49 protein-coding genes, 1 tRNA gene and 1 pseudogene (2 of these 51 only partly in view) are annotated in these 57,671 nt (G+C 31.7%); 27 read left to right on the forward strand and 24 right to left on the reverse strand.

All coding sequences use genetic code 11. From position 1 onward, the window contains the following. From Q4517_RS01050 to Q4517_RS01060, 3 genes are all read right to left on the reverse strand, one after another. A protein-coding gene (locus Q4517_RS01050; protein ID WP_303505238.1) for a GNAT family N-acetyltransferase crosses the window boundary here: on the reverse strand, window positions 1-23 show its 5' end (the start). The gene continues 526 nt to the left of window position 1, outside the view; the window shows 23 of its 549 coding nt (coding positions 1-23); the start codon lies at window positions 21-23; the stop codon falls past the left edge of the window. Window positions 24-37: 14 nt separating this feature from the next. Beyond that, a tRNA-Ala gene (locus tag Q4517_RS01055) sits at window positions 38-111 on the reverse strand. 33 nt (window positions 112-144) lie between these two features. Next, window positions 145-567 (reverse strand): molybdenum cofactor biosynthesis protein MoaE, encoded by a 423-nt coding sequence (locus Q4517_RS01060; protein ID WP_303505243.1) that lies wholly within the window; start codon window positions 565-567, stop codon window positions 145-147. A 109-nt stretch (window positions 568-676) separates the two neighbouring features. Between Q4517_RS01060 and Q4517_RS01065 the strand changes: the two genes are divergently transcribed. Further along, window positions 677-1,864, forward strand: coding sequence for a phosphoglycerate kinase (locus Q4517_RS01065; protein ID WP_303505246.1), 1,188 nt, complete (start codon window positions 677-679; stop codon window positions 1,862-1,864). A gap of 156 nt (window positions 1,865-2,020) precedes the next feature. Beyond that, entirely contained in the window at window positions 2,021-3,061 is a 1,041-nt protein-coding gene (locus Q4517_RS01070; RefSeq protein ID WP_303505516.1) for an NADP(H)-dependent aldo-keto reductase, read from the forward strand. A gap of 84 nt (window positions 3,062-3,145) precedes the next feature. Here Q4517_RS01070 and Q4517_RS01075 read toward each other — a convergent pair whose 3' ends face one another. The 3 genes from Q4517_RS01075 to trpS all read right to left on the reverse strand — a co-directional run bounded on the left by Q4517_RS01075 (window position 3,146) and on the right by trpS (window position 4,898). Then, a complete protein-coding gene (locus Q4517_RS01075; RefSeq protein WP_303505248.1) occupies window positions 3,146-3,451 on the reverse strand; it encodes a DUF6370 family protein in 306 nt (101 codons plus the stop codon). An 81-nt stretch (window positions 3,452-3,532) separates the two neighbouring features. Next, window positions 3,533-3,655, reverse strand: a complete 123-nt coding sequence (locus tag Q4517_RS01080; protein ID WP_303505250.1) for a hypothetical protein — start codon at window positions 3,653-3,655, stop codon at window positions 3,533-3,535. A 274-nt stretch (window positions 3,656-3,929) separates the two neighbouring features. Continuing rightward, window positions 3,930-4,898, reverse strand: a complete 969-nt coding sequence (gene trpS / locus Q4517_RS01085) for a tryptophan--tRNA ligase (RefSeq protein ID WP_303505252.1) — start codon at window positions 4,896-4,898, stop codon at window positions 3,930-3,932. Window positions 4,899-5,071: 173 nt separating this feature from the next. On the opposite strand from trpS, the gene Q4517_RS01090 reads away from it, so the two are divergent. The 3 genes from Q4517_RS01090 (at window position 5,072) to Q4517_RS01100 (ending at window position 9,245) form a co-directional block, all read left to right on the forward strand. Next, window positions 5,072-5,863, forward strand: a complete 792-nt coding sequence (locus Q4517_RS01090) for a lysophospholipid acyltransferase family protein (RefSeq protein WP_368506453.1) — start codon at window positions 5,072-5,074, stop codon at window positions 5,861-5,863. Then, on the forward strand, window positions 5,835-6,476 hold the full coding sequence (locus Q4517_RS01095; RefSeq protein WP_303505254.1) for a hemolysin III family protein: 642 nt from the start codon (window positions 5,835-5,837) through the stop codon (window positions 6,474-6,476). The genes Q4517_RS01090 and Q4517_RS01095 overlap by 29 nt, the downstream gene beginning before the upstream one ends. 153 nt (window positions 6,477-6,629) lie before the next feature. Next, window positions 6,630-9,245 (forward strand): zinc-dependent metalloprotease, encoded by a 2,616-nt coding sequence (locus tag Q4517_RS01100; protein ID WP_303505256.1) that lies wholly within the window; start codon window positions 6,630-6,632, stop codon window positions 9,243-9,245. Window positions 9,246-9,301: 56 nt separating this feature from the next. Here the strand turns inward: Q4517_RS01100 and Q4517_RS01105 are convergent, their stop codons facing one another. Further along, window positions 9,302-9,772, reverse strand: coding sequence for a CYTH domain-containing protein (locus Q4517_RS01105; protein WP_303505259.1), 471 nt, complete (start codon window positions 9,770-9,772; stop codon window positions 9,302-9,304). A gap of 92 nt (window positions 9,773-9,864) precedes the next feature. On the opposite strand from Q4517_RS01105, the gene recO reads away from it, so the two are divergent. The 3 genes from recO to Q4517_RS01120 are packed head-to-tail and all read left to right on the forward strand — an operon-like array spanning window position 9,865 to window position 13,347. Continuing rightward, the gene (gene recO, locus Q4517_RS01110) at window positions 9,865-10,587 is read left to right on the forward strand and encodes a DNA repair protein RecO (protein ID WP_303505261.1); all 723 of its coding nucleotides are present in this window, start codon (window positions 9,865-9,867) and stop codon (window positions 10,585-10,587) included. Window position 10,588: 1 nt separating this feature from the next. Next, a complete protein-coding gene (locus tag Q4517_RS01115; protein WP_303505263.1) occupies window positions 10,589-13,054 on the forward strand; it encodes a TonB-dependent receptor domain-containing protein in 2,466 nt (821 codons plus the stop codon). 11 nt (window positions 13,055-13,065) lie between these two features. Next, complete coding sequence (locus Q4517_RS01120; RefSeq protein ID WP_303505265.1) at window positions 13,066-13,347, forward strand: DUF3817 domain-containing protein; 282 nt, start codon at window positions 13,066-13,068, stop codon at window positions 13,345-13,347. 22 nt (window positions 13,348-13,369) lie between these two features. Here the strand turns inward: Q4517_RS01120 and moaD are convergent, their stop codons facing one another. Further along, the gene (gene moaD / locus Q4517_RS01125; RefSeq protein ID WP_303505267.1) at window positions 13,370-13,612 is read right to left on the reverse strand and encodes a molybdopterin converting factor subunit 1; all 243 of its coding nucleotides are present in this window, start codon (window positions 13,610-13,612) and stop codon (window positions 13,370-13,372) included. Window positions 13,613-14,126: 514 nt separating this feature from the next. Here moaD and Q4517_RS01130 point away from each other — a divergent pair. Together Q4517_RS01130 and Q4517_RS01135 are read left to right on the forward strand one after the other, a co-directional pair. Continuing rightward, window positions 14,127-14,279, forward strand: a complete 153-nt coding sequence (locus Q4517_RS01130; protein WP_303505269.1) for a hypothetical protein — start codon at window positions 14,127-14,129, stop codon at window positions 14,277-14,279. A 212-nt stretch (window positions 14,280-14,491) separates the two neighbouring features. Then, window positions 14,492-14,785: a hypothetical protein gene (locus Q4517_RS01135; protein ID WP_303505271.1), complete on the forward strand. Its 294-nt coding sequence runs from the start codon at window positions 14,492-14,494 to the stop codon at window positions 14,783-14,785. 76 nt (window positions 14,786-14,861) lie between these two features. Here Q4517_RS01135 and Q4517_RS01140 read toward each other — a convergent pair whose 3' ends face one another. Further along, window positions 14,862-17,327 carry a DUF5686 and carboxypeptidase regulatory-like domain-containing protein gene (locus Q4517_RS01140; protein ID WP_303505274.1) on the reverse strand — a complete coding sequence of 822 codons (2,466 nt, stop codon included), beginning with the start codon at window positions 17,325-17,327 and terminating at the stop codon, window positions 14,862-14,864. A gap of 129 nt (window positions 17,328-17,456) precedes the next feature. Next, window positions 17,457-20,057, reverse strand: a complete 2,601-nt coding sequence (locus tag Q4517_RS01145; protein ID WP_303505276.1) for an AsmA family protein — start codon at window positions 20,055-20,057, stop codon at window positions 17,457-17,459. 119 nt (window positions 20,058-20,176) lie between these two features. Here Q4517_RS01145 and queG point away from each other — a divergent pair, with 119 nt between their 5' ends. Next, window positions 20,177-21,100, forward strand: a complete 924-nt coding sequence (gene queG, locus Q4517_RS01150) for a tRNA epoxyqueuosine(34) reductase QueG (RefSeq protein ID WP_303505278.1) — start codon at window positions 20,177-20,179, stop codon at window positions 21,098-21,100. 40 nt (window positions 21,101-21,140) lie between these two features. Here queG and Q4517_RS01155 read toward each other — a convergent pair whose 3' ends face one another. Together Q4517_RS01155 and Q4517_RS01160 are read right to left on the reverse strand one after the other, a co-directional pair. After that, on the reverse strand, window positions 21,141-21,779 hold the full coding sequence (locus Q4517_RS01155) for a PAS domain-containing protein (protein ID WP_303505280.1): 639 nt from the start codon (window positions 21,777-21,779) through the stop codon (window positions 21,141-21,143). A gap of 322 nt (window positions 21,780-22,101) precedes the next feature. Beyond that, the gene (locus Q4517_RS01160; RefSeq protein ID WP_303505282.1) at window positions 22,102-22,719 is read right to left on the reverse strand and encodes a PAS domain-containing protein; all 618 of its coding nucleotides are present in this window, start codon (window positions 22,717-22,719) and stop codon (window positions 22,102-22,104) included. A gap of 137 nt (window positions 22,720-22,856) precedes the next feature. On the opposite strand from Q4517_RS01160, the gene Q4517_RS01165 reads away from it, so the two are divergent. From Q4517_RS01165 to Q4517_RS01200, 8 genes and pseudogenes are all read left to right on the forward strand, one after another. Then, window positions 22,857-25,151 carry an NADP-dependent malic enzyme gene (locus Q4517_RS01165; RefSeq protein WP_303505284.1) on the forward strand — a complete coding sequence of 765 codons (2,295 nt, stop codon included), beginning with the start codon at window positions 22,857-22,859 and terminating at the stop codon, window positions 25,149-25,151. A 64-nt stretch (window positions 25,152-25,215) separates the two neighbouring features. Further along, a complete protein-coding gene (gene ruvA / locus Q4517_RS01170) occupies window positions 25,216-25,797 on the forward strand; it encodes a Holliday junction branch migration protein RuvA (protein ID WP_115899789.1) in 582 nt (193 codons plus the stop codon). A gap of 21 nt (window positions 25,798-25,818) precedes the next feature. Beyond that, entirely contained in the window at window positions 25,819-32,889 is a 7,071-nt protein-coding gene (gene sprA, locus Q4517_RS01175) for a cell surface protein SprA (protein WP_303505290.1), read from the forward strand. Between the two features lie 25 nt (window positions 32,890-32,914). Further along, window positions 32,915-33,295 (forward strand): glycine cleavage system protein GcvH, encoded by a 381-nt coding sequence (gene gcvH / locus Q4517_RS01180; protein ID WP_303505293.1) that lies wholly within the window; start codon window positions 32,915-32,917, stop codon window positions 33,293-33,295. After that, a complete protein-coding gene (locus Q4517_RS01185; RefSeq protein ID WP_303505296.1) occupies window positions 33,261-33,641 on the forward strand; it encodes a VanZ family protein in 381 nt (126 codons plus the stop codon). Before gcvH ends, Q4517_RS01185 begins: the two co-directional genes overlap by 35 nt. A gap of 63 nt (window positions 33,642-33,704) precedes the next feature. Then, on the forward strand, window positions 33,705-34,427 hold the full coding sequence (locus Q4517_RS01190) for an energy transducer TonB (protein WP_303505298.1): 723 nt from the start codon (window positions 33,705-33,707) through the stop codon (window positions 34,425-34,427). Between the two features lie 107 nt (window positions 34,428-34,534). Further along, window positions 34,535-35,278, forward strand: a complete 744-nt coding sequence (locus Q4517_RS01195) for an energy transducer TonB (RefSeq protein ID WP_303505300.1) — start codon at window positions 34,535-34,537, stop codon at window positions 35,276-35,278. A 48-nt stretch (window positions 35,279-35,326) separates the two neighbouring features. Continuing rightward, window positions 35,327-35,897: pseudogene (locus tag Q4517_RS01200) on the forward strand (DapH/DapD/GlmU-related protein). Between the two features lie 124 nt (window positions 35,898-36,021). On the opposite strand, the gene Q4517_RS01205 reads toward Q4517_RS01200, so the two are convergent. Genes Q4517_RS01205 through Q4517_RS01230 form a run of 6 tightly spaced genes read right to left on the reverse strand, consistent with a single transcriptional unit; the run spans window position 36,022 to window position 43,009 of the window. Next, window positions 36,022-37,374: a mannosyltransferase gene (locus Q4517_RS01205; RefSeq protein WP_303505302.1), complete on the reverse strand. Its 1,353-nt coding sequence runs from the start codon at window positions 37,372-37,374 to the stop codon at window positions 36,022-36,024. Then, the gene (locus Q4517_RS01210) at window positions 37,375-38,865 is read right to left on the reverse strand and encodes a cellulose synthase family protein (RefSeq protein ID WP_303505304.1); all 1,491 of its coding nucleotides are present in this window, start codon (window positions 38,863-38,865) and stop codon (window positions 37,375-37,377) included. Then, window positions 38,865-39,572, reverse strand: coding sequence for a glycosyltransferase family 2 protein (locus Q4517_RS01215; protein WP_303505306.1), 708 nt, complete (start codon window positions 39,570-39,572; stop codon window positions 38,865-38,867). Before Q4517_RS01215 ends, Q4517_RS01210 begins: the two co-directional genes overlap by 1 nt. 3 nt (window positions 39,573-39,575) lie before the next feature. After that, window positions 39,576-40,052 (reverse strand): toxin-antitoxin system YwqK family antitoxin, encoded by a 477-nt coding sequence (locus Q4517_RS01220; RefSeq protein ID WP_303505308.1) that lies wholly within the window; start codon window positions 40,050-40,052, stop codon window positions 39,576-39,578. Beyond that, window positions 40,042-41,664 (reverse strand): 4Fe-4S binding protein, encoded by a 1,623-nt coding sequence (locus Q4517_RS01225; RefSeq protein ID WP_303505311.1) that lies wholly within the window; start codon window positions 41,662-41,664, stop codon window positions 40,042-40,044. The genes Q4517_RS01220 and Q4517_RS01225 overlap by 11 nt, the downstream gene beginning before the upstream one ends. 1 nt (window position 41,665) lies before the next feature. After that, window positions 41,666-43,009, reverse strand: coding sequence for an NAD(P)/FAD-dependent oxidoreductase (locus Q4517_RS01230; protein WP_303505313.1), 1,344 nt, complete (start codon window positions 43,007-43,009; stop codon window positions 41,666-41,668). 140 nt (window positions 43,010-43,149) lie between these two features. Here Q4517_RS01230 and Q4517_RS01235 point away from each other — a divergent pair, with 140 nt between their 5' ends. Genes Q4517_RS01235 through Q4517_RS01245 form a run of 3 tightly spaced genes read left to right on the forward strand, consistent with a single transcriptional unit; the run spans window position 43,150 to window position 46,330 of the window. After that, complete coding sequence (locus Q4517_RS01235) at window positions 43,150-44,019, forward strand: hypothetical protein (protein WP_303505315.1); 870 nt, start codon at window positions 43,150-43,152, stop codon at window positions 44,017-44,019. Between the two features lie 21 nt (window positions 44,020-44,040). Further along, window positions 44,041-45,048: a glycoside hydrolase family 113 gene (locus Q4517_RS01240; RefSeq protein WP_303505317.1), complete on the forward strand. Its 1,008-nt coding sequence runs from the start codon at window positions 44,041-44,043 to the stop codon at window positions 45,046-45,048. Further along, complete coding sequence (locus Q4517_RS01245; RefSeq protein WP_303505319.1) at window positions 45,032-46,330, forward strand: POTRA domain-containing protein; 1,299 nt, start codon at window positions 45,032-45,034, stop codon at window positions 46,328-46,330. Before Q4517_RS01240 ends, Q4517_RS01245 begins: the two co-directional genes overlap by 17 nt. A 110-nt stretch (window positions 46,331-46,440) precedes the next feature. Here Q4517_RS01245 and Q4517_RS01250 read toward each other — a convergent pair whose 3' ends face one another. The 5 genes from Q4517_RS01250 to Q4517_RS01270 form a co-directional block, all read right to left on the reverse strand. Beyond that, the gene (locus tag Q4517_RS01250; protein WP_303505321.1) at window positions 46,441-48,534 is read right to left on the reverse strand and encodes a S46 family peptidase; all 2,094 of its coding nucleotides are present in this window, start codon (window positions 48,532-48,534) and stop codon (window positions 46,441-46,443) included. 90 nt (window positions 48,535-48,624) lie between these two features. After that, window positions 48,625-49,509: a sterol desaturase family protein gene (locus Q4517_RS01255; protein ID WP_303505323.1), complete on the reverse strand. Its 885-nt coding sequence runs from the start codon at window positions 49,507-49,509 to the stop codon at window positions 48,625-48,627. Window positions 49,510-49,547: 38 nt separating this feature from the next. Further along, window positions 49,548-50,540, reverse strand: a complete 993-nt coding sequence (locus tag Q4517_RS01260) for an inorganic phosphate transporter (RefSeq protein ID WP_303505325.1) — start codon at window positions 50,538-50,540, stop codon at window positions 49,548-49,550. 117 nt (window positions 50,541-50,657) lie between these two features. Continuing rightward, window positions 50,658-51,404, reverse strand: coding sequence for a uroporphyrinogen-III synthase (locus Q4517_RS01265; RefSeq protein WP_303505327.1), 747 nt, complete (start codon window positions 51,402-51,404; stop codon window positions 50,658-50,660). A gap of 14 nt (window positions 51,405-51,418) precedes the next feature. Continuing rightward, window positions 51,419-52,057: a DUF4271 domain-containing protein gene (locus Q4517_RS01270; protein WP_303505329.1), complete on the reverse strand. Its 639-nt coding sequence runs from the start codon at window positions 52,055-52,057 to the stop codon at window positions 51,419-51,421. Window positions 52,058-52,134: 77 nt separating this feature from the next. Between Q4517_RS01270 and Q4517_RS01275 the strand changes: the two genes are divergently transcribed. The 3 genes from Q4517_RS01275 to Q4517_RS01285 are packed head-to-tail and all read left to right on the forward strand — an operon-like array spanning window position 52,135 to window position 54,688. Continuing rightward, window positions 52,135-52,857 (forward strand): polyprenol monophosphomannose synthase, encoded by a 723-nt coding sequence (locus tag Q4517_RS01275; RefSeq protein ID WP_303505331.1) that lies wholly within the window; start codon window positions 52,135-52,137, stop codon window positions 52,855-52,857. A gap of 4 nt (window positions 52,858-52,861) precedes the next feature. After that, entirely contained in the window at window positions 52,862-54,199 is a 1,338-nt protein-coding gene (locus Q4517_RS01280; RefSeq protein WP_303505333.1) for a dihydroorotase, read from the forward strand. Next, window positions 54,200-54,688, forward strand: coding sequence for a DUF4296 domain-containing protein (locus Q4517_RS01285; protein ID WP_303505336.1), 489 nt, complete (start codon window positions 54,200-54,202; stop codon window positions 54,686-54,688). A gap of 5 nt (window positions 54,689-54,693) precedes the next feature. On the opposite strand, the gene Q4517_RS01290 is transcribed toward Q4517_RS01285, so the two are convergent. Beyond that, window positions 54,694-55,695 (reverse strand): SDR family oxidoreductase, encoded by a 1,002-nt coding sequence (locus Q4517_RS01290; RefSeq protein WP_303505338.1) that lies wholly within the window; start codon window positions 55,693-55,695, stop codon window positions 54,694-54,696. Window positions 55,696-55,757: 62 nt separating this feature from the next. Between Q4517_RS01290 and tyrS the strand changes: the two genes are divergently transcribed. Further along, window positions 55,758-57,062 (forward strand): tyrosine--tRNA ligase, encoded by a 1,305-nt coding sequence (gene tyrS / locus Q4517_RS01295; protein ID WP_303505340.1) that lies wholly within the window; start codon window positions 55,758-55,760, stop codon window positions 57,060-57,062. Window positions 57,063-57,498: 436 nt separating this feature from the next. Then, window positions 57,499-57,671 carry the 5' portion of a hypothetical protein gene (locus tag Q4517_RS01300; protein ID WP_303505343.1) on the forward strand. It continues 196 nt past the right edge of the window, so 173 of the gene's 369 nt are visible here — the first part of the coding sequence; it begins with the start codon at window positions 57,499-57,501; its stop codon lies beyond the right edge, outside the window.

Consider the following 57,671-nt stretch of genomic DNA (forward strand, 5'->3'; position numbering starts at 1 on the left):
GAAGCTGTGGTAAACTCAATCATAATTTTAAAAATAGTGGAGCATATCGGAGTCGAACCGATGACCTTTTGACTGCCAGTCAAACGCTCTAGCCAACTGAGCTAATGCCCCAATTAAAATTATCATTTTCAAATATACTATTTTTTAAGGGTGCGCATTTACCCAAACTTCACCATCTTCAAAAAATTCTTTTTTCCAAATAGGAACCGTTTCTTTTAAAGTATCAATAGCATACTGGCAAGCTTCGAAAGCCGCTTTTCTATGTGGAGAAGAAACCGTAATAATTACAGGGATATCACCAATTATTAATAGCCCTTCAGCATGATGAATGGCAATTTTTGTTACACCAAACTTATCCAAAGCAGCATCTGCAATTTTTTGCATTTCTTTAATAGCCATGGGTTTATATGTAGAAAAATCAAGCTGTGTAACTTCTTTGTTTTGTGTTGCGTTCCTAACAGTACCCACAAAAACAGCAATCCCTCCGCAAGAAGGGTCAGTTACAAAATCATAACACTCTTGTAAATTGAGTTTTTCTGAAGTTATTTTTATAGATGTTGTATTCATAATAGCATGTAAGTTTAACAAAGATATAAGATTGAAAGCTCAAAAAGAATAGAAACCAATCAGATTTAAATAATTATTTTTGTTAGCTGAAACAAAGAACACAACTTAAATGAAAACATTGAACGATTTCAATTTCGAAAATAAAAAAGCGTTAATCCGTGTAGATTTTAATGTACCCTTAAACGATGCTTTTGAAGTAACTGACAATACAAGAATTCAAGCAGCAAAACCAACCATTATTAAAATACTAGAAGATGGAGGAAGCTGTATTTTAATGTCACATTTAGGGCGCCCAAAAGCTAAAGAAGATAATTTTTCGTTACGTCATATTGTTAGTAGTGTAACAGAAGTATTAGGTGTACAAGTGAAATTTGTGGACGATTGTATCGGTTCAACAGTTGAAGAAGCTGTGGCAAACTTAAAAAGTGGAGAAGTTTTATTGTTAGAAAACTTACGTTTTTACCCAGAAGAAAAAGCAGGAGATGTTGCTTTTGCTGAACAGTTATCTAAATTAGGAGATGTGTATGTAAATGATGCTTTTGGTACTGCTCACAGAGCCCACGCATCCACTGCAATTATTGCACAATTTTTTCCAGAGAATAAATGTTTCGGAAATTTGTTAGCAACAGAAATTGAAAGCATTGATAAAGTATTGAACAACTCAGAAAAACCAGTAACTGCTATTTTAGGAGGAGCAAAAGTGTCGTCTAAAATAGGAGTGATTGAAAATATTATTGAAAAAGTAGATCATATTATTGTAGGTGGTGGAATGACGTTTACGTTTATCAAGGCTTTAGGAGGAACGATAGGGAATTCGTTAGTAGAAGATGATAAGTTAGTGTTAGCGTTAGAAATTTTAGCTAAAGCTAAAGAAAATAATACAGAAATTCATTTACCAGTAGATGCGATTATTGCAGATGCTTTTTCAAGCGATGCGAATACACAAGTGGTGGATACGAATGAAATTCCTGATGGATGGATGGGATTAGATTGCGGACCTAAAACCGTGGAGAAGTTTGCAGAAGTTATTGCAAAATCTAAAACTATTTTATGGAACGGGCCTCTAGGGGTTTTTGAAATGGAAAAGTTTGCACAAGGAACGATTGGTTTAGGAAATGCGATAGCAGAAGCTACTAAAAACGGAGTGTTCTCGTTAGTAGGCGGAGGAGACTCGGTTGCTGCAGTAAAACAATTTGGATTTGCTGATAAAGTAAGTTATGTTTCTACAGGAGGAGGAGCGATGTTAGAAATGTTAGAAGGAAAAACCTTACCAGGAATTGAAGCAATTTTAAAATAATTCGTCATTACGAACGAGGTACGAGGAGGAACCTCATTCAAGATAGTAACTTACGTTTTTTAAGATTTCTCACTTCCGTTGCACTCAAGTTCGAAATGACCGTTGTTGTTTTATTAAATAAATCAATAATAACACCTTTAACAATTACAGAATATGATGAAATATACAACACTACCAACTACAGATATTAAAGTTTCTAAAATATGTTTAGGAACTATGACTTGGGGACGACAAAATACCGAAGCAGAAGGTCACGAGCAAATGGATTATGCCTTAGAACAAGGGGTGAATTTTTTTGATACTGCAGAATTATATTCTGTTCCTGCGACTCCAGAAACTTATGGAGCTACAGAAAAAATCATTGGTTCTTGGTTTAAAAAAACAGGCAACAGAGAGAAAGTAGTGTTGGCTTCTAAAATTGCTGGAGGTGGTGATTATACGGCGCATATTAGAACAGGTGGTTTTAATAGAAAGAATATAGGCGAAGCAATTGAAGATAGTTTAAAACGTCTACAAACAGATTATATCGATTTATACCAACTACATTGGCCAGATCGTGGGGTGAATTGTTTCGGAGTACGTGATTATCCGTATAAAACTTCAACAGAAGAAGCTGAAAAGCACTTAGAGATTTTAGAAACCTTGAATGATTTTGTAAAACAAGGAAAGATAAAACACGTTGGTTTATCTAATGAAACACCTTGGGGAACGATGAAATATTTACAAACAGCCGAACAACATGATTTGCCTAGAATGGTAACGATTCAAAATTCATATTCGCTAATTCATAGAGGCTATGAAGTAGGAATGTCTGAAGTTTCTATGCGAGAAAATATTGGTTTGTTAGCGTATTCTCCGTTAGCACAAGGAGTATTAACAGGAAAATATATTGATGGAAAAATTCCTGAAGGAGCGAGAGGAACCTTATTTCCACGTTTTATTGCACGATATAAAAATGAAGGTTCTGAAAAAGCGGTTTTAGAATATCAAAAAATAGCAAATAAACACGGATTAACGTTAACAGAGTTATCGCTAGCATATATTAATCAGTTACCATTTGTAACGAGTAATATTATTGGAGCTACTAAAATGAGTCAGTTAAAAGAGAATATCAATTCAATTAATATAGAATTGTCTGACGCTATTTTAGCTGAGATAGAAGCTGTGCACAAAGCAATTCCAAATCCAGCTCCTTAATTTATAAGAGATATAAGATAAAAAAATCCGAAGTAAGCTTACTTCGGATTTTTTTATCTGTTTTCTAAACTTTGTATCTAAAACCTATTCCTCTATTATTTTAAAAGAGGTAGCTTTAAATCTTCCGTTTTCAACTTTTCCAGTAACTTCTGCTTTTCTAACTACATTACAGAAACCAATATTTTTATCGTGAGCATCTCCAAAATCATCTATGTGAGCACCGTCAATAAAATAGGCGTTTTGGTCAATTTTTATGGCTAAATCACATCCTTGTTGGTTATTTAAACCAAATTTACATTGCCCGCAAGAGGCTTCTACGATTTGTGTATTTTCTTTAGGGGAGCTGCAAGCAACAATTCCAAAGAGTGCAAAAATTAGTATATTTTTCATAGGTTAAATATACATAAATAAGCACAAAAAACCCAGAATAAATCTATTCTGGGTTGGGTTAATTATGGTATTTATAACCTCCTAACTTTCTTCTTCACCAACAAGTTCACTTTGTGTGGTTACAGAGCCAGTAGTTGCGTTTCCGTAAACAGGAGTTTCATTTCTTAGAATGTCAATCACTCTTGCGAAATTACCTGCTGTCATATATGGAGTTTCCTGTCTTTTCCCCTGAAATGTCGTAAAGTAAAATTTACCTAAATCAATTTTAGGATCTTATAAAGCTTGATAGCCTTTTAATTTTGTCCATCCTGTTGTTCCTTGTGCATAATGTGGCATAATATGTTAGTTTGGGTTAATAGTTGTGTAAAATTATCAAAAAACACAATCTAACAGGGTTGCCTATTTCCCATTTTTAACAGGGATATACTCCTAATTTTTTAAAGATAGAAGGACTTATTTATTAAGGGGTTATATCTAATTAATATCCTATTTTACCTCGAACTCTTTGTAGTACATCTTTTGCAATTACACGAGCTTTTTCTGCTCCTATAGCTAAAGCGTCGTCAATTTCATGACGGTTTTCCATATAGTGACTATACTTAGCACGTACATCAGCAAATTTATCTATAATTAATTCATAAAGTGCTTGTTTGGCGTGTCCGTATCCATAGCCTCCATTTTCATAATTAGCACGCATTTCAGCTGTTTGCTCTTCTGAAGCTAATAATTTATATAATGCAAATACATTGTCAGTATCTGGATCTTTTGGGTCTTCTAAAGCTTTACTGTCTGTTTGAATAGCCATAATTTGCTTACGTAATTTCTTGTCTGCTAAGAAAATATTGATGAAATTATTTCGTGATTTACTCATTTTTTCACCATCAGTTCCAGGAACTAACTTGGTGTTTTCATTTACTTTTCCTTGAGGTAAAACTAGAGTTTCTCCAACAATATTGTTAAACCTATTAGCAACATCACGTGTCATTTCTAAATGTTGTAACTGATCTTTTCCAACAGGAACAACTTCAGCATCGTATAATAAAATATCTGCAGCCATTAACATTGGGTAGGTAAACAAACCAGCATTTACGTCAGCTAAACGGTCAGCTTTATCTTTAAAACCATGTGCTAAGGTTAAACGTTGAAAAGGAAAAAAACAACTTAAGTACCAGGTTAACTCAGTAGTTTCAGGAATATCACTTTGGCGATAAAACACGGTTTTGTTAATGTCAAGACCACAAGCAAGCCAAGTAGCCGCAACACTATAGGTGTTTTCTCGCAATTCGTTTCCGTCTTTAATTTGGGTTAAAGAATGCATGTCGGCAATGAAAATAAATGATTCGTTTTTTGAATCATTTGCCATTTCAACTGCAGGTAAAATTGCTCCTAATAAGTTTCCTAAATGTGGGGTTCCTGTACTTTGTACTCCTGTTAAAATTCTTGACATAAGTCTGTTTTGAAATGTTTTTAAATAAGTGCTTGCTTAAGTGAGCAAAAATAAGCTTAAAATTTATCAAACAAAAGAAATTACTACATTCGCATATTAGAGGAACCTTGTTCCTAAAGTTTTCTTGAGAAAAAGAAGTATAAGTTTAGGTAGTTGATTGTAATTTAAAAGATTTGAAGTATATATTTTTTCCTGTTCGGTTTATTTGGCGTGTTTGGTTCTATGTGTTAATTGTAATTTCAATATTGTTAATGGCACCTTTTATGCTGGTTTTAACGTCAGATGAAAAATATTATCCAGTTTTTTGGAAAGTAGTGAGAGCTTGGGCTTTCTTTTTAATTTATGGAATGGGTTTCCGATTAAAAGTTGAAAAAGAGCAAGAACTAGATCAGAATAAAAGTTACATGTTTTGTGCTAATCATGCGTCGTTTATAGATCCATGGATTCTAATAGCTATGAGTAAAAATCCAATAGTTTTTGTAGGAAAGAAAGAATTAGCAAAGTTTCCAATTTTTGGTTTTTTTTATAAAAAAGTAGTTATTGTAGTTGATAGAAGTGATTTAGAAAGTAGAAAAAAAGTCTATGAACAAGCCCATAGCAGATTAAAAAATGGAACAAGTGTTGCTATTTTCCCTGAAGGGTTAGTGCCTGCTGAAAATATTGTTTTAGCACCGTTTAAGAATGGGGCATTTAGTTTAGCTATAGAACATCAAATACCTATTGTACCACAAGTGTATTATGATGGAAAACGTTTATTTTCTTGGGATTTTTTCAAAGGCAATCCAGGGACACTAAGAGTTAAGCAATGTAAATTTATAGAAACAGAGAACTTAGCTGCTGGGGATAAGAAAAAGCTTAAGGAGCAAACGTATAATATGATATACAATGAATTGATAAATGATGAGTTGTATATGAAAGACACCAATCGACTAAACAATGAGCGAGAGTTTAAATCACCATTATAGTGAAAAAGAAGAAAAGTTAAATATACTCACCCACGGATTTGGGTTACTGCTTAGTATTGTAGCTTTTCCTTTTCTTGTACAAAAATCACTTAGTTATCATAGCTTCTGGAAAGTAGCTAGTTTTTGTATTTACGGATTGAGTTTAGTAATTCTATATGCAGCCTCTACTTTTTACCATGCGTCTAAAGAACCTAAACTTAGACGGAGGCTTAATATTTTTGATCATGCTGCTATTTATGTATTAATTGCCGGAACGTATACGCCCTTTTGTTTAGTTGTACTGCCACCAAAACTGGGTTGGTATATGTTTGTTTTTGTGTGGTTATTTGCTATTACTGGTGTTATATTGAAGCTTTTTTTTACTGGACGGTTCGATAAATTGTCAACAGCTTTATATCTGCTAATGGGATGGCAAGTTGTTTTTGTAATAAAGCCTTTAATGGAAAACTTATCAAAAGAAGGGTTGTTATATCTTTTTCTTGGTGGGGTCTTTTATACTGTTGGAGCGATTTTTTATTCCATTAAAAAATTGAAATATAGCCATGCAACCTTCCATGTTTTTGTGTTATTAGGAAGTTTAAGTCATTTTTTAGCGATTTTTTATATTGATTAATTTTGTTTTACTGTTAAAAAAAATAAATATCTGTAAATTTAAAGTTAAAATAATGCTAATAGGTAATTTATTACCTGTATTGGTTAGTATTGTATTAAGTTGATTTGTTTTATAACTGTAGGTTTGTTTTAAGTAATTTAAAATCAATCAATTATGAAACAAAAAATTATTTTGTTACCCTTCTTCTTTTTGTTGTTTTTCTGTGTTGAAGCTATGCTGGCTCAAGACTGTAAGGTTACAAGTGAAAATCAAAAGGTATTTTTAAAATACCCTGAATCAAAAAAAGAATTTGACAAATTTAATAACTACACAAAAAATGTAGTTAGAAAAAAACAAATTTCGCTTTTAAATAGAGCAGAAGAGACCTATACCATTCCAGTGGTTGTACATGTTTATGGTTCAGTTCAACATGGGCAAACCGTAACTTATGAAAAAATAGAAGTTGCGTTAGATAAACTGAACGAGGATTTCAACGGGCTTAATGATGACTTCAATACTGTTGATCCCATTTTTTCAGGAAGACGAGGTACTCTTAGTATTCGATTTGCTTTGGCAAAAATAGACCCTAATGGAGGTAGTACCAATGGTGTTGTATTTCATCCAGAAAAAGCTGGATATGGAAATGGTTCAGGTTATGATGCCCAAATAGCAGCCGATGCTTGGAATAACTATAAGTATATGAATGTATACATTATGGGAGATTTGTATGCTGATGGAAGTGCGACAAACTCTGGAGTTGCATGGTACCCTAATACAGCGATGTCTGATAATAACACCGCTAGAGTGGTTTATAATGGGCGCTATATTCATGGTAATACAAATAAAGAATTTGCTTCGGTATTAACGCATGAGTTTGGTCATTGGTTAAATCTCATACATACGTTTGAAGGTGGGTGTAATGATCCAAATGGAGACTATGTAGACGACACACCAAAAGAAGATTCTAATTCTGGGGATGATGGTTGTACTGTTGGTGCTAGTGACTGTGGTAATTTAATTAATTATGAAAATTATATGGGCTATGACGCCGCTGCTGGCTGTGGAAAAATGTTTACAGAAGGACAAATAGATAGAATGCTCACGGCATTGCAACATCCAGCACGTAAACCTTTATGGCAATCAGCTAACTTAACATCTACAGGGGTAGATTTAACAGGAGCGTCTTTAGTCGTAGATAGTCCAATAGTGGAAGAAGCCTTATCAAATAATGGAGCGATAGTTAATGAAGCTAAAAATGTTACGCTTCAAGGAGGTGCTTTTACCGTTAGTTCTGGAAGTTTATTTGAAGGAACACATTTTGATACAAGTCTACCTCAAGGGGTATCAGCACAAATTACGGTAGTAGATAATCAAAAGTTAAATGTAAAATTTACAGGTCAAGCATTAAATCATGCTAAATCTGATAATTCAACAGGTACAATTACCTTTAAAAATGCAGCAATTTCAGGAGGAACATCCTCTTTAAACTCAGATAAAGTAACGTTTAATTTCTCTTTTTATGATTCTTATAAAGTGGTGTATTTTGATAATCAAGATTACACGGCTAATTCAGGAAGTACTTGGACATTTTTTACAATAAATGGTGCTAGTAATAATAGATTTGGAACGTTTTATGAAAATAGTTCATTGATATTAGAGACGTATAAAAAAGCATTAATATGTCAATCAGGAACTAGAAATGTAAAACCAGTTGAGTTAAATACAGTAATTGATGAGCAAAGTTCTTGGGTAGATGGAGGAGGATATCCTGATTTACATGTAATTAGAGATGCTAGTTACACTTCCTGGGATGGTAAAACCACTTACATAGGTTTTCAATTAGAGTTATACCCAGGAAAAACTAATTATGGTTGGTTCAGAGTTAGTGTTAACAATAATGGGACTTCGTATAGTTTGTTAGATTATGCATATAGTACAGAGCCTTATGGAGCCATTAAGGCAGGAAGCAAAGTTTGGGATGGAGGATCAACTTGTAATGATGGCATTCAAAATGGAGATGAAACAGGAGTTGATTGTGGTGGTTCATGTGAGCCTTGTAGCACAAATGATGATGTAGTATATGTTAACATAGATGACCTAACGGTAACCTCAAATGACCCTTGGAAGTTTTTTAGAATTGAAGTAGGAGACGATACTGATTATGGAGCTTGGTATACTAGCAATTCTGTACGATTAGAAACCTATAATAAAGATATTGTTTGTGAAAGTACGACTAGCAATGCATCCTATTTAGCAGAAGGTGTTTCGGTTGGAGCACCAAGTAATTTTGTAGCAAACTCATATCCTTATACGGTTAGTTCTTCTGATTATACATCGTGGAATGGGAAGACTGGTTTTATTGGGTTTACTTTTAAAATAAATGGAAATCCGCACTATGGATGGTTCCATATTTCGGTTGCAAGTGATGGACAATCTTATACGTTGACAGATTACGCTTACAATAAAACGGCAAATGCGGCAATTACAACAGTAACAAGAAGTGGAGTTGTGGGACCTAGTGATGAAAAGTTAAATGATAGTGGAATTATTTCTGCAACCCCCAATCCATTTATATCACAAACTAAAATTGATGTTTCTAGCCTTTCTAAGGATGGAGCCATACGATTAGATGTATATGATTTATTGGGAAGGCATATACACAGTAAAGACATTCAATCACCATCTACATTTATACTAATTGATGATAGTGTAATTAAAAGAGAAGGAATGTATTTATTAAAAATCCAATCAGGAAAACAAGTAAAAACTCTTAGTATTCTTAAAAAATAAGAAAAGAGTTTTATTAGGGGAGTAAAAACTGTTTGAAATATTTTCAAGCAGTTTTTTTACCATTTATTATAAGGGAATTTGCTTAAGTTAGAATTGTAGTATTTGGCTATTCCGGTAACTTCCTCACCTAGCCATTCAGGTTTTGTAAAGTGTTCGTTTTCGTTTTCTAGTTCTACTTCGGCAACTAATAAACCGTTGTTTTCTCCCAAAAAATCATCTACTTCAAAAGTATGACTGTCTACTTTTACTAAATAACGGTACTTTTCAATAATTCCTTTTTCACATAAATTAAAAAGAGCATCAGCTTCCTTTTTATCAATTTCTTTTTCCCATTCAAAACGAGTAGTTCCGTTAGTGTTAGAAGCTCCTTTGATAGTTAAAAAACCTGTGCTGTCTTTAATTCGAACTCGTACTACGCGCTCTTTATCTGAATTTAAAAAACCTTGCTTTATGTAGTTTTTTTGAAAAGCTTTTTTCTTAAAATCTGTGGATTTAACTAAAAACTTTCGCTCTATTTCTATAGCCATACAAAACGGAATCAAATTTATACGAATGTACCATTTTTGTTGATATTATTGAATATCTTTGATTAATGATTTTAATAGTTAAACTTGATTAAATGGCATTAATAACTACAAAGGCCATTGTTTTAAGCTCTCTTAAATATGGAGATACCAGTTTAATTGTAAAATGTTTTACTTTACAAGAAGGAGTAAAATCGTATATGATAAAAGGTGTGCTAAAATCAAAAAAAGGAAAATTAAAACCTGCACACTTTCAACCATTAACACAGTTAAATCTTACTGCAAACCATAGCAATAAAAGTTCATTACATTCTATTAAAGAAGTGCAAGTAATTCATTCGTATGAAACTATTCATACTTCCGTAGTTAAACAAACCATTGTACTTTTTTTATCAGAAGTGTTATCGTATATCCTTCAAGAGGAAGAAGAAAACAATCCTTTATATAGTTATATTGAAACTTCTTTAATTTGGTTAGACACACATGGTGAAGTAGCAAACTTTCATATATTGTTTTTATTGAATTTATCTAGGTATCTTGGCTTTTATCCAGACACGACCAATATTGATAGATTAGCCTTTAATTTATTAGAAGGAGGTTTTACCGATACGGAATATGAAAAGCTAACTCTATCGGGAAAAAAATTACTTCTTTTTAAAGGTATATTAGGCATAAATTTTGATGCAATAAATTCAATTTCTTATTCAAAAAAAGAAAGACAAATTATTCTCCGAATTATAGTTCAATATTATGAATTACATTTGGAGGGATTTAGAGAACCTAAGTCATTAGATGTTTTAGAAACCGTATTTAATTAATATGAAGCAAAGAATTACTGTATTTTTTTTATTATTTATTACCACAATTTTTTCTCAAACTATTACTGTTATTGATGCTGAAACAGGTAAGCCTGTAGAGGCTGTTGCAGTGTTTAATAAAAGCAAAGTAACATCGGCAGTAAGTGATGAGTTTGGGAAAGTAGATGTTTCTAATTTTAAAAAAAATGAGTTGCTTACGTTTGCACACGTGTCGTATGCAGAATACCAAGAAAAAAAATCAGCAATAAAAAAGAATAACTACCATGTTTATTTATCAAAAAACTCTGAGCAGTTAGATGAGGTAGTTGTTTCAGTTTTTAAAAATAGAGAAAAAACCAATCGAATTGCAGAGCAAATAGCAGTGGTGTCTTCAAAAGAAATAGAGAAACTATCTCCACAGACTTCAGCAGATTTATTAGCAAGTGTTCCTGGAATTAAAGTTCAGAAATCACAGTTTGGAGGAGGAAGTCCTGTTTTGCGTGGAATGGAAAGTAACCGAGTACTTTTGGTAGTTGATGGTGTTCGTATGAATAATGCAATTTACCGAAAAGGACACTTACAAAACTCAATTACAGTAGCTCCAAATTTATTAGATAGAACAGAAGTTGTTTTTGGTCCGTCATCAGTAATTTATGGTTCTGATGCATTAGGTGGGGTAATTCACTACTATACCAAAACTCCGAAGTTATCAAAAAAAGGAAGTGAAGTTAAAGGAAATACATTTTTAAGATATAGTTCAGCAAATAATGAAATAACTAATGTAGTTTCTGCTGAGTTAAGATTTAAAAAATGGGCATCTTTTACAAGTGTAGCTCATAGTAATTTTGGAGATTTAAAGATGGGAGAAAACCGTTCTCATGGTTTTGAAAACTGGGGGAAAGTACCTTTTTACTCTAATAATACTAATACTTTTTACAATGATACACCAGTAGCCAATTTTAATGAGAATTTACAAAGAAATACAGGCTACAGTCAAACAGACGTGCTACAAAAATTTTATATTCCTTTTTCAAAAAACACTGATTTTAAACTAAACTTACAGTATTCAACCTCTTCAAGCATCCCGCGTTTTGACAAGTTAACTGAGTTGAAAAGTGGAAGCTTAAAGTTTGCTGAATGGTATTACGGTCCACAAGAACGTTTGTTAATATCTCCGCAGTTAATTATCAATCCTAAGAAAAAATGGATGGATAATGGTACAATAACTTTAGCGTATCAAAACATAAAAGAAAGTCGTATACAACGAAAGTATGGAAGCTTAGATAGGTCTTACAGAAATGAAAGTGTAGATGTTTTTAGTTTGAATGGAGATTTTACAATACCCTTAGCTAAAAGAAGAAATTTAGGGTATGGAGTAGAAGTTACTTACAATGATGTAGCATCAAATTCTTATGGAAAAACATTGCGTGTTAATGGTAATAAAATTATTGGTTTTGATGATGATTTTACCGTGCAATCTCGATATCCTGATGGAGGAAGCAGTTATTTAAGTTCAGCTTTTTATGTAGATTATCGTCAAGATATTAATGATAAATCAACATTAAACACAGGAATTAGAGGTACCAATACTGTGTTGAAAGCAAAATGGCTTGATGAAACGTTTATAGATATTCCTCAAAGTGATATAAAACTAGATAATCAATCGTTAACAGCAACCATAGGGTATGTGTACAAACCAAATAAAACGTGGCAATTAAATACGGTATTGTCTTCTGGGTTTAGATCACCAAATATTGATGATGTAGGAAAAATAAGAGAGAAAAATGGAAAAGTAACAGTACCCAATATAGAATTAAAACCAGAACATGCATATAATGCTGAAATAGGAGCTCAAAAATACTTTAACAATAGAAAGTTTAGAGTTGGAGCTAACGTGTATTATACTTTGTTGAATAATTATATTTATAGAGAGAATTTTGAATTAAATGGAAGCTCAACTATTGAGTATGACGGAGAAGAAGGAGCTATTGTAGCTAATGTTAATAAAGGAACAGCTTATGTTACGGGTGCTACAGTAAGTTATCAAGGAAAGTTACATAGAAATTGGAATACTTCAGGATTTGTTACCTATACGTATGGAAAAACTTATGATACCAACGAACCAATGTCGTCTATTCCACCATTATTTGGTCGTTTTGATGTAAGTTACGTAAATAAGAAGCTAGAAGGTGGAGTCAACTTAGTTTTTAATGCGAAAAAAGATATTTCAGACTATAACATAACTGAAGGTATTGATAACCATGAACAGACACCAATTGTGAATCCTAATGCAACGGAAGATATTAACGAATATTATGGAACTCCTAGCTGGATGACTGTTGGATTGTATGGGAAGTATCAGTTCACAAAAAACATCGCTTTGCAAGCGCAATTGTCAAATTTGTTTGATGAGCATTATAAAGAATTTGCTTCGGGAGTTTCAGCTGCAGGACGTAATATTTCAGTATCTTTGTTAACCAATTTTTAAGTAAAAAATCAATGATTAATTTTTTCAGATTAGTAAGTTTATTAGAAGGGATATCTTACATTTTATTACTTTTTATAGCAGTGCCAATAAAATACTTACAAGGAAATCCAGAATATGTAAAAATGCTGGGTATGCCCCACGGATTATTGTTTGTAGGGTATATTGTATTAGCTATTATGTTAAAGTACGAGTTAAACTGGAACGGTAAAACTTTCGGAATCGTTTGTTTACTTTCTATTCTACCTTTCGGAACATTTTTCGTTGGTAAATACTTAAAAAAGGCAGAAGCTTAATATTTTACTTTATTGAGAAAAATTACCCTCCGCTAACTGGAGGAATAATTGCGATTACATCATTCTCTTTTATGAGTATGTCGTCAGTAGCGTAGCTTTCGTTAATAGCTACCGCATACGAACTCATTTTTTGTAGCTCAGGGAATTCTGCTAAAAGAAATTCTTTAAAACTAGCAACAGTACTTTTGTTAGGTAGTTCAATTTCTAATGAAGAACTATCAATAAAGTCTGTAGCCATACCAAAAAATAGAATGCTTATTTTCATATGTTTATTTTATTTTTTATTAACAATCCTTTACTTTGATGTTTAAAATAATCATTTCGTTGTATGTTTAATAATGATTTTAAACATGTCAGTTTCAAAACATAAAAATACCACTAATTTTTATAAATACTGAATTTAACAAAGCTTTAATATTTATTGTAAAGTGTCTAATTATCAATGCGAAAAAAAACTAAGTTAGGGAAAACCCTGAGAAGAAAATGGTGCCAACTCAGGGTTTTCCCTGATAGGCTTTAACATTTGTTAAAAAATAATTTTATATGTTTGAGGAAGGTAATACTAAAAATTTGATCACTTTTTAGTATTATCTACTAGCTAGTAAAAGAAGAAGGATGTTTATAAAGTTGCGTACATTTTTCTTTCTTACCTAAAAAATGTTTAATTAAAAATTAAAAAAATGAATATTATTTTATGGCAAATTTTGAACTTAGTAGGAATTGTCATTATTGTATTTTTACTATTAAAAATTTTAAAAAATTTTAAAAAAAATTAAGAAATGAAAAAGAAATTAAACCGATTTTTATTGTCATTATTGACAATATTATTTTTATCCTGTTCTCAAAGCGAAACGGCTATGCATGAAGAAGATTTGCGTAAAGAACTAGGTTTAGACCTAACTCGTTATCAGCTGCTGAAATCAATAATATAGAGGAAAATACAGAACCTATATATTTTAATAGTATAGAAGAAGCAAAAAAAATCTTAGATAATTCTTTGAAAGGATTCGAAAACTCTAATAAAAACTACGTTTCAAAAAACATTGTAAATTTAAATAAATCTTTGAGGAGTTTTTATGAACCTTGTGGACAAGGGAGTGTTAATCTGCAAACGGGTAATATGTCTATGAATCTGCATCTTAATATGTCATTTAATTATGATGGTAACAATATAAGTAATGTTAATTCTCATTTATCTGGCTTTACTTTAGGGGTAAGCTATAGTCATATATCATCTACACATAGTGTAGTAGGTAATACTATAAATGTTACAGTTAGAGGGACTCTTAATTACAACCTTTTTGTAGAAGGAGTTGGGACTTATTATAAAGAAAATGTTACATTAGTAGGAAACTATGATCCTTGTTCAGGATCAGGAGGGGTGGCTTATTGTCCACCTTCTAAATGTGCAGAAGAGGAAATAAGAGTTAGAGAGTAATTTAACGTATATAATTGCAAGGTAGTTGGCAGCTATCTTGTAATTATATTTAACTTAACAATTGTATTGTAATAATCTACAATTTTATCCCGAAAACAACTCTATTTTCAGATTTTCCATTAAAGTAAGAGCGAGCAAAATCTACACGTAAAAAACGCCATTTTCCAATACCAACATTATCTAAACCAATAGCAAACTCAGAATAAGGTTTGTTAGCTGCTGTAAATAATCCTTTGGCACCAGTAACTAGATGAAAGTTAAGTTTATTTAACAAAGGAACTTTACTTAATAATGCTCCTTTAAAGTTATATTCTCCATGAAGTTCAGCATATGTATCGTTAGAACTTAATTTATAATACGGAAGCATATAAAAGTTGTTTAAATAATTGTCTTTTGGAGCTATTAACAAGCGATTTCCGTTAAAATGAGCATAATCTATAAACGGAATGTCTTTTTTCTCTAAGAACATACCTCCTTTTGCTTTGTAAGCAAATTCACCCCAATTACCCAAATTGATTTGTTGATATAATTGAGAAAAAATCACATCAGAATTCCATTCAGAATTTCCTGAGCCAAAGTTTTTTTGATAACCAATGTACAGTGATGGGTATTTACGACTAGGGATGTTGTATTTTCCATCAGGATATGATAAATATTTTTGACCAAAATTAATGTTCGCTCCTAAAGAAAAAGTCCACATTTGATGAGGTGTGAAACCTGTTGAAAAATCAGCAGGATCTTGCGGATTATTAGAAGTGTAGTCTACATTGTCTTGGGGAAACATTACATAATCAGTTGTATTAAATAAAGGCTTTCTATCTGCAAACTCTAAAGAAGAGAACATACGTATTCCGTTCGTTACTTCCTGTGAAAAGGTTGTTTTGGCAAATGTCTTTTCATAAATTTTTAAATAGTTTCGTTCAAAACCAATAGAACTTATCGTGTTCCAAAACTTAGAAATAGGTTGTTTAGAGTTGAATTGTGGTGTGGTAACTCCTCCAGAAATCATTAAAATGGGTCGTGTAGTATTATTCCAACGATAGTTAAAGTTGGCTGTAGGACGCACTTTTTTCTCTGAAAAACCATAATTAATATCAGCCCCAATACTAAAATGTTTTCCTTTTTTGTTCAATGATTTTCGGTAGTTAATACCTAAAGAAGAATTCCATCCTTGCACCGTATTAAAGTTAAGATTTTCAATAGGAGAAGAAGTGCTTATCGACCACTTTTTGTAAGAATCTCGGTAAGTATAACCAGAAAGAATATCCAACGGTTTAAACTTATTATTTTTGGTATCTATAGAGTCTAAATATTTCTTCGATTTTCGAATAGTTTTTATGCTGTCTTTTAATTTGTAATCCGATATTTCTTCAGAAGTTAAAGTTACAGGACGAATTTTTTTCCAATATGTTGAATCCTTTTCAGTAGCATTTTCAGCAAATGAAAGAACCTCGTTACCAAAAGTGTCTTTAGTAAAATTAGGATTAAAATTATAGTTAGAATAAGCAGCAGAAAATCGTCCGTTAAAATGAAACCCCAAAAGCCCAGCTTTAAAATCTATGGTTTGCGTAACGGGCACCCAAGCTTTTTTTTTAGTAGAAAAATTATAATTCTGTTTAATATGTAGTGAATCTACAATAGGCAAGCTTATTTGTGCACCAGTGACAATAACATCCGCACCATAAATAGCCCAATTATCTTCAACTATATAGATGAACCCACTAAAAACCCGATCGTTTTTACGTTTTGGTAAAAGTTGAATTTTGTTAATTAGTGTTCCATTTTTATCATAAAAAACACCCGTTAGTTTATAGTTGTAATAGCCAAAGGCACCATTTGCAATAGGAGAAACTACCTTAACGTCACCTAAATCAAAAGAGTTTTCATAAAAGTTAAAATTAACTTCTTCTGCTTGATTAAAACTAATTCCGTTGTCTTGTCCGCTAACTTTTGAAGCTATAATGTGTTCTTTAAAGTTTTTAGGTCTTTTTTGGAAAGCGATTTTTGAGACCGTTTCAGAAAGGTAAACGACGCCTGTTCTAGTTGAATCTAATCCACCGCCCATATCACCAATGTCTTGTCCTAAAAACTTTTTTGGTAAATCTTTTACCTTAAACAAACCACGAGAGTAAAAATCAGCAGTATACTCAGCAAACTTATTCGTGTTTTTTGCCTTGCTAGCAATGGCATTTCTAATAATTTTGTTGGCAGGATTTTCTTTAGAAGAAATAGTTACTTCATCCAAAGTAACCTCTTCTTCGGGTAATGTAATATTTAAAGTAAAAGGGAAAGAGTTGATTTCAATAGTTTTTTTTAGAGTCATATACCCTAGCATTTGAAATATTACAGTGTGCTCTCCTGTTGAGTTAAAAGCTAATTCGTAGTCACCTTTTGTATTGGTTGTGGTACCTGTAATAGTATTTTCTAAATATACACTTACAAAAGAAAGAGGCTGGTTTTTAGTATCGGTAACTTTTCCTGTAATTTGAGAAAAAGCAATTGAAGAGCATACTAAAAATAAAAATGTAGTTATATTTTTCATAGTCAGTTGGTTGTTGTTAACAAACATAAAAGAAGAACTTTGTAAAGTGTATTTAAGAAGTGTTAAATAACTTACAAAGTTCTCTTAATATAATGTAAGACTATGAAAAAGAAAAAATGTTACAAAAGATTACTTAACCGTATCTTTTTGTTGCTTTTTCTTCTTTTTTCCGAATAAACCACCTAAAACGTTTGTTACCTTTTTAACAGTTTCTTCCTTTTTACTGGTTGTGCTGGTGCTATCTTTCTTTTTATTTCCTAATAAGCTACCTATAGCATTGTTAACTAACTTGTCTTTTTGTTGTTGAACTAATTTCTGGCTTAACTTAGTAACTGATGAAGATAAATCGGTTTTTACAGAAGGATTAGTCATATTTCCAGCAATACTTGCGGTAATAGGAACAGTAATGTTTTGTTGATCTTTTGCGCTTAATTTTGAAAGTAATCCTTGTGCTTCATTACCTAAATATTTAGCAGGAACATTAAGAGTAACGTTGTAGTTCATTGTTTTATCAAATCCATGGCTACCTCCTATAGTAATACCAATATCTTTATATTTTAAATCAAATGGTTTTACAGCTACTTTACCTTCTTTAAAAGATAAATATGTTTTAATATCAGATAAATCTAGCTTTTTTAAATCAATAAAAGATAATTTATCGTTTAATAAACTAAGTGCTTTTGTTTTTTCAGGATTAATACTAGTTGTTAATAATTCAGCTAAAGCATTACCAGAAACTGAGGTAAGGTTTGGGGTAAAATCGTCATTCAAACTCCCCATTAAATCAATGTCAGAATTTAATTTACCATTCATAGCTCCGGCAATAGGGCTTAATGATTGTAATAAGTCTAAGTTAGTAAATGATTGAGCAATGTCAAAAGATTTAATGCCTAACTTCATATCGAATGTAGGTTTCTTTTGCTGTGTATTAACTTCTCCGTTTAAAGCAATTTGACCATTAAAAATACCAGCATTCATGTTTTGTAAAATGGCTTTTTCGTCTTTTAAAAGCAATGTTCCTCTTACATTTTTTAAAGTCAAATTATCGTAATATACAGTTTGAGCGTTTGCAGAAACAGCACAATCTAAAAATGCAGGAATTTTTAAAGATTCTTTAGGTGTGTCTTTTTTAGATGTTTCCTCTTTACTTTCATCAGCTTCAGGATTTTCTTGCATAAAATCACTAACATAAAAATTGTTTGAGTTTAGCTTGAAATTTCCTTGTAGTTTTTTGTCAGAAAGTAAAAAGCCTAACAGGTTTTTAATTGTTCCTTTAGCATTTAAATCACTTTTTCCTGAGGTAGCATCAAACTTACTTAAGGTAATGGTGCCAGGTGTAAAATTAACCACTGTGTTTTTAATATGAAGTGGATTTACAACATCTTTAGAAGAAAAAATAAAGTCGCTTACCTCCATTTTTCCATTATTTTTAATACGACTTAAAGTATTGTTTTCAATCGCTTTCATGTCGAACTCTGTATGCAAATCAGCCTTTAAAATCCCGCTTAATTCATTTTCTAAATCAATAGGATATGCTTTGTTAATATTGGCGAGGTTTAAAACACCTTTTAAACTAGCATTTATTTTTGGATTGGTAGTTAGATTATAGATATTTCCTTTTCCAGAAAAAGTATCCTGATCAATCTTAAAAGAAAGTCCATTAATAGCAACAAACGTGTTTTCTGTTTTACCAGTGGTGTTTTTTATTTGAGCATCAATGTTAATATTTTGAACACTTTTTGGTAAATCAGGGTATTTAAATGAAGCATTATTAGACTTCATGGAAATATCTAATTTTGGAATATGGTTGTCATCAATAATTCCATTTACTTTTCCGTTCACACTAAAATTACCAGTAGTACTTACACCAGCAATACTTTTAGTATAGGCTTCTGGAATTAAACCTAAAAAGTTTTTAAAGTCAGAAGACGGAGTTTTGAAGTTGATATCAACCTCTTGGTTTTTCTCGTTAACTTGAACAAAACCGTCAAAAACCAATGGAAGGTTATTTAGTTTAGCTTCATTTTTTAAGAAAGAAAACTTCATATTAGTTAAATCCATTCCTAAAATAGCATCTAATTCTATTTTTTGATTCTTTGCATAAGAATTACCATCCATTCCAAAAGATACTAAAGTAGATGTTCGGGTGTTTAATTCTGTATTAGATTGAGAGAAATCACCACTTCCACTATGGTTTAACTCAGCTAGTTCAAGGTTTAGTTTACCTTGCTCATCATTGTATTTTACCGTAGCATTGTTAATAGCGTATGAATTAATAGATAGCCCAAAAGTAGAAGGTTCTTCCTCTTGAGTTTCTTTCGTTTCAGAAGGTTTTGCAATATCGTAATTGGCATTTCCTTTTTCATCAACTAATACACTTACCAAAGCATCATCTATAGAAAAAGATTTGATGTTTAATTGATCAGAAGAAGCTTTAAAAAGCTCTGTAAGTTTTAATGCTAAGTTTACCTCTTTCGCATATACCAAGGTGTCACCTTCAAAAGGAGCTTTGTTAATAACCGTTAGGTTTGATAATTGAACAGATGCGTTTGGAAAGTTTCTAAGTAAACTTAGGCTAGAGTCGCTAAAATCAACTTGTGCATTTACGTTGTTGTTAATTGTAGTTTTTACTAAGTTCATCACTTTATCTTGAAATAACAGGGGAATGCTAATCAAAAGGATGAAGAAAAAAATTACAACACCTAATACTATTTTATATATCTTTTTCATTATGAATAAAGTTTGTCATGTAATACTAACGAACAAATTTCAACATTTATTTGTAAATAGAAAGTGAATAAAATTATAATTTTTCTTTTGGTAATTTTGCACTGTTAAAAACACGTATTTTGAATAAGAAACAGCAATACTCAAATTTTATAAAAGCACAAGCAAAACGCTTGGGTTTTTTAGGTTGTGGTATTGCAAAAGCTGATTTTTTAGAAGAAGAAGCACCTCGTTTAGAGCAATGGTTACAAAATGAGTATCATGGTGAAATGCATTACATGGAAAACCACTTTGACAAACGTTTAGACCCAAGATTGTTGGTTGATGGCGCAAAATCGGTAATTTCTTTGTCGTACAACTATTTTCCTTCAGAAGTTCAGCAAGAAGGAAGTTATAAGATTTCTAAATATGCTTACGGTCAAGACTATCATCATATCATTAAAGGTAAACTGCGTGAATTGTTACAGTTAATAAATGATGAAATAGGAGAAGTTTCTGGTCGTTGTTTTGTTGATTCTGCTCCTGTGTTAGAACGAGCTTGGGCGAAAAAGTCAGGCTTGGGTTGGAATGGAAAACATTCGTTGTTAATTCAAAAGCAACAAGGGTCGTTTTTCTTTTTGGCAGAATTAATTATTGATTTAGAACTTGAATATGACGAACCTTTTAAAACAGATCATTGCGGTAGTTGTACTCGCTGTATTGATGCTTGCCCAACACAAGCTATTTTACCTAACAATACAGTTGATGGAAGCAAATGTATTTCGTATTTAACTATTGAATTAAAAGATGCAATTCCATCAGGGTTTAAAGGAGAAATGCAAGACTGGATGTTTGGTTGCGATGTATGCCAAGATGTATGTCCTTGGAATCGTTTTTCACAACCACACGAAGAAAATTTGTTTACACCGCAAGAAAGTTTATTGCAAATGACAAAACGTGATTGGCAAGAGTTGACACAAGAAACCTTTAGTAAGGTGTTTAAAAAATCAGCCGTAAAACGAACAAAATTTTCAGGTTTGCTAAGAAATATTGATTTTATAAAATAGAAAAACCGCTTTTAAAGCGGTTTTTCTCATATCCTATAAATTATTTAGGATTTGTTTCTCCAAAGAAAAACCAATTAAGTCCTTTTTTAATCATTCCACTTTCTTTTACTACAGCCTTTTTGTTTGCTTCTTTTAAGTTAGCAGTTTCTCCTTCAAATAGGTTTACAACAAATTCGTCATATGAGGCGTTAACTTCTTCTTGTAAGAAAGAATTGAAATATAACTCACTTGCTTTTTCACCTTTAACTTTTTCAATTTCTAATAGCGTTTTGTATAAAGGTTCTATTTTTTTTACAACATTTTCAGGTAAAGACTTTCTTCTTCCAGTATATCCAGTGATTTTTCCACTATCATCTTTTTCTACATCAAAATCAGTAATAACCCAGTAGTATCTACCTGTTCTTGTTAAGTTCTTAACAATAGCATGAAAATTATTTCCTTGTTTTAGGTTGTCCCATAATACTTTGAAGACTACTTTAGGCATATCGGGATGCCTAATAACATTGTGAGGTTCTCCAATAAGCTCTATCTTATTATATTCCGAAGCTTCTTCGAAAGTATCGTTCATATATAAAATAGTTCCTACGGGGTCTGTTTTGCTAATAATTGTTTTTGATTTGTCCCATTTTACTTCTTCATCTATAACTTTAGAAGGTTTAAGAGAATTGTTTGTGTGCATTTTTTTTGTTTTAATAGTTATTCGGGGTGGTTTATTCAAAAAAATAATCAACAAATATAAGGTTTTTGATGTGGGAGCGTGGTTTGAATTGATTTTTAGTTAAGTTAAAAGTTGTTAAAAACAGGTAATTTTTATTTAATCTAAAATAGTAATTTTTAAATCATTGTATTGTATTAGTTTTTTTAGTGAAGTAATAGGATAGTGTTATATATTCAGAATAAGAGTATATAGGGGAGGTTAATATTAAAAGAAAAAGAGTCAAAACATATGTTTTGACTCTTTTGAAGAAAATTTAATTTAAGAGGATTATTAAGGGGATAATTTACTTAGGGTTAGTTTCTCCAAAGAAGAACCAATTTAGCCCTTTCTTTAAAGGGTTTGCTTCGTTCTTAACTTTTTCAGCCTCTTCTTTAGAAAGTTCTTCGTTAAACAAGTCAACGACAAACTCATTATATGTTTTACCAACTTCTTCTTTTAAGTAAGCTTGAAAATACATTTCACTAGCTTTTTCACCTTTTAGTTTTTCAATATCTAAAAGTGTTTTGTATATAGGTTTAATTTTCTTAACAACACCATCAGGAACTGCTTTCCTTCTGGCTGTGTATCCGACAATTTTATCTTCTTCATCTCTATCAATAGTAAAATCGGTAATAACCCAGTAATATCTCCCCGTTCTTGTTAGGTTTTTAACAATAGCGTGGAAGTTTTCGCCTTTTTTAAGAGCATCCCATAGTACTTTAAAAGCTACCTTAGGCATGTCTGGATGACGAATAATATTATGAGGTTCACCAACTAATTCAATAGTGCTATATTCACAGGTGTTAGAAAAAACATCGTTAGCATATAAAATAGTTCCGTAAATATCGGTTTTACTCACAATGGTTTTTGTTTTGTCCCATTGTACTTCTTCGTCAATAATGTGTCTTTGTGTAGTTTCCATTTTTTTATTTTGGTTTAAGGTTATGGCAAAATTCAGGAAATTTTTAAAGACGAAATATGACTTTTATCAGGTTACAAATTCTTTTTACTTCATAACAAAATGTATATTTGTAAGTTCAAACAAACAAGAACGAACCTATGAGAGATTCTAGAAAAAGGCATGAAGCACTACTTTATCATGCTAAGCCGAAGCCCGGAAAAATAGCAGTAGTACCTACCAAAAAATATGCAACTCAACATGATTTGTCGTTAGCATATTCACCAGGAGTAGCTGAGCCTTGTTTAGAGATAGCTAAAGATAAAAACAATGTTTATAAATACACTTCAAAAAGCAATTTAGTAGCCGTTATATCAAATGGAACAGCAGTTTTAGGGCTAGGAGATATTGGTCCTGAGGCATCTAAGCCAGTAATGGAAGGAAAAGGGTTGCTGTTTAAAATTTTTGCTGATATTGATGTTTTTGACATTGAGGTAGATGTAACAGACGTAGATAAATTTGTTGAAACTGTTAAGGCAATTGCTCCAACTTTTGGAGGAATTAACTTAGAAGATATTAAAGCTCCTGAAGCTTTTGAAATAGAAAGACGATTAAAAGAGGAGTTAGACATTCCTGTAATGCACGATGATCAGCATGGTACAGCAATTATTTCTGCAGCAGCCTTAAAAAACGCATTAGAAATTAATGAAAAGAACATTAAGGATGTAAAAATTGTTGTTAACGGAGCAGGAGCAGCAGCAATTTCATGTACACGTTTATATTTAGCTTTAGGAGCTAAACGTGAAAACGTAGTTATGTGTGATAGTAAAGGAGTTATCAGAAAAGATAGAGACAACTTAACTTCACAGAAAGCGGAGTTTGCTACAGATAAAGATGTGAATACTTTAGAAGAAGCGATGTTAAATGCTGATGTGTTTATTGGTTTGTCAAAAGGAAATGTAGTGTCTCCTGAGATGTTGCTAGCAATGGCGAAAAATCCTATTGTTTTTGCAATGGCAAATCCAGAACCAGAGATAGAATACGATTTAGCAATTGCTACAAGAGATGATATTATCATGGCTACAGGAAGATCAGACCATCCTAATCAGGTGAATAATGTGTTAGGGTTTCCTTTTATTTTTCGTGGGGCATTAGATGTTCGTGCAAAGAAGATTAACGAAGAAATGAAGATGGCAGCTGTACATGCTTTGGCAGATTTAGCAAAGCAATCAGTGCCTGAACAAGTAAATATTGTATATGATGAAGTAAGTCTTTCTTTTGGGAAAGAATACATAATTCCTAAACCGTTTGATCCTAGGTTGATTTATGAAATTCCACCAGCAATTGCGAAGGCAGCGATGGACTCAGGAGTAGCTCAAGAACCAATTGATGATTGGGATAAATATCGTGAAGAGTTAATGGATCGTTCAGGGACAGGAAGTAAAGAAGTACGATTATTACATAACCGAGCTAAGAAGAACCCCAAAAGATTAGTGTTTGCTGAAGCAGATCATTTAGATGTGTTGAAAGCAGCACAAAGAGTGTATGAAGAAAGAATTGGTAAGCCAATTTTATTAGGGAGACGAGAAGTTATATTAGAATTAAAAGAAGAATTAGGTTTTGATGCTGATGTACCAATTATAGACCCAAAAACAGATGAAGAAGAGGAAAGAAGAAATCGTTATGCTGAGGCTTTTTGGAAAACTAGACAGCGTAAAGGAGTAACTTTTTTAGAAGCTCAAAAATGGATGCGTGAACGCAACTACTTTGCTGCGATGATGGTGAATTCTGGTGAAGCAGATGCTTTAATTACTGGGTATTCAAGACCCTATCCATCAGTAGTAAAGCCAATGTTAGAGTTGATTGAAAAAGATCATGGAGTAACAAGGGTGGCGGCAACCAATATGATGTTGACTAAACAAGGACCTATATTCTTAGCAGATACAACAATCAATATCAATCCAACAGCAAAAGATTTAGCTAAAATTACACAGTTAACATCAGTATTGGCTAAAATGTTTGGAATGAAACCTCATGTTGCAATGTTAGGTTTCTCAAACTTTGGATCATCAAAATCAGAAAGCTCAACTAAAATTAGAGAGGCGGTTTCTTACATTCACCGTCATCATCCAAATGTTGTGGTAGACGGTGAGTTACAAGCAGATTTTGCTTTGAACCCTGAATTATTGGCAAAAGAATTCCCTTTTTCTAAATTAAATGGAAAAAGAGCAAACGTATTAATTTTCCCTAATTTAGAGTCGGCAAATATTACCTATAAGTTAATGAAAGCCGTTGATGAAGTAGAAACGATAGGGCCAATTTTACTAGGAATGAGTAAACCAGTACATATTTTGCAATTAGGAGCAAGCGTTGATGAAATGGTAAATATGGCTGCGGTAGCAGTTGTAGACGCTCAAAACAAAGAAAAGAAAGCTAAAAACAAGATTTCTCAATAGCTAAAAGAGAAGTTTTTTTAAAAGATAATTTTGTCTATTTTAGACAAATAGAAAAAATAGCTGGATGATAACACAAATAAGGGGAAAACTTGTGGAAAAAAATCCTACATACGCAGTTGTTGACTGTGGTGGAGTAGGATACTTAATGCATATTTCTTTAAACACATATTCATCATTACCAAACGATGAATATGTGTTGTTGTATACACACTTATCTATTAGAGAAGACGCACATACACTATATGGATTTTCAACGAAAATTGAACGAGAAGTTTTTAGATTGCTAACTTCGGTTTCTGGAGTGGGGCCTAGTACTGCACGAACAATGTTGTCTTCAATGACTTCAGAAGAAGTTTCGCAAGCAATAGCTTCTGAAAATGTGAAACTAATTCAAACAGTTAAAGGTATTGGAGCTAAAACAGCACAACGAGTTATTGTTGATTTAAAGGATAAAGTTTTAAAAACTTTTGATGTAGATGAAGTTTCTGTGGTTCAGAACAATACAAATAAAGAAGAAGCGTTATCTGCTTTAGAGGTTCTTGGGTTTGCGCGGAAGCAAGCAGATAAGGTAATAGGGAATATATTAAAAGAAACACCTGATGCAAGTGTTGAAATACTGATAAAACAGGCGTTAAAAAACTTATAAAAAAGGTTGGAAAAAGCAGTTATGAATAGATTACTTACAGCACTTACTGTTTTGGTAAGTGTTGTTTCGTTTTCGCAAAACACGCAAAAGGATAGCATTAATCCTGTTAAAAAAGATACTGTAACTCCCCTCAAATACAAATTTAAATACAATCAAAACGGAACACTTTACTTAAATAATCCTACTCAAAAAGTAGTTACTTATGATAAGGCATTGAATAAGTTTATGGTGGTCGAAAAAATAGGAGACTATTATGTTGGAACCCCTATTTTTATGACTCCTAAAGAGTACGATGAATACCGTTTAAAAAATGATTTAAAAAATTACTTCAAAGAAAAAGTAGATGCTACTAACCCTAAAAAGAAAGGAAGTGAAGCAGCTCGTAAGAACTTACTACCCAAATACTATGTGAACTCTAAATTTTTCGAATCTGTTTTTGGAGGCAATACTGTTGAGGTAAATCCGACGGGGCAGATAAATATCAAGCTTGGAGGAGTATATCAAAATAATGAAAACCCTCAAATTTCTGTAGAAAACCAAAGTAGTTTTACTTTTGATTTCGATCAACAAATTAGTGCAAGCTTACAAGCAAAAGTAGGTAAGAGATTAAAGGTGACTGCAAATTATGATACCCAATCTACTTTTGATTTTCAAAACATTATTAAGTTAGAATATACTCCAACAGAAGATGATATCATTAGAAATATAGAGGCAGGTAATATTAGTATGCCTATTAAGAATTCATTAATTAATGGTGCACAATCGTTATTTGGGGTAAAAACTGAATTACAATTTGGAAAAACACATATAACAGCAGCTTTTTCACAACAGAATTCACAATCTAAAACGGTAGTTGCCGAAGGAGGAGCAACGATTGAACCTTTTGAATTAAGAGCTTCTGATTATGATAATGATCGACATTTTTTCTTATCACAATATTTTAGAGAAAATTACAAGAAAGCTTTAGATAATTATCCGTTAGTTAATAGTCCTATAAATATTACAAGAATTGAAGTATGGGTTACGAATAGGAATCAAAATGTAAGTGATTACCGTAGTATTGTTGCTCTTGCCGATTTAGGAGAATCAGATGATGTAAACGAAGTAAATCCATCAGAAATTACAACAACACCTGGGGCCATATCAGTTAACTCTAATATTATACCATATAATGGGGTGAATAATTTGAGTTCTCTATTAGCAACAAATTCAGGAGGAATTAGAGATGTTGCAACTATTGATGCTGCTATTAATGGTATTGGAGTTCCTGCACGACAAGGGTTTAACTACACCTATTTACAAAATGCTCGTAGGTTACAACCTAATGAGTTTAAGCTACATTCACAGTTAGGTTTTATCTCGTTAAACAGAAGACTGAACGATGGAGAAGTTTTAGCGGTGGCTTTTGAATATACTGTGGTAGGAGCCTCTAATAATGAAACAGTATTTAAAGTAGGAGAATTTTCAAATGATGGAATTGTAGCTCCTGCAAATATTGCAGTTAAGCTATTGCGTAGTGAAATTTTAAATACGACAAGACCTGGAGATGATACAGAAGCATTCCCAACGTGGAGACTGATGATGAAAAACGTGTATGCTTTAGGGGCTTTTCCATTACAGCGTGATGGATTTCGTTTTGAATTATTATATCGTGATGATGAAACAGGAACTTTGCAAAATACCCTCCAAAAAGCACAAACTCCTGGTATAACGGATAAACCGTTATTACGTATTTTAAACTTAGATAAGTTAGATCAAAGTGAATATGCAGTTACGAATGGAGATGGTTTCTTTGATTATGTGGAAGGAATAACGGTTAACTCTGAAAGAGGGTACATTTTATTTCCCGAACCAGAACCATTTGGTAATGATTTAAAAGATGAACTTACCAACCCCTCAGATCAAGATAAATATGTGTTTGAAGAATTGTACTTAACCACAAAAATTCAAGCTAAAAACGAGTATCAGAACTTAGATAAATTCTTTTTAAAAGGATATTTTAAATCAGAAACGAGTAGAGGTATCTCTTTGGGGGCTTTCAATGTTCCAAGAGGGTCAGTTCGCGTTACAGCTGGGGGAAGACAATTGGTTGAAGGAATAGATTATGTGGTAGATTATCAGTTAGGTCGTGTGCAAATTTTAGATCCAGGTTTAGAAGCATCTGGAATTCCAATTAACGCATCGGTAGAAAATAATACATTCTTTAACCAGCAACGAAAAACATTTATAGGAATAGATGTTGAGCACCGTTTTTCTGAAGATTTTATTTTAGGCGGGACTTTTTTAAATGTTAGTGAAAAACCAATTACACCAAAGGTTAATTTAGGAGGAGAGCCTATAGATAATATCATGTTAGGTTTGAACTTAGACTATTCTTCAGAAGTACCCTATTTAACAAAACTAGCAAATAAATTACCTTTTGTTGAAACAGAAGCACCTTCAAATGTTTCGGTTAGAGCAGATATGGCGTATTTATTACCAGGTTCTCCAAGTGGAATTAATGTAGATGGTACAGCAACTTCATATTTAGATGATTTTGAAGCATCACAAATACCAATTAACTTAAACTCACCACAACAATGGTTTTTAGCCAGTACACCAGAATCTCAAGGATTTGACGGAGGTACATTTGGTTTAGAGTACAATTACAAAAGAGGAAAATTAGCTTGGTATAATATTGATCAACTATTCTATGGAAGTGGAAATAGACCAGATAATATTGATGAAAATGAATTGTCGAGAGATGAAGTACGTCAAATTCGTTACAATGAGTTGTTTCCAAATACTGACTTGGATATTACACAGCAAAATTTAGTAAGAACTTTAGATTTAGCTTACTATCCAGCTGAAAGAGGTCCGTATAACTATAATGAGAATGCAAACACTGTAACAGCAGAAGAACGTTGGGGAGGTATTATGCGATCGTTAACCACAAATAATTTTGAACAAGCGAATGTTGAATACATTCAGTTTTGGTTAATGGATCCGTATGAAAACTATTCAATTACAACTGAAGAAGGTTTGCCAGCAGGAGTAAACCCAAATGATCCAACGAATCAAGTAGGGAAATTATTTATAAACTTAGGTAATGTTTCCGAAGATATTTTAAAAGACGGAAGAAAACAGTATGAAAATGGACTTCCTGCTGATGGGCAAAAAGCAGATGGAGGAAATGTTCAAACGTCTATTTGGGGAGATACACCTATAAATCCTTCTATTTTATATGCTTTCGATTCTAGTAATGATGCAAGAACGAATCAAGATATTGGTTTAGATGGTTTAAGCGATGAAGAAGAAAGAATAAAATTCCCTGCATTTGCAGGATTAGATGATCCAGCAGGAGATAACTTCCAATTTTTTAGAGGGGGAGCTATAGAGAGTACCAATCCATCAGTTTTATCTAGATATAAAAACTTTAACGGTACAGAAGGAAACTCGCCAACTGCCAGTCAATCTGGAGAGTCGTACCCAACATCATCTACTACATATCCAGATACGGAAGATATCAATAAGGATCAAACAATGAATCCTGTAAATAGTTATTTTGAATACGAGGTTTCATTAAACAAAACAGATTTAATAGTAGGGCAAAATCATATTATTGATGAAAAAACACAAAATGTAACTTTGTTAAATGGAGCGACAAGAACTACCAAGTGGTATCAATTTAGAATACCAGTAAGAAACGTTACTGATGCTCAAAAAATTAATGGAATTACCGATTTTAATAGTATCCGTTTTATACGAATGTTTTTAACACAATTCAAAATGCCAGTAGTACTACGTTTTGGAGAGTTAGAATTAGTAAGAGGAGACTGGAGACGTTATACAAAAACATTACCAGATACAAGCATTCCTCCTGAAGATTTGGATGCAGACGAATTAAATAAATTTGAAGTAGGAGTAGTAAGCATTGAGCAAAATCAAGATCGTTATAAGTTACCACCAGGAATTCAAAGAGAACGTTTACAAGGAACAAATAGAGTTCAACGTCAAAATGAACAATCAGTTACCTTAAAAGTAACAGATTTAGAAGCAGATGAGGTTAGAACTATTTATAAAAATATTAGTATTGATATGCGTAGGTATAAAAAGCTACGTATGTTTTTACATGCTGAAAATCAAAATAGCGTAACAGGAGCTAATGATGATGATATGGTTGCTATTATACGTTTAGGTACCGATTTAAATGATAACTATTATCAAGTAGAAAAACCATTAAAAATATCTACATCAAATGCATCATCTCTAGATGTTTGGCCTAAAGAAAATAATTTAGATATTCCTTTAGAAGAATTAGCTAACTTAAAAATTGAAAGACCAACAGGTAGTAACCTTACTGATGTATATTCGTCAACAAGTTCTAATGGGTTAAAAATTTCTGTGAGAGGTAATCCAACATTAGCACAAGTAAGAACGGTAATGCTAGGAGTAAAAAATACTGTTGCCGATGATAAAACTGTTGAGGTTTGGTTTAACGAATTACGTGCTGTTGATTTTGATAATAAAGGAGGATGGGCAGCTGTGGTAAATGCTGATGCTAATATGGCTGATGTAATGGATGTCTCTTTAGCGGGAAGAATGTCTACCATAGGTTTTGGTAATGTAGAAGATCGTGTACAACAAAGAAGTATTGAAGAAATAAAACAATACAGTGTAGCTACTAACATTCAATTAGGTAAAATGATGCCTAAAAAATGGAACATGCAAGTACCGATGAATTATAGCTATGGAGAAGAGTTTAGAGATCCAAAATACGATCCACAATTTCAAGATGTAGAATTAGAAGATGCTATTGATAAAAACCCTAATAGTAAAAATGCTCAAGACTATACACGAAGAAAGAGTATTAGTTTTATCAATGTAAAAAAGAATAGAAACCCGGAGAGTAAGAAGAAACCTAAGTTTTATGATGTAGAAAACTTCTCTGCTTCGTATGCACATAGTGAAGAGTTTCATAAAGATTACAATATTGAAAGATATGTGAATACAAATGTAATGGCTGGGGCTAGTTATAATTTTACTTTCGTTCCTTTTAGTATAGAACCATTTAAAAAATCGGAAGGATTTAAAAGTAGATACTTACAATTTATTAAAGACTTAAATTTTAACCCAGTACCAAAAACAATAGCATTAAACTCACGAATTAATAGAAATTATAATAGTCAACAATCAAGGAACTTAATTATTGACCCTATAAACCCTTTACCTGCACAACCTGAATTAATCCAACGAAGGTTTTTATTTAATTGGGATTATACAATTGGTTTCGATTTAACAAAATCACTACAACTAAATTTCAATGCTGCTAACAATTATATTTATGATAGTTTTGGAGAAGATGAGAACTTAGAAGTGTACGATCAGTTTTTTGATATAGGAAGGCCAGATAATTATCATCAGAAGTTAAACGCTACCTATAAGTTACCATTAGATAAGTTTCCTTTTTTGAACTTTATAAATGCAGATTATGGGTATACAGCTGATTTTGATTGGAAAGCAGGATCACAAAGTTATGTTGAACAAGTTGGAAACATGATTCAAAATGCCAATACACATAATTTAAACACGAATATAGATTTTGGCCGCTTTTATAAAATTGTAGGAGTAGATAAACTATTGTTAAAGGGAACAAAAAAACAACCTACTCAAAGGGGAGCAGCCACCTTAGGAGGAAACCAAGTAGCACAAAAAGCAAAGCTTAAAAAGAAAGCTACTTTTAGTCAGAAATTAGGGAAAGGTGTTTATGATGTATTAACATCGGTAAAGAGAGCAAAAATTAGTTATTCTCAAAATAACGGAACCTTATTGCAAGGTTATAAACCTTCGGTTGGTTTCTTAGGAAGAAATAGTTTTGATGGAGGTTTAGCTCCAACCTTAGGGTTTGTATTTGGTAGTCAAACAGATATTTTAAACACAGCAATTGAAAATGGCTGGTTAATTACTAGAAATTCAGGAGATGAATATTATAGTAAGAATTATGCTAAAACAAGGTATAAAAAACTAGATTATAACGTATCTGTAAAACCCTTTAGAGATTTAACTATTGATTTACGAGGAAACAGAATTCAAACAAGCAATTTAACACAACAGTTAGATGTTGTTTCAAATGGTAGCGGAGGTTTTGAACAAGACCCAAATATTAAACCTTTTGAAACAGGTAATTATAGCATTAGCCATTTTATGTTAGGAACTATTTTTACTGATAATGAAACATTGTATCAAAACTTCTTAGATTATAGAAGTGCTATTTCAAATAGGTTGTCGGCAGAAACAGGATTGCCTAATTCTGGTACAGCAGCATATCAAACAAACGGACAGCAAGCAATGTTGCCAGCATTTATTGCTGCATATTCAGGAAATAGCCCAACTTCAGTAAGTACAGGTATCTTTAAAAACATACCAATTCCTAACTGGACATTACGTTTTAATGGGTTTATGAAGTATAAGTGGTTTAAGAAAAACTTTACTTCGTTTACCTTATCACATGGTTACAAATCATCGTATACAATAGGTAACTATAGTAATAACTTGCAGTATGATTCAAATAATAGAGAAACAAATACAAATACTTCTGGTAATTATCAACCAGAACTCTTAATTTCGTCCGCAACTTTAATTGATGAGTTTTCACCATTAATAAAAGTAGATTTTAGAATGAAAAATTCAGTTTCATTCAAAGGAGAGGTAAGAAGAGACAGATCGTTAACATTAAATTTTAACAACAATACTTTAACAGATATAAAAGGAACAGAATATGTTTTAGGATTTGGATATAAGATTAGAGATGTTAAATTTGTCACCAGATTTACAGGAAAGAAAGAAACCTTAAAAGGAGATATAAATTTAAGAGCTGATATTTCGTTAAGAGACAATTTAACGTTGATAAGAAGTGTAGATGAAGAGAATAGTCAGATTACAGGAGGCGAGACGTTATTTGGATTAAAATTTATTGCCGACTATAATTTAAGTAGCAATTTAACAGCATCCTTTTATTATAATCACCAAACATTTGAATATGCAGTTTCTACAACTTTCCCAAGACAATCTATTAATGCAGGAATTAATTTAGTATATAACTTAGGAAATTAAAACAAACACAATAAAAATAATTACAATGAACATTCCATCAGAATTAAAGTACACCAAAGACCACGAGTGGGTTAAAGTAGAAAATGGTGTAGCAACTATTGGTATTACTGATTTTGCACAAGGAGAGTTAGGAGATATCGTATATGTTGATGTAGATACATTAGATGAGGAATTAGACGCTGAAGAAGTTTTCGGTTCAGTAGAAGCAGTAAAAACAGTTTCAGATCTTTTTATGCCCTTATCAGGAGAAGTAGTAGAATTTAACGAAGCATTAGAAGACGAACCAGAATTAGTAAATTCAGATCCTTATGGAAATGGATGGATGATAAAGGTAAAATTATCAGACGATTCACAAGTAGCAAACTTATTAAGTGCTGAAGCATATAAAGAACTTATTAAAGCATAAACTTATAATTATAATAGCAATACTAATAACCATAAGTATTGCTATTATTAGTTTAATCAAACTAGGAAAAGCACCTATACAAATTAACCATTTAGATAAGTTAGAACATGCTTTCGCTTATTTTGTGTTAAGTTTGGTATGGTTATTAGCTTTAAGAACAACAAAAATTAATAAATATATTATAGTTTTTTGTTGTTTTTTTTACGGCATAATTATTGAGACTCTACAAGTTACAACTACGTCATATAGATCAGGAGAGATTTTAGATATATTAGCAAACACGACGGGTATTTTAATAGCTTTCATTGTTTATAACTCTTTTTTTAAGAAAAATAAAGCTATTTAAAGATTAAGCTTGTAAAAGTTGAAATAAATTAATTAAATTAGCGAACTATTAAAAACATTTAGGATGGAAATCAAGAAAAATCCAAAATCAAACTTAGAGAACTATAGTAAACTATTTATGCAAATAGGTTTGGTTTTAGCTTTATTTGTAACGTATGTTGCTATTGAATATAAAACATATGATAAAGAGTATGGAGAGTTAGGTATGGCTAATATGGCTTCTGAAATTGAAGAAGAAACTATTGAGCTTCAAATTGAGCCACCAAAGCCAAAACCAAATACACCTCCACCACCAGCTCCTGAAAAAATTGAAGTAGTAGAAGACGAGGAAGAAATAGAAGAAACAGTTATAGAATCTACTGAAACAGATGAATCTGAAGAAATCATAGTTGAAGACATTCAAGAGGTTGAAGAGGCTGAAGAAGTAGTAGAAGATGTACCTTTCGCTATTATTGAAGAAGTTCCTGTATTTCCAGGCTGTAGTGGAACTAAGGCTCAAAAGAAGGCATGTTTAAATAAAAAATTACAAAGACATATTCAACGTAATTTTAATGCTGAACTAGCAAATGAGTTAGGTTTATCTCCAGGGAAGAAAAGAATCTATGTTCAATTTAAAATTGACAAAGATGGTTCTATTACAAATGTAGCGGCTAGAGCTCCGCATCCAAGATTAAAGAAGGAAGCAGAAAGAGTTGCTAGAAAGATACCTAAAATGAAACCTGGTAGACAAAGAGGTAGAGCAGTAAGAGTAGGTTATACATTACCAATTACATTTAATGTAGAATAGTAACAACCACTTAATAAAATAAAAAAAGAGCAATCCAATTCGGATTGCTCTTTTTTATTGGCACGCTTCTTGTTTTTAACAAAGCATTAACATAAAAATATAGTACTATGAAAGCACCTAAGAAACATGCTAAAAAGCAATTAGAAAAATTCTCAACTATTTTTACTCAATTAGGCTTAGTGTTAACGCTGTTTGTAGTTTTTCTTGTTTTAGAACACGAAACAGCGAAAGACGCAGCAATAGTTGAACCTACTAATGCACAGGTTTATGAGAAAGTTTACACTTTTAATACCCCTATTATTATAAAAAAAGAAGTAAAAGAAATTGAAAAACCAAAGAAAAAGCAAGTAATTAAGGAGGTGTTTAAACCTGAAGTGATAGATAATGATACGGAAGTTACTACTGTAATAGACTTGCCTATAGAAGAAACGCCAATTGATGTTGATCAAATCCCTGAGTCAGAAGAAATAGAAACTATAAAAGATAGTGACGACCCGGTATCAATTAATAACGTACAAAACACTCCTGTTTTTAAAGGTTGTGAAGGATTATCAGAAGAAGAAAATATAAAATGCTTTGAAAGAAAAATACAACAACACATACAACGTAATTTTAACTTAGAACTAGCACAAGAAGTAGGGTTAAGCTCAGGAAAGTATAAAATAATAACTCAGTTTATAATTGATAAAAAAGGAGACGTAGTTGATGTTAAAATTAGAGCTCCACATTTTAAACTAAAAAATGAAACTGATAGGGTTGTAAACAAAATACCAAAGTTTACTCCAGGAAAACAGAATAATAAAGAAGTAAAAGTAAAATACACGTTACCAATTACTTTTAAAGTAGAATAAAAAGTAAAAACTCAACCAACTGGTTGAGTTTTTTTACTTTTGTTACATATGGATACAAATAAAACGTTTTTTGCGCACGAACCAGCAGTTATTGATGACGGTTGTAAAATTGTAAAAGGAATCAAAATATGGCACTTTAGTCATATTATGTCAAATTGTACTATTGGAGATGGTTGTAATATTGGGCAAAACGTCGTGGTATCATCTCAAGTTGTTTTAGGAAATAATGTAAAGGTTCAAAACAACGTTTCTATATATAGGGGTGTTATATGTGAAGATGATGTGTTTTTAGGACCTTCAATGGTTTTTACTAATGTAATTAATCCTCGTAGTGCAATTAAAAGACAAAATGAATACTTAAGTACTGTTGTGAAAAAAGGAGCAAGTATTGGGGCTAATGCAACAATTATATGCAGTAATAATATTAGAGAATATGCTTTTATAGGAGCAGGAGCTGTAGTAACCATAGAGGTACAACCTTGTTGGAAATCCATCAAAACAAATAGGTTGGATTAGTGAATACGGACATCGTTTAACTTTTAATAATGAAGGCTTAGCTACTTGTCCAGAAAGAGGCGAAAAATATGTATTGAAAAACAATGAGTTAAGAAAATTTTAAGTTAAAGTTTAAAAAAAGTAAATATTTTTTGAAAAAAATATTTGTGAAAATAAAAATCTTATTTATATTTGAACGGTGGTTTAAAAACCACTTTCTTTTTCTTTTTCATAGCAATTTTTCCCACTCAATTTTGAGTGGGTTTTCTTTTTACAAAAACTTCCCATATAAAGTAACTGTATAGAATAATATACTCTAAAGTAATTAACCAAAGATTTTCTTTCCAAGGAGAATTAGCATACGCCTGATAGCTTAGAATAACGACTAAACTCCACAAAACAGCATAACGATATTGAGCAAAAACAGATAAAATTAAAAGCGTTGCTATATACCAAGGATGCATTGTTGTTGTTAAAAAGTAGTAGAATGATAAAGTAAATAACATACTTGCAGTTAGCTGTTTTGCAGACTTGTTTTTTTTAAAAAAAGTAAGAATTAATAAAAAACAAACGGTAAGAATAGGAATTGTCTTACCAATAATAGCAATCTCATTATAGCCTCTAAATAGATAACCAATTTTTCTAGCTAAATAGTAAAAACTAGCATTAAACTCAAAGTTTCTAAACCATAAACCAACAGAGTTAGTGTAGTTTGAAATTAATTCTGGAGAGTAAAAAGGAAGAAAAAGTAGAACAATTGTAAGAACCACAGTTCCATAAAAGAATGCTAATTTTTTGAATCCTCTAAGGAGTGAAAAATCATTTTTTACAAACCATTGAAAAAATAAAGGTAAAAAGAGTAAAGGAATCAGTTTTACAGAAACAGAACAAGCCAGTAGTATAGCTGCTAAAAACCATTTCTGTTTATGTAGTGTATAAATACTCCAAACCAGAAAGAATAACATAACAGGTTCAAAATGTAAATTTCCAGTCAATTCAATTATTACAAATGGATTTAAAATATATAAAAAGATATTTTTAATAGGTAATTGTAATCTTTCTAAGAGCTTCTTTCCGAAATATAAAATACCGATGTCAGCTAAGATAATTAGTACTCGCATTACAATTACACTTCCAATAATACTGTTTTTTGCAAAGATAGCAGCTATTAAAAAGCATAACTGATTAATTGGAGGGTAGTTGGTGTAATGACTTCCGTTTAAGGCTCCCATTCCTTGATACAGCTCAGTAGCTTGGTTTATAGGATAACTGTGTTGCTCAATAAATGTTTGAGGCAATGATAAATAAGGGTTTAATCCTTCTGAAATCATACGTCCATCCCAAATAAACCGATAAAAATCTTGTGATAAATTCGGAATAGCAAAAAAGAAAATCAATCGAAATAAAATAGCAATCCCAGCTAAATAGGTAAACGATAATTCTTTATTCCGTAAAAGAGCAAAATAACAAGTAAATAGGCTAATCCAGAGAAAAAGTAACTTGTTAAATTCGGTGCGTTCAATTGTATAAGCAAATAGAAAATAGAGCACTACACTAACTAAGGTTAGTATAATTGAGCTATATTTTTTTAAAAAAAACATTTAAGCTTTTGAGAAAATCGATTTAAAAAACACGTATCCAAAACCAACAAATAACATTAGGTGAAAAGGAAATAAACCAAAATCTCCTCCTTGATCTCCAACAATAAAAGCACTATACATTCCAAAAGCAAAATAAAGCGCTAACAATCCTTCTATAATTACATGTAAAGAAGGTCTTTTACGAATGTATTTATTGTTCTTCCAACTATCTTTTAATGACTTAATATTGAATTTAGGAGTTCTTACAAATTCACTTTTTTTACCTAAATGACCTTCTAAAACAGCAATTGTATTGTGTAAAGAAAAGCCCATAGCAATAGAGAAAAAAGCGAAAAAGGCACCAATATATTTGATGAAGTTCCAGAAACCTCCTCCATAAGTCCTTTTATACATAAACCAGTAGCAGATAAAGAAAATAAAGGTACTTACAATAAAAAAACTCATGACTAAAAAGTAAATTTTTAAATGAGCATATTCATTTTTAATATACAACATAGGTATACTTAAAACAGCGACTAAAAAGATGCAAGTAAACATTGAACTATTTAGTAAATGTAGCGTTCCATGAAGTTTTGTTTTAAAGGGAATAGTAGGACTTGTAATAATTCTCTTCAACATTTTTTGAAAATTCTCTGCACCTCCTTTGTTCCATCTAAATTGTTGTGAACGAGCAGCGCTAATAACTACTGGTAATTCAGCAGGAGTAACAACATTTTCTAAATATTTGAATTTCCAATTCTTTAATTGTGCACGGTAGCTTAAATCTAAGTCTTCTGTTAAAGTATCTCCCTCCCAGTTTCCAGCATCGTAAATACATTCTTTGCGCCATATACCAGCAGTACCATTAAAGTTTATAAAATGTCCTTGACTATTTCTACCTACTTGTTCTAACGTAAAATGAGCATCTAAAGCAAACGCTTGAATTTTTGTTAAAGTTGAATAATTTCTATTAATATGCCCCCAACGAGTTTGAACTACGCCTATTTCAGGATTTTTAAAATACGGAACAGTCTCAAGTAACCAGTTCTCCTTAGGTAAAAAGTCAGCATCAAAAATAGCAATAAACTCACCTTTGGCAGTTTTAAGTCCTTCCTTTAATGCGCCAGCCTTAAATCCTTGACGGTTTTCACGTCTAATATGTTGAATGTCTAAGCCTGTTTTTTGAAGCTCTTTAATTTGTTTAGCTGTGCTCTCAACTGATTCATCGGTAGAATCATCTAATACTTGAATTTCTAACTTTTCGCGTGGATATTCTAATTGAGCAATATTGTGTAATAAACGCTCCATTACATATAGCTCATTATAAACAGGAAGCTGTATGGTTACATACGGAACTTTGTTAATGTCAGATAAATCTAATTTGGGTGTGCTTTCCTTTTTTTTCTGAGCTTTTAAGTAATTTATAAGCAGGTTTAACTGTGCTATAGCGTATAGCAATATAAGTGCTAATGATATGGTGTATAGCGTAATTATTATGTATTCTAAAACCATTATTTAAAACTATATTTAAAGATCCAACCTAAAATTTTTACGCCGGCTAATATACTACCTTTTACAGTTCCTGAAACTTTTGAAACTCCAATTCTATTTCTGTATTTCATAGGGATTTCTGTATACGTTAATTTTTGTTTTAAAGCTTTTAGTTGCATTTCTACTGTCCAACCATACGTTTTATCTTCCATGTTTAAAGCAAGTAATTTATCATACTTAATAGCTCTAAAAGGACCTAAGTCGGTAAAAGTTGCTCCAAAAAATAATTTCATTAAAAAGGTTGCTAGCCAATTACCAAAAACTTGTTGAGGAGTCATAGACCCCTTTTCACGTAGTTGCTGCACACGAGCACCAATTACAAAATCAATGTTATCTTTTATTATTGGAGCAACAAGCTCAGTAAGTTGTTCAGGGTAATCAGAATAATCTCCGTCTAAAAAAACAACTATATCTGGTTTGTTGTTTGAATTTCTGATAGAAGTTGAAGCTATATACTCCATTCCTTTCAAGCAAGCGTAACCGTAGCCTTTTCTATCTTCCATAAGTACAGTAGCTCCTGCATTTTTAGCATTGATTTCTGTATTATCTGTTGAATTATTACTAATAACAATTACCTCGTCTACAATGGAAGGAATGTCATTAATTACATGGACAATAGAATCTTGCTCATTATATGCAGGAATAATAACTTTTATAAGTGGATTCATTAATTATTTTAAGTCGTTGAAATTATTTTCTTTTGCAAAAGAAGACAAATTATTCCATTCTTTTAACTTCAGTCCTTCTTTAAACTTTATCGCTTTTGTTAACTTATGTTTTTTGTATAACAAACAATATCCGTTTTTTTTATTGTTTTTGATTTGACATTTTTGATAAATATCTCCTTTATTATTGTAAAAGACCCACCATTTGTTTGGTAATCCATTAATAAAGTGTCCTTCCTTTTTTTTAAAAGAGTTTTCATAATAAAAAAGCCAATACTTAACAGGAAGGTTGTTTTTGAAACTACCTTCTTTTTTAATGTTTCCATTTTTATAATAAAAAATCCAATAATCGGTTTTTTTATTATTTTCAAGCCAGCCTTCTTCTTTTAGTGTTCCTTCTTTATAAAATGATTTATGATATGTTTTTTGCCCAACTAAATAGAAAGTAATAAAAAAGCATAGTATGAAAACATTACTTTTCATTCACTAATTTCATTAAATCAACATCGTTACCTAATAAAATCTCTGTTGGGTTGATACGTCCTTTTTCCGGACCATTTTCCAACTTTAATACTCCACGAGGACATACTGCTGAACAAATTCCGCATCCAACACAACTTGCACGAACAATATTTTCTCCTTTTTGGGCATATGAACGTACATCAATACCTTGCTCACAATACGTAGAACAATTTCCACAAGAAATACATTGTCCGCCATTGGTAGTAATTCTAAATCGAGATTTAAAACGTTGTACAATTCCTAAATAAGCGGCTAACGGACAGCCAAAACGACACCAAACACGGTTTCCAAAAATTGGATAAAATCCTGTGCCAATAACTCCTGCAAACCAAGCTCCTATTAAAAAGCTGTAGGTATCTTTTATCCATTGGGAGTTGATTCCAAGGAAAGATTGTGCACCAGTAAAGTAACAGTATAACGTTACAACAGTCATTATTAACGAAAACACTAAGACACTATGTATTAACCAGCGCTCTAGCTTCCATGCATTCATACTTTTGTTCGAATGCTGGCGATATGGGTCACCTAAAGTTTCAGCTAAACCACCACAACCACAAACCCAAGAGCAATACCATCTCTTTCCGAAGAAATATACCATTACAGGTACAATAACTAAAGTAAGTACAATACCCCAAACTAAAATGAATAAGCCTATAGCTCCACTATTTCTTAAACTATCTAAATTCCATTCAAAAAAGAAATCATAGTCTAACGGAAAAGCATTTTTAAAATCATACCCAGGCATATTTAAACTGGTCATTATTTCTGGGATAAGAAAAGCAAATACAATTTGAAAGAATAATACAGAAGTTGTTCTAATGACTTGATATTTATTGTGTCTGTATTTTATATACATTCTTACTCCCATTGTAAGCATAATAACACAGTATAAAAAACCATATACAAACCATTGGCTAGCTTCTCCACCGTTTAAAAATTTACTGATAGGGTCTAATATAAAAGTCCAATTAACCACATAATCAGGAAAAAAATAAAGCAACAAGTAAAAAACAACTAAGTAAATTAAAACTAACCAAGCTATCCATCCTCGGTTTGTACTAGCTTCTAAATAAATACCATTATTCTTTATTCCTTTTGGACCGAGTAAAATAAAATTAGGAAGTATAAATAACAACGCTCCCAAAATACCTAAACCAAAAGTAAGTAACCATAACATACCTGAATTGTTTTTAACAAAACCATTTCCAGCTTTTTTAGCCAATTCATAACTCAACGTATGGGGTTTACCGTAGATTAAATATTGGTATTGTTCTCCTTTTTTATCCCAATTTTTTTCAGCATCGTATTTAGTAATTAAAGTATTGTAATGATTGTTAGATGCTTCATAAGCATTTCTAACTCGGCTAGAAAACTCAAAAATATTCAAGCTTTCATCAGTAATAATAGCTTTACTGAGTTCCTCTTTTATGATTTCGCTTTTATATCCTTTTTCAGTAATAAATGAGTCTAGTTCTGATTGATTTAAATTAAAAGAACCCGTAAAAATTACTCCTGAAAAAATGATTAACCCTATTAAGAATAGAAGTAGACCTGCTTGTTTTATTATTTTCATCCTAAACTCTGCTGAAAATTCGCTTCCAGCTTTTCTTTTTTAATTGAATATTGGTGTTGTTTTCTTTGTTGAATTTTGCCACAATTTCTGACTCATGAAGTTTGTAAAATTCAGGGTCGAAGTTGGCATCTGCTAAACGCTCTAAAACATAGTTTACAGATTGCTTTTCATTCAAAGCCTTGTCAAAAAATTCATGACGCATACGTATACCTAATGTATTTATACCTATAAATTTTTGTGTGTGTTTATCATAATTAATTCGGATACATTTTTTGCCATTTTCGTGCTCCCAGTAAAAATGGGTTTCATTTTCTTTAGGCTGCGTCCATACCCAACCATAAGTTTGATATTCAATATCAATAAATTTTGCAGAATTAAACCAATGACCTGGTTTGTATTCAATTCGGTTGCCACAAATAGTTTGCGCAACAGTTTCCCCCATCATTCTACCAGTATACCAAACAGCTTCAATAGGACGACGTAAACCAATGGCTTCATGTTGTTCTGCACAATCTCCAATTGCATACACATCTTTGATATTGGTTTCTAAAAAACGATTGACTTTAACACCCCTACCAAGTTCAATTTCCGAATCTTTTAAAAAGTCAACGTTAGGAGAAACACCAGCGGTCAAACCAACAACATTACAAGGTATTTCTTCTCCAGTTTCTTCAATTATTACAGATTTTACCTGTCCGTTTTCATCCGATTTGATTTCTTTTAAGTTTGCACTTAAACGTAAATCGATATGATTTTCTAAAATTTCACGGTTTATCATGGCAGATTCTTCCTTGGGTAACACTTTGTCCCAAAAACTATTTTCACGAACTAAAAAAGTAACAGGAATATTTCTGCTATGAAGCATTTCGGCAAGTTCAATTCCAATTAAACCTCCACCAACAATAACAGCTCTTTTACATACTTTGTTGTTTGGAGCATATTGTTCAAGAGCCTCTAAATCTTGTTTATGATACATTCCCATAACACCTTTTAAGTCTTGTCCAGGCCAACCAAACTTGTTAGGTTTAGAGCCAGTGGCTATAATTAACTTATCGTAAGACAGTTTTTCTCCAGTGCTAAAGACTATTTCTTTTTCTGATGAATGTACTTTTGAAATAAAACCTTTTTTGAGATCAATATTGTTTTTTTTCCAAAACCAAGATTCATAAGGTTGTGTATGTTCAAATTTCATGTGTCCCATGTACACATACATTAAAGCGGTTCTTGAAAAGAACTCATCTGTTTCAGAAGAAATAATGGTAATTTTTTTATCTGATAATTTTCTGATATGCCTTGCGGCTGTAACTCCAGAAATTCCATTACCAATAATAACAACGTGCTCCATAAATGTTGATTTGCTGTTTAGGTCGTTGCTAAAGTTAAGAACTTAATAAAGGAATTAAATTTAGAATGGTTTTAAATAATGAAGCCTTGTAAGAGAAATTTTTTTAGGGCGACTTATGATTTATATAAAAAATTAACTTTATGAAAAGACAATTAGTAAGTTTTTCAATTTTATTGTTTTTTGTAGCGCAAATTTCAAATGCTCAAGATGATAAAGTAGAAAAATCAAATATTCAAACATATACACCATCTAGGCTTTTAAATAATAGTCAGTGGGATATTAAATGGTTTAATAACCTATATACTGAAACAAAATTTGCTGATGCAGATGGTAATACCAAATCGAAAGCAAGAGAGAATTATTTTACTTCAACGTTGGAGGCTTTCACTGGAATTTCTAAAAATAACCGTATTAACGTAGGAGCAATTGTAGAGTTTCGTTCTAACACTATTGGTGGTCGCCAAGCGTTATCAGTTTTTAATTTAAAAGATAACAGAAGTACTGAAAGAAAAGGAATTACATCAATTGCACCAGCAATTAAGTTTCAACCATTAAAAAATGTTGGAAACTTTTCTGTTCAATCAGCAATACATATTCCTTTAGTGAGTAATGAAATAGAAAATGGTGTCTTTTTAGATCAAACAGCATGGACTTTTCAGAATCGATTCTTTTATGACTATACTTTTTCTAGTGGAAAATGGCAGTTATTTACAGAGTTAAATACGGAGTACAATTTTGGTGATGAGGATAGCTTTGCGAACAATACTTTTTTGTTAACTCCTGGTGTTTTCTTTAGTTATTTTCCCAACGAAAAGTCTACCGTATTAGTGTTTTCTCAACATTCACAAAGATTTGGAGATTTTACACAAGATTATACAGCTTTAGGTTTGGGAGGAAAATATCAATTAACTAGTGTCTTAAACTTGGAGGTATTGTACAGTAATTTTGTTAGAGGAAACAACAATGGGCTAGGACAAAGTTTTAATGTAGGATTACGAGCATTATTTTAAAAATAGTAAATTAGAGGAGTAATGAAAACTCTAAAACTCCTTTTTATAAGCTGTATTTTTTTGGTAAGCTCTTGTACGAGTCAATCAAAAAAGATAAACGGTGTTAGTTTTGTTGCTTCTTCAAAAAAGGTAACTAGTAAACATATTAATGATGTAAAAAAGGTATCAGCAAATTATGTAACGTTGATGCCTTTTGCTTTTGTTAAAAGCTTGTCTTCTCCAAATGTAATTTATGACTCCAAAAAGCAATGGTTTGGAGAGACAAAAGAAGGTGTGAAACAATATGCCAAAGAGTTTCAACAAAGTAAGATAAAGATTATGTTGAAACCACAAATTTGGGTTTGGAATGGTGTGTATACAGGAGCTATAAAAATGGATTCTGAAGCTAAATGGAGAGAACTAGAGAAATCTTATGAAGACTTTATCCTTGCTTTTGCCAAAGTAGCTGAAGAAATTAATGCAGAAATTTTTTGTATTGGAACAGAATTGGAACATTTTGTAAAAAACAGATCAGAATACTGGAAAAAACTTATTAAAAAAATTAGAAAAGTATATTCGGGAAAATTGACTTACGCAGCAAATTGGGATGAATTTAAGCGAATATACTTTTGGGAAGATTTAGACTTTATAGGAATTGATGCTTATTTTCCGTTAAGTGATCAAAAATTTCCAAGTATAACAGACATAGAAAGAGGATGGCAACCGCACAAAAATGAAGTTATTCAGGTACAAAGTAAGTTTAATAAGCCTGTTTTATTTACCGAGTATGGATACAGAAGTGTTAATTTTACAGGGAAAGAACCATGGAATTCAGATAGAATAGAAGGAGGAGTTAATTTAGAAAATCAACAAAAAGCATTACAAGCTCTGTATAATCAGTTTTGGAAAGAAGATTGGTTTGCTGGTGGTTTTGTTTGGAAATGGTTTCATAATCATAAAGAAGTTGGAGGGGAAGATAACAATAGGTTTACACCTCAAAACAAACCAGCAGAATTGACTATAAAAAAGATGTATGAAAGTAGTAGGTAAGAAGTATGATAAGCAACACTTGTTTCTTCTAAAAACAATAATTTTTGCAGTGTTTTGGTCGTCTGTAAATAGCTATTCACAAGAAAAAAGAATAGAAAAAATTACTTTTTCAGGAGTTAAAAAAACTAAAATACATGTTTTACAAAAAATACTCAGTTCAACAGAAAGTCAAGTTTTTGACTCAATTGTGTTAAGTGAAGATATGATTCGCTTAAAACGCTTACCAGCAATTTCTAATGCAAACTTTCAAACATCTTGTGCTGATAACAAATGTGATGTTGTTGTAACGGTAGAAGAGAATTTTACCATAATTCCAGAAGTCAATTTTCATAAAACTATTAATCAGAAGCTAGCTTACAGAATAGGAGTAGGTGAGTATAACTTTTTGGGTAGGAATATAAGCTTAGGAGGGTTTTATCAATATAATGGTTTTGATTCTTATGGAATTAACTTTAGGGCGCCTACGTTATTTTCAGCAAAATGGGGAGTGTCATTAAATCATCAAAACTGGATAAGTGAAGAACCACTTTATTTTGGTAGTGAATCAGCCAATTATAAGTATCAGAATATTTCTTATGAAGCTTTGGCTTTATACCAACACAATTTTAAAAATCAGCTACAGCTTGGAATTAACTTTTTTAAGGAAAAGTATCATTACTTAAACGGAAGTACTTCTTCTGAGGTTCCGACTGAGCTTAATGTTGATAAAAAGTTATTAAAGCTAATTTACACTTTTGATAATTTAGATTATAATTATCAATACATCAACGGGTTTAAAAATGAGTTTCACGGACAATACGTGACTTCAGAAAATAAATACCAAGACGATTTTTTAATTTTTTGGAATGACTTTTTTTACTTCAAAAGGCTAGGAAAAAAAGGAAATTGGGCAAATAGGTTACGTGTTGGTTTGTCATCTAATGATGATACTCCATTCGCCCCATTTGCTTTGGATAATAATTTGAATTTAAGAGGCGTTGGTATTTTAGTTGATCGTGGTACTGGGAGTATTGTGTGCAATACCGAATATAGGCATACGCTGTATGAAAAAAAATGGTTTGTTATTCAGAGTAATGTGTTTGTAGATGCCGGAACATGGCGTAATCCAGGAGGAAGTTTTGATGATTTTATCAATAGTGATAATATGAAAGTTTATTCAGGTATAGGTTTACGTTTCATTAATAAAAAAATACTTAATGCAATTTTTAGAATTGATTATGGACATGGGCTTACAAAGAATGCATCAAAAGGATTTGTGTTTGGAATAGGTCAATATTTTTAATCCCAGATAGCCAAAGTTCAACCTCGAATGAGTTGTTTATTTGCATAAAAAAAACGAGGTTGTGAAATATAAACCTCGTTTTTTAAGCTATTCTTATGTAGAAAAATGTATTATTTTTTCTTTGGGTGTACTAACTTCATTTCTTCAATTAAGTGTTTTGCTCCTGCATATTTATCAACAATAAATAATACATAGCGAACATCAACCATAATATTTCTACAAATTTCAGGATCGTAATTCATATCACTCATTGTTCCTTCCCAAACACGGTCGAAGTTTAAACCAATTAAGTTTCCGTGAGCATCAATAGCAGGACTACCAGAGTTACCACCCGTGGTATGATTGGTTCCTAAGAAACAAACAGGAACTTTTCCATTTTTATCAGTGTATTGTCCAAAATCTTTAGCGTCGTATAAATCGCGTAACTTTTGAGGTACATCAAACTCATAATCACCAGGAACGTATTTCTCAATAACTCCATCTAAATAACTTACAGGATTGTAGTATACAGCATCTCTAGGAGAGTATCCACGAACTTGACCATAAGTAACACGTAAAGTACTGTTAGCATCAGGAAAATAGCGTGCATTTGGTAATGCTTCCATTAATGCTTTCATGTATGTTTTTTGTAACGCTGTAATTGGTTGGTTTTTCTGTTGAAATTCAGGATTGATTTTTGTGTAAAACTCTTCAATCATAGGCTTTGCATATTGGTAAGCAGCATCTTTTTTTAAGTTTTTAACCACCTTTTTAGCATCACCTTCTAATAATTGTAAGGCTTTGTCTAAATTAGTAAAACTAGTTTTATCGTAAATAGAAGCATCTACATTAGTAGGATTGTATAAAGGCATCACATTTTTAAATACACCTTTATCTACATTTACATCAAAGTTTTTGTGAACTCCTTTAATTCTATTGATTAATGAAGTTTTGGCTTCTTCAAATTTTTCAGGTTTGTTTAAGGCTACTTGTTCTAATTGATATGCTCTAAAAGTCATTTGCATCAACTCATTAGTTACTAAGAAAACTTCAATAAAATTTCTTCTTTTAATGTTGATGCTTGAAAAATCAGCATATAATTTTTCAAACTCAGGAAGAATATTTCCGTAGGTTTTTTCTAACCCTTTTTCTTTTAGTGCTTTTTTGAAGGTAGCTTCAAAAGCTTGACGCTCTGCAATAGCGTTACTTTTTTTAATTCCTAAATTTTCACCAATCCATTTTTTCCAAGCATTTGCAATACGTGCTTGTTTTGAAGCATATTTAATACGAACAGCATCACTAGCTTTCATTTGTGCATCAATTTCTTTTAATGCAGCTTCACGAATAGTTATGTTACTCGGGTTAAACTCTTGTGTAATATGTTTAATAGCAACAGCAGGTAAATATTCATTAGTACGACCTGGGAAACCAAAAACCATAGTAAAATCACCTTCTTTAATTCCATCTAAAGAAACTGGTAAAAAGTGTTTTGGTTTGTAAGGAACGTTGTCTTTACTGTATTTAGCAGGACGATTGTTTTTATCAGCATAAATTCTAAATAATGAAAAATCTCCTGTATGACGTGGAAAAACCCAGTTATCGGTATCACTACCAAATTTTCCAATACTACTTGGTGGTGCACCTACTAAACGAACGTCTTCAAATTTTTCAGTAACAAATAAGAAATATTGGTTTCCTTTATAAAAAGGCTTCACCTTAATATTTTGCCAAGTTTCTTTTTTTGCTGATTTAGTAATTTCATTGATGTTTTTATCAATGGTCGATTGTTTTTCACGTTCAGTCATAGTATTAGTAACCCCATTCAATGCTTTGGTAGTTACATCATCAATACGAACAATAAACTCAACATATAAGCCTTCATTAGGCAATTCTTCTTTTTTACTCATTGCCCAAAAACCATCTTTTAGATAATCATTTTCTAAAGAAGAGTGCGATTGAATTTGTCCGAAACCACAGTGGTGATTGGTTAAAATTAATCCTTCAGGAGAAATTACTTCGCTAGTACAACCTCCGTTAAAATGCCCAATAGCATCTTTTAAACTTGAGTTATTTACATCGTAAATGTCTTTTGCGGTTAATTTACTTCCTAAAGAAGTCATTTCTTGTTCGTTCATTCCTTCTAAAAGTGAAGGAATCCACATACCACCTTGTTGTGCAGTAACCTGAACGACAATAAATAAGAATAGAATTTTTATATACTTCATCTGTTTATTTTTAAAAAGCTAAAGATACGAATTGGCAGCAAAACAGCTAATTGAAAGTATGAAGTAATAGGTTAAAAAAGACTTAAAATGTTATTTTTTTCCTATTGGATATATTTCTTGGTGAATAAAATCTTTAGGGAATTTTTCATCCCCGTCAAAACCTAGCTCAATATCACGCCCATTGTAAGGAATGTAGTTAGTTTTAAAAATATAATCCCATATACTTAGCGTAATTCCAAAGTTTACTCCCATTTTTCTGTCTTCAGGAAGCTCTTTTGCATGATGCCAAATATGCATTCTTGGATTGTTCAGAATATATTTTAACCAACCGTAATCCCAGTTAATATTGGCATGATTAAGGTGACCAATAGTAATGTTGAAAAAATGAACAATAGCAACGTCTTGTGCTGTAAATCCGCCCATAATAGCAAGCGGAATATACTTCATAGAGTTGTATACCACAGGTTCCATCCAATGATAACGAAGGTGTGCTGCAAATCCCATTTGTTTTACGGAATGATGTACTTTGTGAAAGTTCCATAAAAATTCATAACGATGGAGTAAAGTGTGTGTAAACCACTGCACAAAATCAATACTAATAAAAAAAACTACAATTCTTGCCCAATAAGGAAAGGAGTTAATATCGAATAGTTGAAAGCTAGCAACCGATAATCCAACAAGACCAAGAATATCATTAAATAATTGTTCTGCCGTGTTTGATAGAGCTATAAGTACAATAAGATTTAATAAAAAGAAATTGAAAAACATGTAAAAAGTATCCAGCCAAAAATCTTTACGGAATAAAGGTTGATTTTTTCGCCAAGGAAAGATAATTTCTAACCCCCAAACAATAAGAGAAATTAGAATTAAACCATAAAAATAATTATCCCAGTTTAACTCCATAAGTACTGACTGCTTAATGTAATTCAAGTAACCAGTGTATGAGTTTTTTATAATGTTTGTGTAGGTATCCATAAAGAAACTAAAAGTAGCAATTACAAAATATAAATTAGTTAAATTATTTCTAAGATTTTAAAAATTACAGCACTTATAATAGCAGCAATAGGTAAAGTAAGTATCCATGATAGTAAAATGTTAGTAATTACTTTATAATTGGCTTTTTTGGTAACGGTTCCAATTCCAAATAAAGAGCCAACTGACACATGTGTAGTAGAGACAGGTAAACCATGTATACTGGCAGTGGTTACGAGTAAGCCAGTAACAATATTAGCAGTAAATCCTTGCCCAGCATTCATTTTAGTAATTTTTATACTCATAGTTTCACCTACATTTTTTGCGTTTAACAATCCACCTAAAGCCATGGTTACTGCAATTAATATCATACTCCATTTTAAGTCAATAGTATTGGCAATAATTAATAGACCTACAATCTTTGGAGTATCATTTAACCCTCTAGCAAAACTAACAATACCCGAGCTCAAATAATGTAAACTATTTAAGATTTTTACAGAAGAAAAACTAAATAAAGTTGGGTTGCTTTTGTTTAAACTTGGAATTTGTTTTCGTATAGATTTAAAAATAAGATAAGCGATTAAGCTTAAAATTGTAGCTATTAAAGGACTAACAATTAAAGGAAAAAGAAAAGTGCTAGTTAATAATTTGAAGTTAAAAGCATTCCCTACAGCTATAATTCCTGTACCAAATAAAGCTCCAACTAAACTATGTGTAGTAGAAATAGGCATTCCTATTTTTGTAGCTAAAAATACGGTGATAGCAGCTCCCATAGCGATGGCTATGGCAAATATTGGTGTTTGAATCAAATCATTTGGAACTAAACCCTTTCCTGAGAAGTTTTTTACTAATTCATCTGCCAAAAAAATTGCTGCTACAGAACCAGAAAAGGTAGTTAAGGTAGCCCAATTAATAGCTTTCTTGTAATTGGTTGTCCCTGATCCAAATAGCGTAGCAACACCTTTAAAATTGTCATTTGCTCCATTACTATATGCAAGAAAACTAGCAGCTAAAAAAAGTAGTAAAAAAATCATAAGTTTAATTTAAGTATGATTCCTTTGACGGTAGAGTTAAATTAAACTTACATGTGTAAACTTAAACAGCCATCAAAAATACTTTGATGGCTGTTTTAATTGCTAAAAATAAATAAATTACTTCTTGTTAGCTTCTTTAATATATTTTTCTAAAGCCATCGTCATTGAAGGTGTTTCAGGTGTTGGTGCAGCAATATCTACACGTAACCCTCTATCTTCAACAGCTTTAATGGTAGTGTTACCAAACACGGCTATTCGAGTATTATTTTGTTTGAAGTCAGGAAAGTTTTTAAATAAACTATCAATTCCAGACGGGCTAAAGAATACTAAAATATCATAAAAAACATCTTCTAAGTCAGATAAATCACTTACAACAGTACGGTATAAATCTGCTCGTTTCCAATCTACACCTAGTTTATCTAGTTCATCAGGAATTAAAGGTTTTAACTTATCCGAAGAAGGAAGTAAAAACTTTTCATCTTTATGTTTCTTAATTAATTTAGTTAACTCAGGAAATGTTCTACTACCAACATAAATTTTACGTTTACGATACACAACGTATTTTTGTAAATAGTATGCTACAGCTTCAGACTGACAGAAGTATTTCATGTCATCAGGAACTGTAAAGCGCATTTCTTCAGCAATTCTAAAAAAATGATCAACAGCATTTCTACTAGTAAGTATTATTGCTGTATAATTGTTTAAATCAACTTTTTGAGCTCTTACTTCTTTAACAGGAATTCCCTCGACATGAATAAACGAGCGAAAGTCAACCTTTACCTTTTGCTTTTCTGCCAAATCAAAATATGGCGATGTTTCTGTTTTCGGTTTAGGCTGAGAGACTAAAATAGTTTTCACTTTCATAAACTTTCTCTTTATTACGTAGTTGTTGTTTTATAAAGAATTAATAGCGGTGCTATTTCAAGGGTGCAAAAGTACAAAATAAAATAAAACAACTTACTAATAACAAGCTTTTTATTATTTGTTAAAATTAAAAAAGCCCTAAAAATAAGCAGGATAACGAAAGAATAAATTAAAAAAAGTTTATTAGTAAAAGTGTATTGGTACAGTATAATAATAGGAAGTAACCATATACAAAGAACATATAAATACCCTGATTTTGTATGTAAAAAATAATTTATAATTGATGATAAACCTAAAGTGTTTGCTAATGCGTAATCTATTAAGAAACGTAGTGAGAAATACAGAATGACGAATAGAAGTAATCCTATAAAAGCTAAAAAGCTATGAGAGTATATCTCCGATACTAAAGTCAAGAATAAAAACAGAGAAATAACAATTGATGAAAAAGAAAATAAGAGTAATTTAAAAGGAGAAAAAAAAGAAGCACCTTCTTCCATTCTCTTATGAAAAAAACCTGGAGTTATAAAAGCAACAGAATACCCATATAGTTTAGTTGGTTTTAACGATTTCATCATAGCTAACAACACAATAGCTAATACAATAACTAAGGTAATCCAACTATCATGGTTTGTAATTCGTTCTATTGCTTGCAATTGCTTTTATACTTTTTAATTAACACAAAATTAGTAATAAATAAGTGTATCTTTGCTCAGAATTATATGAAAATTACATGAAGTCAGACGCTTTAGTCATAATTCCTACGTATAACGAGAAAGAAAATATCGAAGCTATAATTCGAGCAACTTTTAGTCAAGAAAAAGTATTTCATGTGTTGGTTGTTGATGATAATTCCCCTGACGGAACAGCAACAATCGTAGAAAACTTACAAAAAGAATTTCCAAATCAGCTTTTCATTGAAAAAAGAAAAGGAAAAAGTGGTTTAGGCACAGCGTACATTCACGGATTTAAATGGGCAATTTCAAATAAATATGATTATATCATAGAAATGGATGCCGATTTTTCACACAACCCTAACGATTTAATTCGACTGTATAACGAATGTGCTAATAAAGGGGCAGATGTTGCTGTAGGATCAAGATATTCGGTAGGAGTAAATGTAGTTAACTGGCCAATGAGTAGGGTGTTGTTATCATACTTTGCTTCAAAATATGTGCGTTTAATCACGAGAATGCCTATTCATGATACTACCGCAGGTTTTGTGTGTTATAAAAGAAAAGTGTTAGAAACAATCAAGTTAGATAAAGTTAAGTTTGTAGGCTATGCATTTCAAATAGAAATGAAATACAAGGCATGGAAGCATAAATTTAACATTAAAGAGGTTTCAGTTATCTTTACTGATAGAGTCTTAGGGAAGTCAAAGCTAAGCAAAGGAATCATTAAAGAAGCTGTCTTCGGTGTGATAAAAATGAGAATTAACGGATTACCAAAATAACAACATGCAATCATATTTAATTAAAAACGCACAAATCGTTAACGAAAACAAGGTTTTTAAAGGCGATGTTTTAATAGAAGGAGAATTTATTAAAAAGATAGGAGAAAACATAATTCCTACTGATAATGTGTTAATGGTAGATGCCGAAGGTAAGTTTTTAATTCCTGGGATGATTGATGACCAAGTACATTTTCGTGAGCCAGGTTTAACACATAAAGCTAATATTGCTACAGAAAGTAAGGCAGCAATTGCTGGAGGAATTACGTCGTTTATCGAAATGCCAAATACAGTACCTCAAGCAACAACTCAAGAATTATTAGCAGATAAGTTTGATATTGCAAGTAAAAGATCATACGCAAACTATTCGTTTATGTTTGGTGGAACTAATGATAATTTAGAAGAACTATTAAAAACGAATCCAAAAGATGTTGCGGGAATCAAACTATTCTTAGGTTCTTCAACAGGAAATATGTTAGTTGATAATGAAGAAGTATTAGAGAAAATATTCTCTTCAACTAAAATGTTAATCTCTGTGCATTGTGAAGACGAAGCAACCATTAGAAAAAATACAGAGGAATACAAAGCAAAATTTGGAGATGATATTCCTATAAAATACCATCCGTTAATTCGTAGTGAAGAAGCTTGCTATTTATCGTCTTCAAGAGCGATTGAATTGGCAAAGAAAACAGGAGCCCGTTTACATATTTTCCATTTATCTACAGAAAAAGAAACGCATTTATTTAGAAATGATATTCCGTTAGAAGAAAAGCAAATTACCGCTGAGGTTTGTGTACATCACTTATGGTTTACCGATGCAGATTATGATAAAAAAGGAACACATATTAAATGGAATCCTGCTGTGAAAACACAAAAAGATAAAGATGGATTATGGAAAGCATTACTAGATGATAGAATTGATATCATTGCTACTGACCATGCTCCGCATACTTTAGAAGAAAAAGACAACGTGTATACAAAAGCCCCTAGTGGAGGTCCGTTAGTACAACATGCAGTTACAGCAATTTTAGAAAAGGTGAAAGAAGGAGTGTTGCCAATTGAAAAAGCGGTAGAGAAGATGAGTCACAACCCAGCAAAAATCTTCAAAATTGAAAAAAGAGGTTTCATAAAAGAAGGTTTTTATGCTGATTTAGTTTTAGTTGATACTGATAAAAAATGGACAGTAGATAAAGAAAACGTATTGTATAAATGTGGGTGGTCTCCATTTGAAGGAGTTGAGTTTTCAAGTCAGATAACACAGACATTTGTAAACGGAAACTTAATGTACAACGAAGGTGTGTTTAACGAAGAAATTAAAGGAAAACGATTGTTATTCAATAGATAAATGAAGTCTTTTTTTTACATATGTATTGGTTTGTTTATAGTGTCGTGTACAAGTAATACGATATACGAAAAACCTGAGGATTTAATCCCTAAAGATTCAATGGTTTCATTATTAACTGATATGTATGTTGCCTCATCAGCAAAAAACCAAAAAAACAAGTTTCTAAAGCGAGAGAAAAACTATATGATTTTAGTATATGAAAAGTATAAAATTGATAGTACTCGGTTTGATGCTAGTAATACATATTATACCTCTAAGGTTGATGAGTATGCAGAAATCTTAAAAAAAGTAAAAGGTAATATCGATTCATTAGACGTTTTATATAGAAAAAAGCAGGAAGTTCAAGACTCCATAAAAGGGATTAAAAAGGGAGGGAAACTAAAAAAAGATACTATTTTAAATAAAGAACTATTATTGGATGATGCTCCTAAAGAGTTAATAAAAAGAGAAGATAGAGGCTTTGAAAAAAAAAGACTTAAAGAAGATTAAGTAATTTACTTTTTAAACTCTTTAGAAATTCTAGCAATTACATCATTAATAGGTTCAAATTCAAAATCAAGTTGTTCTGTAATTTTTTCAGAAGTATAGAACGATTCGTTGTGAGCAGGTTTAGCAGAGTTTTTAGTTAACAAAGGCTCTTTACCTGTAAGTATTGTTAAAAGCCAATCCACTCTCCAAAATATTGAAGTAATCAGTTTTCCTACTTTTTTTGAAGGTCTTTTTTTATTTAGATTATCAGCAATACTAAATAAAACATCTTTAAACGTTTTGTTTTCAGAAACTAAAATAAAACGTTCATTTTGTATATTAGAATCCATCAGATTTATCATTGCTTTTACGACATCACTTACTCCAACAAATCCAGTAATACCTTCTGTATAAAATTTAAATCCATTATTTATTTGTGTAAACATTTTTCCAGAGCCTTCACCCCAAAAACCACCGCCTAAAATTACACCAGGGTTTACAATTACGACATTTAAATCTTCTTGACTACCTCTCCAAACCTCCATTTCAGCACCGTATTTTGTAATAGCGTATCCATTATTTTCGTCATCATCTACCCATTCATTTTCTTCATTAATTGGTTGTCCGTTAATAGTATTCCCAACAGAAGCAATGGAGCTCACAAAACAGAATTTATCTACATTCGCATCAATAGCAAAATTGATTAAGTTAGCAGTTCCCTCAATATTTACCTGACGCATTTTTCTGTAATCCTTCGGGTTAAAAGAAACTAATGCAGCACAATGATACACTTGTGTAATATTGTCAAATACGGGTTTTAAAGAAGGTACATCGGTAATGTCGGCTTGTACCCATTCAATTTTTGAAAAGAATTCTTGTACATCGTCTGTATAAAAAGAAAAGATCTTCTTAACATGTTCACGCTTTTCTTCAGTTCTAAAAATAGCTCGAACTCTGTCATTGTTTTTGCTTAAATGATATAATAAATGAGAGCCTACTAAACCTGTTCCTCCTGTAACTAAAATCATAAAGCGAATTTAGTTTATTTTGGTTGATAAACTTATCTTTGCTTCTTTAAAAATAGAATAAAATGACCAATAATTTAGTAGAAGAATTACAATGGCGTGGAATGATTCACGACATTATGCCAGGAACCGAAGAACAACTTCAAAAGGAAATGACATCGGTTTATATTGGTTTTGATCCAACTGCAGATTCGTTACACATTGGTAGTTTAGTTCCAATTATTTTACTAGTTCATATTGAAAAAGCAGGGCATCAACCAGTGGCTTTAGTAGGAGGTGCTACTGGTATGATTGGTGATCCGACAGGGAAGTCAGACGAACGTAATTTATTAAATGAAGAAGCGTTAGCTAAAAATGTTGCAGGTTTAAAAAGGACGCTAGGTCGCTTTTTAGATTTTGATAATGGAACTAAAAATGCTCCTTTATTGGTAAACAATTACGATTGGATGAAAGACTTTTCTTTTATCGAGTTTGTAAGAGATGTTGGTAAGAGAATTACTGTAAACTACATGATGGCAAAAGATTCTGTAAAAAAACGTATTACAGGAGAAGCAGGTAACGGAATGAGCTTTACAGAGTTTACGTATCAATTAATTCAAGGGTATGATTTCTATCACCTATATAAAACCTTAAACTGTAAATTGCAAATGGGAGGTTCTGACCAATGGGGAAACATTACCACAGGTACAGAGTTAGTTCGTAGAATGACACCAGGTGAAGATGCAAAAGCATTTGCCGCTACTTGTCCGTTAATTACAAAAGCTGACGGTTCTAAATTTGGAAAGTCTGAAGGAGGAAATGTTTGGTTAGATGCAGATAAAACATCAGTTTACAAGTTTTACCAATTTTGGTTAAATACTTCGGATGAAGATGCTGAAAAGTATATTAAAATATTTACGTTTTTAGATAAAGAAACTATTGATGCTTTAATTGCTGAACATAAAGAAGCACCACACCAAAGAGCATTACAAAAGAAGTTAGCTGAAGAAGTAACAATTTTCGTGCATTCTAAAGAAGAGTTAGATAAAGCGATTGCTGCTTCAAATATTTTATTTGGAAAGTCAACAGCTGAAGATTTAAAGAATTTAGATGAGCAAACATTTTTAGATGTGTTTGATGGAGTACCACAAGCTGAGGTAACGTCTGAAGATATAGCTGAAGGATTAGATATGATTGCAGCTTTAGCCGCTAAAACAGGGTTCTTAAAATCAAACGGAGATGCGCGAAGAGCTTTAAAAGAGAATTCAATATCAGTAAATAAAGAAAAGGTAAATGAAGACTTTGTTATCACTTCAAAAGATTTAATTGCCAATAAGTATGTTTTATTACAAAGAGGAAAGAAAAATTACTTTTTGTTAAAGGTAGTATAAAGAAAATTGTAGACAAAAACTAAGAAAGCCCTTAAAAGAAATTTCTTTTAAGGGCTTTCTGTTTGTAATATATAAACAAACAAAGGGGGTGGGGTAAATCGTTATTATGAAACTGCTTTTAAATCAAATGTTAAAGGACATCTTTTACAATTAACACCTTTCTTTTGATATTTATTACAGCATTTACTTTTAGGTTTAATACAGTTACTTGTACACGAGGAACTACAAAGAGTAGTTCTTTCTAATGTCTTAACGGAAGTTTCAGAGGTAACTTTCTTGGTTTCAGTATAAAAAACAATCATTATTCTTCAGTAAAATCTGTGCAAATATAAGTTTTTTATTTAGAATAAATTAAAATAAAGAAAAAAACGTGAAATGTTATTGTTGTTTATCAGTAGAGATAGTAGTATCTTTGCTCTAGTAAAAAGCCCTCTTTTTGTTACAAAAACTAAGCATATACTTTTTTGTTGCACTGTACATGATAGCCATGTTGCGCCCAATAGCTCCTTTTGTTGAGTATGCAATAAATTATGATTATATATCAAAGGTTTTATGTATTAATAAAGATAAACCAGAGTTAAATTGTAACGGTAAGTGTCAGTTAATGAT

This window comes from Tenacibaculum sp. 1_MG-2023 (assembly GCF_030547425.1).
Taxonomy (GTDB): domain Bacteria; phylum Bacteroidota; class Bacteroidia; order Flavobacteriales; family Flavobacteriaceae; genus Polaribacter.

Excerpts from the sequence above, each read along its gene's own strand:
- sprA (WP_303505290.1), top strand. The coding sequence starts at position 25,819 with ATGAATAGATTACTTACAGCACTTACTGTTTTGGTAAGTGTTGTTTCG.
- Q4517_RS01245 (WP_303505319.1), top strand. The coding sequence starts at position 45,032 with ATGAAAGTAGTAGGTAAGAAGTATGATAAGCAACACTTGTTTCTTCTA.
- Q4517_RS01135 (WP_303505271.1), top strand. The coding sequence starts at position 14,492 with ATGTCATTTAATTATGATGGTAACAATATAAGTAATGTTAATTCTCAT.
- ruvA (WP_115899789.1), top strand. The coding sequence starts at position 25,216 with ATGATAACACAAATAAGGGGAAAACTTGTGGAAAAAAATCCTACATAC.
- Q4517_RS01100 (WP_303505256.1), top strand. The coding sequence starts at position 6,630 with ATGAAACAAAAAATTATTTTGTTACCCTTCTTCTTTTTGTTGTTTTTC.
- Q4517_RS01250 (WP_303505321.1), bottom strand. The coding sequence starts at position 48,534 with ATGAAGTATATAAAAATTCTATTCTTATTTATTGTCGTTCAGGTTACT.
- Q4517_RS01140 (WP_303505274.1), bottom strand. The coding sequence starts at position 17,327 with ATGAAAAATATAACTACATTTTTATTTTTAGTATGCTCTTCAATTGCT.
- Q4517_RS01235 (WP_303505315.1), top strand. The coding sequence starts at position 43,150 with ATGAAAAGACAATTAGTAAGTTTTTCAATTTTATTGTTTTTTGTAGCG.
- trpS (WP_303505252.1), bottom strand. The coding sequence starts at position 4,898 with ATGTCAAGAATTTTAACAGGAGTACAAAGTACAGGAACCCCACATTTA.
- Q4517_RS01145 (WP_303505276.1), bottom strand. The coding sequence starts at position 20,057 with ATGAAAAAGATATATAAAATAGTATTAGGTGTTGTAATTTTTTTCTTC.
- Q4517_RS01130 (WP_303505269.1), top strand. The coding sequence starts at position 14,127 with ATGAAAAAGAAATTAAACCGATTTTTATTGTCATTATTGACAATATTA.
- Q4517_RS01230 (WP_303505313.1), bottom strand. The coding sequence starts at position 43,009 with ATGGAGCACGTTGTTATTATTGGTAATGGAATTTCTGGAGTTACAGCC.
- Q4517_RS01215 (WP_303505306.1), bottom strand. The coding sequence starts at position 39,572 with ATGAATCCACTTATAAAAGTTATTATTCCTGCATATAATGAGCAAGAT.
- moaD (WP_303505267.1), bottom strand. The coding sequence starts at position 13,612 with ATGAAAATAAGCATTCTATTTTTTGGTATGGCTACAGACTTTATTGAT.
- Q4517_RS01075 (WP_303505248.1), bottom strand. The coding sequence starts at position 3,451 with ATGAAAAATATACTAATTTTTGCACTCTTTGGAATTGTTGCTTGCAGC.
- Q4517_RS01070 (WP_303505516.1), top strand. The coding sequence starts at position 2,021 with ATGAAATATACAACACTACCAACTACAGATATTAAAGTTTCTAAAATA.
- Q4517_RS01115 (WP_303505263.1), top strand. The coding sequence starts at position 10,589 with ATGAAGCAAAGAATTACTGTATTTTTTTTATTATTTATTACCACAATT.
- Q4517_RS01265 (WP_303505327.1), bottom strand. The coding sequence starts at position 51,404 with ATGAAAGTGAAAACTATTTTAGTCTCTCAGCCTAAACCGAAAACAGAA.
- Q4517_RS01255 (WP_303505323.1), bottom strand. The coding sequence starts at position 49,509 with ATGGATACCTACACAAACATTATAAAAAACTCATACACTGGTTACTTG.
- Q4517_RS01285 (WP_303505336.1), top strand. The coding sequence starts at position 54,200 with ATGAAGTCTTTTTTTTACATATGTATTGGTTTGTTTATAGTGTCGTGT.
- Q4517_RS01065 (WP_303505246.1), top strand. The coding sequence starts at position 677 with ATGAAAACATTGAACGATTTCAATTTCGAAAATAAAAAAGCGTTAATC.
- Q4517_RS01290 (WP_303505338.1), bottom strand. The coding sequence starts at position 55,695 with ATGATTTTAGTTACAGGAGGAACAGGTTTAGTAGGCTCTCATTTATTA.
- Q4517_RS01160 (WP_303505282.1), bottom strand. The coding sequence starts at position 22,719 with ATGGAAACTACACAAAGACACATTATTGACGAAGAAGTACAATGGGAC.
- Q4517_RS01240 (WP_303505317.1), top strand. The coding sequence starts at position 44,041 with ATGAAAACTCTAAAACTCCTTTTTATAAGCTGTATTTTTTTGGTAAGC.
- Q4517_RS01080 (WP_303505250.1), bottom strand. The coding sequence starts at position 3,655 with ATGACAGCAGGTAATTTCGCAAGAGTGATTGACATTCTAAGAAATGAA.
- Q4517_RS01220 (WP_303505308.1), bottom strand. The coding sequence starts at position 40,052 with ATGAAAAGTAATGTTTTCATACTATGCTTTTTTATTACTTTCTATTTA.
- tyrS (WP_303505340.1), top strand. The coding sequence starts at position 55,758 with ATGACCAATAATTTAGTAGAAGAATTACAATGGCGTGGAATGATTCAC.
- Q4517_RS01105 (WP_303505259.1), bottom strand. The coding sequence starts at position 9,772 with ATGGCTATAGAAATAGAGCGAAAGTTTTTAGTTAAATCCACAGATTTT.
- Q4517_RS01095 (WP_303505254.1), top strand. The coding sequence starts at position 5,835 with ATGAGCGAGAGTTTAAATCACCATTATAGTGAAAAAGAAGAAAAGTTA.
- Q4517_RS01165 (WP_303505284.1), top strand. The coding sequence starts at position 22,857 with ATGAGAGATTCTAGAAAAAGGCATGAAGCACTACTTTATCATGCTAAG.
- Q4517_RS01190 (WP_303505298.1), top strand. The coding sequence starts at position 33,705 with ATGGAAATCAAGAAAAATCCAAAATCAAACTTAGAGAACTATAGTAAA.
- Q4517_RS01280 (WP_303505333.1), top strand. The coding sequence starts at position 52,862 with ATGCAATCATATTTAATTAAAAACGCACAAATCGTTAACGAAAACAAG.
- Q4517_RS01275 (WP_303505331.1), top strand. The coding sequence starts at position 52,135 with ATGAAGTCAGACGCTTTAGTCATAATTCCTACGTATAACGAGAAAGAA.
- Q4517_RS01205 (WP_303505302.1), bottom strand. The coding sequence starts at position 37,374 with ATGTTTTTTTTAAAAAAATATAGCTCAATTATACTAACCTTAGTTAGT.
- Q4517_RS01155 (WP_303505280.1), bottom strand. The coding sequence starts at position 21,779 with ATGCACACAAACAATTCTCTTAAACCTTCTAAAGTTATAGATGAAGAA.
- Q4517_RS01260 (WP_303505325.1), bottom strand. The coding sequence starts at position 50,540 with ATGATTTTTTTACTACTTTTTTTAGCTGCTAGTTTTCTTGCATATAGT.
- recO (WP_303505261.1), top strand. The coding sequence starts at position 9,865 with ATGGCATTAATAACTACAAAGGCCATTGTTTTAAGCTCTCTTAAATAT.
- Q4517_RS01060 (WP_303505243.1), bottom strand. The coding sequence starts at position 567 with ATGAATACAACATCTATAAAAATAACTTCAGAAAAACTCAATTTACAA.
- Q4517_RS01210 (WP_303505304.1), bottom strand. The coding sequence starts at position 38,865 with ATGGTTTTAGAATACATAATAATTACGCTATACACCATATCATTAGCA.
- Q4517_RS01120 (WP_303505265.1), top strand. The coding sequence starts at position 13,066 with ATGATTAATTTTTTCAGATTAGTAAGTTTATTAGAAGGGATATCTTAC.
- gcvH (WP_303505293.1), top strand. The coding sequence starts at position 32,915 with ATGAACATTCCATCAGAATTAAAGTACACCAAAGACCACGAGTGGGTT.
- Q4517_RS01195 (WP_303505300.1), top strand. The coding sequence starts at position 34,535 with ATGAAAGCACCTAAGAAACATGCTAAAAAGCAATTAGAAAAATTCTCA.
- Q4517_RS01225 (WP_303505311.1), bottom strand. The coding sequence starts at position 41,664 with ATGAAAATAATAAAACAAGCAGGTCTACTTCTATTCTTAATAGGGTTA.